At 64.4% G+C, this 57158-nt stretch carries 53 protein-coding genes, 1 tRNA gene and 1 riboswitch (1 of these 55 running past the window's edge); of the genes, 32 read left to right on the top strand and 22 right to left on the bottom strand.

The genetic code is table 11. The annotated features are described in order from the left end of the window. The 7 genes from VW23_RS01985 to ppk2 form a co-directional block, all read right to left on the bottom strand. A protein-coding gene (locus VW23_RS01985; RefSeq protein WP_069907911.1) for an aldehyde dehydrogenase family protein crosses the window boundary here: on the bottom strand, positions 1-881 show its 5' portion. The gene continues 502 nt to the left of window position 1, outside the view; the window shows 881 of its 1383 coding nt (coding positions 1-881); the start codon lies at positions 879-881; the stop codon falls past the left edge of the window. Positions 882-902: 21 nt separating this feature from the next. Beyond that, on the bottom strand, positions 903-1325 hold the full coding sequence (locus tag VW23_RS01980; protein WP_069907910.1) for a type II toxin-antitoxin system VapC family toxin: 423 nt from the start codon (positions 1323-1325) through the stop codon (positions 903-905). After that, positions 1309-1737, bottom strand: coding sequence for a DUF7662 domain-containing protein (locus tag VW23_RS01975; RefSeq protein ID WP_069907909.1), 429 nt, complete (start codon positions 1735-1737; stop codon positions 1309-1311). Before VW23_RS01975 ends, VW23_RS01980 begins: the two co-directional genes overlap by 17 nt. A 55-nt stretch (positions 1738-1792) precedes the next feature. After that, positions 1793-3160: a glutamine synthetase family protein gene (locus tag VW23_RS01970; RefSeq protein WP_069907908.1), complete on the bottom strand. Its 1368-nt coding sequence runs from the start codon at positions 3158-3160 to the stop codon at positions 1793-1795. A 75-nt stretch (positions 3161-3235) separates the two neighbouring features. Beyond that, positions 3236-4759, bottom strand: a complete 1524-nt coding sequence (locus tag VW23_RS01965) for an amino acid permease (protein ID WP_069907907.1) — start codon at positions 4757-4759, stop codon at positions 3236-3238. Then, entirely contained in the window at positions 4759-5595 is an 837-nt protein-coding gene (locus VW23_RS01960; protein WP_084645431.1) for an N-formylglutamate amidohydrolase, read from the bottom strand. The genes VW23_RS01965 and VW23_RS01960 overlap by 1 nt, the downstream gene beginning before the upstream one ends. Positions 5596-5734: 139 nt before the next feature. After that, entirely contained in the window at positions 5735-6592 is an 858-nt protein-coding gene (gene ppk2 / locus VW23_RS01955; RefSeq protein WP_069907906.1) for a polyphosphate kinase 2, read from the bottom strand. 102 nt (positions 6593-6694) lie between these two features. On the opposite strand from ppk2, the gene VW23_RS01950 reads away from it, so the two are divergent. The 7 genes from VW23_RS01950 to phoB all read left to right on the top strand — a co-directional run bounded on the left by VW23_RS01950 (position 6695) and on the right by phoB (position 14438). Further along, complete coding sequence (locus VW23_RS01950; protein ID WP_069907905.1) at positions 6695-7975, top strand: ATP-binding protein; 1281 nt, start codon at positions 6695-6697, stop codon at positions 7973-7975. A 209-nt stretch (positions 7976-8184) separates the two neighbouring features. Further along, positions 8185-9207 carry a PstS family phosphate ABC transporter substrate-binding protein gene (locus VW23_RS01945; protein ID WP_069907904.1) on the top strand — a complete coding sequence of 341 codons (1023 nt, stop codon included), beginning with the start codon at positions 8185-8187 and terminating at the stop codon, positions 9205-9207. Positions 9208-9306: 99 nt separating this feature from the next. Continuing rightward, positions 9307-10776 carry a phosphate ABC transporter permease subunit PstC gene (gene pstC / locus VW23_RS01940; protein WP_069907903.1) on the top strand — a complete coding sequence of 490 codons (1470 nt, stop codon included), beginning with the start codon at positions 9307-9309 and terminating at the stop codon, positions 10774-10776. Next, the gene (pstA, locus tag VW23_RS01935) at positions 10773-12092 is read left to right on the top strand and encodes a phosphate ABC transporter permease PstA (protein ID WP_069907902.1); all 1320 of its coding nucleotides are present in this window, start codon (positions 10773-10775) and stop codon (positions 12090-12092) included. Before pstC ends, pstA begins: the two co-directional genes overlap by 4 nt. 21 nt (positions 12093-12113) lie before the next feature. Then, positions 12114-12923 (top strand): phosphate ABC transporter ATP-binding protein PstB, encoded by an 810-nt coding sequence (pstB, locus tag VW23_RS01930; RefSeq protein WP_069907957.1) that lies wholly within the window; start codon positions 12114-12116, stop codon positions 12921-12923. A gap of 20 nt (positions 12924-12943) precedes the next feature. Continuing rightward, positions 12944-13639: a phosphate signaling complex protein PhoU gene (phoU, locus tag VW23_RS01925; RefSeq protein WP_069907901.1), complete on the top strand. Its 696-nt coding sequence runs from the start codon at positions 12944-12946 to the stop codon at positions 13637-13639. Between the two features lie 97 nt (positions 13640-13736). Next, positions 13737-14438 carry a phosphate regulon transcriptional regulator PhoB gene (phoB, locus tag VW23_RS01920; RefSeq protein ID WP_055047977.1) on the top strand — a complete coding sequence of 234 codons (702 nt, stop codon included), beginning with the start codon at positions 13737-13739 and terminating at the stop codon, positions 14436-14438. 211 nt (positions 14439-14649) lie between these two features. On the opposite strand, the gene VW23_RS01915 is transcribed toward phoB, so the two are convergent. Next, positions 14650-16131: an amidase gene (locus VW23_RS01915; RefSeq protein ID WP_069907900.1), complete on the bottom strand. Its 1482-nt coding sequence runs from the start codon at positions 16129-16131 to the stop codon at positions 14650-14652. Between the two features lie 165 nt (positions 16132-16296). Between VW23_RS01915 and VW23_RS01910 the strand changes: the two genes are divergently transcribed. The 4 genes from VW23_RS01910 to VW23_RS01895 are packed head-to-tail and all read left to right on the top strand — an operon-like array spanning position 16297 to position 19077. Then, positions 16297-16938 carry a ThuA domain-containing protein gene (locus VW23_RS01910; protein WP_069907899.1) on the top strand — a complete coding sequence of 214 codons (642 nt, stop codon included), beginning with the start codon at positions 16297-16299 and terminating at the stop codon, positions 16936-16938. After that, the gene (locus VW23_RS01905; protein ID WP_069907898.1) at positions 16923-17963 is read left to right on the top strand and encodes an aldo/keto reductase; all 1041 of its coding nucleotides are present in this window, start codon (positions 16923-16925) and stop codon (positions 17961-17963) included. Before VW23_RS01910 ends, VW23_RS01905 begins: the two co-directional genes overlap by 16 nt. A gap of 33 nt (positions 17964-17996) precedes the next feature. Then, on the top strand, positions 17997-18671 hold the full coding sequence (locus VW23_RS01900; protein WP_069907897.1) for a dienelactone hydrolase family protein: 675 nt from the start codon (positions 17997-17999) through the stop codon (positions 18669-18671). Positions 18672-18705: 34 nt separating this feature from the next. Next, positions 18706-19077 (top strand): hypothetical protein, encoded by a 372-nt coding sequence (locus VW23_RS01895; protein ID WP_141728186.1) that lies wholly within the window; start codon positions 18706-18708, stop codon positions 19075-19077. 464 nt (positions 19078-19541) lie between these two features. On the opposite strand, the gene VW23_RS01890 is transcribed toward VW23_RS01895, so the two are convergent. Next, positions 19542-20102, bottom strand: coding sequence for a DUF1697 domain-containing protein (locus tag VW23_RS01890; protein ID WP_069907895.1), 561 nt, complete (start codon positions 20100-20102; stop codon positions 19542-19544). Between the two features lie 80 nt (positions 20103-20182). Beyond that, positions 20183-20752: a GcrA family cell cycle regulator gene (locus VW23_RS01885; protein WP_069907894.1), complete on the bottom strand. Its 570-nt coding sequence runs from the start codon at positions 20750-20752 to the stop codon at positions 20183-20185. Positions 20753-21145: 393 nt separating this feature from the next. Here VW23_RS01885 and VW23_RS01880 point away from each other — a divergent pair, with 393 nt between their 5' ends. The 3 genes from VW23_RS01880 (at position 21146) to VW23_RS01870 (ending at position 24464) form a co-directional block, all read left to right on the top strand. After that, the gene (locus VW23_RS01880) at positions 21146-22342 is read left to right on the top strand and encodes an aspartate aminotransferase family protein (RefSeq protein WP_069907893.1); all 1197 of its coding nucleotides are present in this window, start codon (positions 21146-21148) and stop codon (positions 22340-22342) included. A 79-nt stretch (positions 22343-22421) separates the two neighbouring features. Then, positions 22422-23357 (top strand): ornithine carbamoyltransferase, encoded by a 936-nt coding sequence (argF, locus tag VW23_RS01875; protein ID WP_055887793.1) that lies wholly within the window; start codon positions 22422-22424, stop codon positions 23355-23357. 93 nt (positions 23358-23450) lie between these two features. Further along, positions 23451-24464, top strand: a complete 1014-nt coding sequence (locus tag VW23_RS01870) for an Hsp33 family molecular chaperone (protein WP_069907892.1) — start codon at positions 23451-23453, stop codon at positions 24462-24464. A 314-nt stretch (positions 24465-24778) separates the two neighbouring features. On the opposite strand, the gene VW23_RS01865 is transcribed toward VW23_RS01870, so the two are convergent. Beyond that, complete coding sequence (locus tag VW23_RS01865; RefSeq protein WP_069907891.1) at positions 24779-26731, bottom strand: MacB family efflux pump subunit; 1953 nt, start codon at positions 26729-26731, stop codon at positions 24779-24781. 10 nt (positions 26732-26741) lie between these two features. Further along, positions 26742-27953 carry an efflux RND transporter periplasmic adaptor subunit gene (locus tag VW23_RS01860; RefSeq protein WP_069907890.1) on the bottom strand — a complete coding sequence of 404 codons (1212 nt, stop codon included), beginning with the start codon at positions 27951-27953 and terminating at the stop codon, positions 26742-26744. A 183-nt stretch (positions 27954-28136) separates the two neighbouring features. Here VW23_RS01860 and VW23_RS01855 point away from each other — a divergent pair, with 183 nt between their 5' ends. From VW23_RS01855 to VW23_RS01820, 8 genes are all read left to right on the top strand, one after another. After that, positions 28137-28355, top strand: a complete 219-nt coding sequence (locus tag VW23_RS01855; RefSeq protein ID WP_141728185.1) for a hypothetical protein — start codon at positions 28137-28139, stop codon at positions 28353-28355. A gap of 1025 nt (positions 28356-29380) precedes the next feature. Continuing rightward, positions 29381-29650 (top strand): PqqD family protein, encoded by a 270-nt coding sequence (locus VW23_RS01850; RefSeq protein ID WP_069907888.1) that lies wholly within the window; start codon positions 29381-29383, stop codon positions 29648-29650. Beyond that, positions 29640-30113 (top strand): lasso peptide biosynthesis B2 protein, encoded by a 474-nt coding sequence (locus VW23_RS01845; RefSeq protein ID WP_069907887.1) that lies wholly within the window; start codon positions 29640-29642, stop codon positions 30111-30113. Before VW23_RS01850 ends, VW23_RS01845 begins: the two co-directional genes overlap by 11 nt. After that, positions 30110-31105 carry a hypothetical protein gene (locus tag VW23_RS01840; protein ID WP_069907886.1) on the top strand — a complete coding sequence of 332 codons (996 nt, stop codon included), beginning with the start codon at positions 30110-30112 and terminating at the stop codon, positions 31103-31105. Before VW23_RS01845 ends, VW23_RS01840 begins: the two co-directional genes overlap by 4 nt. Then, a complete protein-coding gene (locus VW23_RS01835) occupies positions 31102-32073 on the top strand; it encodes a nucleotidyltransferase family protein (RefSeq protein ID WP_069907885.1) in 972 nt (323 codons plus the stop codon). The genes VW23_RS01840 and VW23_RS01835 overlap by 4 nt, the downstream gene beginning before the upstream one ends. Beyond that, positions 32070-33461 carry a class I adenylate-forming enzyme family protein gene (locus VW23_RS01830; RefSeq protein WP_069907884.1) on the top strand — a complete coding sequence of 464 codons (1392 nt, stop codon included), beginning with the start codon at positions 32070-32072 and terminating at the stop codon, positions 33459-33461. Before VW23_RS01835 ends, VW23_RS01830 begins: the two co-directional genes overlap by 4 nt. Then, positions 33458-34039, top strand: coding sequence for a GNAT family N-acetyltransferase (locus VW23_RS01825; RefSeq protein WP_069907883.1), 582 nt, complete (start codon positions 33458-33460; stop codon positions 34037-34039). Before VW23_RS01830 ends, VW23_RS01825 begins: the two co-directional genes overlap by 4 nt. Next, entirely contained in the window at positions 34026-34247 is a 222-nt protein-coding gene (locus VW23_RS01820; protein WP_069907882.1) for an acyl carrier protein, read from the top strand. The genes VW23_RS01825 and VW23_RS01820 overlap by 14 nt, the downstream gene beginning before the upstream one ends. Here the strand turns inward: VW23_RS01820 and metZ are convergent. After that, the gene (metZ, locus tag VW23_RS01815; protein ID WP_176730304.1) at positions 34244-35455 is read right to left on the bottom strand and encodes an O-succinylhomoserine sulfhydrylase; all 1212 of its coding nucleotides are present in this window, start codon (positions 35453-35455) and stop codon (positions 34244-34246) included. The genes VW23_RS01820 and metZ overlap by 4 nt on opposite strands. A 38-nt stretch (positions 35456-35493) precedes the next feature. After that, positions 35494-35572: riboswitch (SAM riboswitch) on the bottom strand. A 101-nt stretch (positions 35573-35673) separates the two neighbouring features. On the opposite strand from metZ, the gene VW23_RS01810 reads away from it, so the two are divergent. Both VW23_RS01810 and VW23_RS01805 read left to right on the top strand, forming a co-directional pair. Beyond that, positions 35674-36783, top strand: coding sequence for a 2'-deoxycytidine 5'-triphosphate deaminase (locus VW23_RS01810; RefSeq protein WP_069907881.1), 1110 nt, complete (start codon positions 35674-35676; stop codon positions 36781-36783). 471 nt (positions 36784-37254) lie between these two features. Continuing rightward, positions 37255-38646: a hypothetical protein gene (locus VW23_RS01805; protein WP_069907880.1), complete on the top strand. Its 1392-nt coding sequence runs from the start codon at positions 37255-37257 to the stop codon at positions 38644-38646. Positions 38647-39238: 592 nt separating this feature from the next. Here VW23_RS01805 and VW23_RS01800 read toward each other — a convergent pair. Continuing rightward, complete coding sequence (locus tag VW23_RS01800; protein WP_141728184.1) at positions 39239-40240, bottom strand: hypothetical protein; 1002 nt, start codon at positions 40238-40240, stop codon at positions 39239-39241. 589 nt (positions 40241-40829) lie between these two features. After that, positions 40830-41012, bottom strand: coding sequence for a hypothetical protein (locus tag VW23_RS28465; RefSeq protein ID WP_141728183.1), 183 nt, complete (start codon positions 41010-41012; stop codon positions 40830-40832). 98 nt (positions 41013-41110) lie between these two features. On the opposite strand from VW23_RS28465, the gene VW23_RS01795 reads away from it, so the two are divergent. Further along, positions 41111-42199 carry a helix-turn-helix transcriptional regulator gene (locus VW23_RS01795; RefSeq protein WP_141728182.1) on the top strand — a complete coding sequence of 363 codons (1089 nt, stop codon included), beginning with the start codon at positions 41111-41113 and terminating at the stop codon, positions 42197-42199. Between the two features lie 65 nt (positions 42200-42264). On the opposite strand, the gene VW23_RS01790 is transcribed toward VW23_RS01795, so the two are convergent. The 4 genes from VW23_RS01790 to VW23_RS01775 are packed head-to-tail and all read right to left on the bottom strand — an operon-like array spanning position 42265 to position 48936. Beyond that, the gene (locus tag VW23_RS01790) at positions 42265-42564 is read right to left on the bottom strand and encodes a UBP-type zinc finger domain-containing protein (protein WP_069907877.1); all 300 of its coding nucleotides are present in this window, start codon (positions 42562-42564) and stop codon (positions 42265-42267) included. Beyond that, positions 42551-43996, bottom strand: coding sequence for a sensor histidine kinase (locus VW23_RS01785; protein ID WP_084645427.1), 1446 nt, complete (start codon positions 43994-43996; stop codon positions 42551-42553). Before VW23_RS01785 ends, VW23_RS01790 begins: the two co-directional genes overlap by 14 nt. A 3-nt stretch (positions 43997-43999) precedes the next feature. Beyond that, complete coding sequence (locus VW23_RS01780) at positions 44000-45688, bottom strand: FAD-dependent oxidoreductase (RefSeq protein WP_201788002.1); 1689 nt, start codon at positions 45686-45688, stop codon at positions 44000-44002. A gap of 14 nt (positions 45689-45702) precedes the next feature. Next, positions 45703-48936, bottom strand: a complete 3234-nt coding sequence (locus tag VW23_RS01775) for an adenylate/guanylate cyclase domain-containing protein (protein WP_069907875.1) — start codon at positions 48934-48936, stop codon at positions 45703-45705. A gap of 380 nt (positions 48937-49316) precedes the next feature. On the opposite strand from VW23_RS01775, the gene VW23_RS01770 reads away from it, so the two are divergent. The 5 genes from VW23_RS01770 to VW23_RS01750 all read left to right on the top strand — a co-directional run bounded on the left by VW23_RS01770 (position 49317) and on the right by VW23_RS01750 (position 53833). Next, positions 49317-50138, top strand: a complete 822-nt coding sequence (locus VW23_RS01770) for a cytochrome c oxidase subunit II (RefSeq protein WP_069907874.1) — start codon at positions 49317-49319, stop codon at positions 50136-50138. 81 nt (positions 50139-50219) lie between these two features. Then, positions 50220-52010, top strand: a complete 1791-nt coding sequence (locus VW23_RS01765; RefSeq protein WP_069907873.1) for a cytochrome c oxidase subunit I — start codon at positions 50220-50222, stop codon at positions 52008-52010. Beyond that, positions 52007-52711 (top strand): cytochrome c oxidase subunit 3, encoded by a 705-nt coding sequence (locus VW23_RS01760; protein ID WP_069907872.1) that lies wholly within the window; start codon positions 52007-52009, stop codon positions 52709-52711. The genes VW23_RS01765 and VW23_RS01760 overlap by 4 nt, the downstream gene beginning before the upstream one ends. 12 nt (positions 52712-52723) lie before the next feature. Beyond that, positions 52724-53434 (top strand): heme-copper oxidase subunit III family protein, encoded by a 711-nt coding sequence (locus tag VW23_RS01755; protein ID WP_069907871.1) that lies wholly within the window; start codon positions 52724-52726, stop codon positions 53432-53434. 9 nt (positions 53435-53443) lie between these two features. Beyond that, entirely contained in the window at positions 53444-53833 is a 390-nt protein-coding gene (locus VW23_RS01750; RefSeq protein WP_055887698.1) for a cytochrome C oxidase subunit IV family protein, read from the top strand. Positions 53834-53848: 15 nt separating this feature from the next. Here the strand turns inward: VW23_RS01750 and VW23_RS01745 are convergent, their stop codons facing one another. After that, positions 53849-54190 (bottom strand): c-type cytochrome, encoded by a 342-nt coding sequence (locus tag VW23_RS01745; protein WP_342029906.1) that lies wholly within the window; start codon positions 54188-54190, stop codon positions 53849-53851. 205 nt (positions 54191-54395) lie between these two features. Here VW23_RS01745 and VW23_RS01740 point away from each other — a divergent pair. Then, a tRNA-Gly gene (locus tag VW23_RS01740) sits at positions 54396-54469 on the top strand. A gap of 67 nt (positions 54470-54536) precedes the next feature. Next, on the top strand, positions 54537-55364 hold the full coding sequence (locus VW23_RS01735; RefSeq protein ID WP_069907869.1) for a DUF5677 domain-containing protein: 828 nt from the start codon (positions 54537-54539) through the stop codon (positions 55362-55364). A gap of 180 nt (positions 55365-55544) precedes the next feature. On the opposite strand, the gene VW23_RS01730 is transcribed toward VW23_RS01735, so the two are convergent. Together VW23_RS01730 and VW23_RS01725 are read right to left on the bottom strand one after the other, a co-directional pair. Then, positions 55545-56189, bottom strand: a complete 645-nt coding sequence (locus VW23_RS01730) for a hypothetical protein (RefSeq protein WP_069907868.1) — start codon at positions 56187-56189, stop codon at positions 55545-55547. Positions 56190-56463: 274 nt separating this feature from the next. After that, positions 56464-57158 (bottom strand): ABC transporter ATP-binding protein (locus tag VW23_RS01725; RefSeq protein WP_141728181.1); only part of this gene is annotated, 695 nt, incomplete at its 5' end.

Genomic DNA, 57158 nt, shown 5'->3' with positions numbered 1-57158 from the left:
CCCAGCGTCCAGCCCCTGGCGTTCTCGACGAAATCCTTGACGAAGCGATCATAGACCGAGGCGTGCACATAGATGCGCTCCACCCCGCAGCAGCTCTGCCCGGAGTTGAAGAACGAACCGTCGACCAGGTTCTCCACCGCGTGCGTCAGGTTGGCATCTTCGCGTACATAGGCCGGGTCCTTGCCGCCGAGCTCCAGTCCCAGCGTTGCAAATGTCCCTGCCGCGGCGCGCTCGATCCGCCGCCCGCCTTCCACCGAGCCGGTGAAGTTGACGTGGTCGATCTTGCCCGAGCCGATCAGCTTTTCGGTATCGGCGTGGTTCAGCACCAGGTTCTGGAACAGCCCGTCGGGCATCCCAGCCGCCTGGAACGCCTCGGCGAAGCGCTCCCCCACCAGCAGCGTCTGCGAGGCGTGCTTGAGGAGCACCGCGTTGCCCGCCATCAATGCCGGCACGATGGTGTTGATCGCCGTAAGGTAGGGGTAGTTCCACGGCGCGATCACCATCACCGTGCCCAGCGGCTCGCGCGATATCCAGCGCTGAAAACCCGGCTTGTCCGGCCGCATCGACGGCTTGAGGCTCTCCTCGGCGATGCCGATCATATGGCGCGAGCGTTCTTCGACGCCGCGCTTTTCGCCGCCGTAGCGCACCGGCCGGCCCATCTGCCAGGCCAGTTCCGGTACGATCTCGTCGTTCCTGGCCAGCAGCGCATCGAGGAAGTGCTCGAGGAACTTCACCCGCTCCTTGACCGTCACCTCGGCCCACACCTCGCGCGCCCGCCGGGTCTTGGCCACCGCCGTGTCGATCTCGGCGCCGGTGGCGACCTTGCGCTCGGCATATACGCGCCCGTCGATGGGCGAGACGATCTGGACCCTGTCGGTCATTGTTGCTTCATCTCCAAGCCATTAGCAGGCCAATGCCCGCACGTGCCCAAGGGCCGCATAATCGAGGATGAGTCGGTCGCGCGTCACGATCGTCAAGTCAAGCGCCCGCGCGGTGGCAATGATGATCCGATCCGCCGGATCGCCGTGAACCGGCTGAGGAAGCTGCGAAGAGTCGATCAGGATGTCCGCTGTCAGGTCCTGTTGCACGATCCCCGGCAGCTGCAGAAAGGCGCGGAAGATCGCGCCCGGCGGTTGCGCCATCGCTGCCCGCCCACGCTTCGCCAACAACCCCAGCTCCCACGCGGTGATCAGCGACAGCCGAATGGGTCGCCCTTCCTCGCCTGACTGGTCGATGGCCCCCAGGGCATCGGGCTCGAGATGCGCCCCCTGCGCCATCCAGATGGCCGCGCAGGTGTCGAGCAGCAAGTCACTCGGCTTCGCCATAGAGGCTCTTCCAGTCTTCATACGCCGGCTGAGCGAGGTCGACGTCGGCCGGAATCGTGATCAGACCCTTGAGGGCGCCATAAGCAGGATGGTGCCCGCTGGGTCCCTTCTCTTGCGTCTTGGGAGCCTCAGGTTCGAACTTCGCTTGCTTCATTTCCCCAAACCCCGATCCAAGGTGCGGCACAAACCGCACCCGGCCCGCTCCGACATTGACGTCTGCCGTGCGGTACCCTGCATCCATCCAGGCCGACGCCTGCACATGTGTCCCGCCGCTGTTGCTCCACCACGCGGGGTAGCGCCGTGCCGAAACCGGCAAATCGAATCCCAGCGTCTGCTCGATCTGCTCGAACGTTAGCTCGACTTCGCCAGTCGCTTCTTCCAGCAGGTTCAACAGCGCATCGTACTTGGCCATCCGGAAATCCTCCGGACTGTAAGATAGTACATGTACACTCGAGTCACAATAGTAACTAGCTGCGCTCGAACCCGCGCTTCAACTCCCAATCGGTGACCCGGCGGTCATACTCGAACTGCTCCCAGTTGCCGGTATGCACATAGTGCCCGATCACCGGCTCGCCGAACGCCTCACGCAGCATGCTCGAGTTCTGCATCGCGGCGATCGCGTCGCGCAGCGTCTTGTGCACTTCACGCAGCTTTTCGCCCACATAGGCGTCGCCGGTGAAGGCCGGCTCCAGCGGCAGCTTGTCCTCGACGCCCTTCAGCCCCGCCGCGATCAGCGCCGCATAGGCGAGGTAGGGGTTGAGATCGGCGCCGCCGATCCGGCATTCTACGCGCACCCCCTTGGTGTTCTCGCCGCAGAGGCGGAAGCCCGCCGTACGGTTGTCCGACGACCAGATCGCCTTGGTCGGCGCGAAGGTGCCGGCCTGGAAGCGCTTGTAGGAGTTGATGAACGGCGCGAGGAAATAGGTGATGTCGCCGGCATAGGTCAGCAGCCCCTGCATGAAATGCTTCATCAGGTCGGACATGCCGAGCTTGTCCTTGCTATCGATGAAGGCGTTCTTGCCGCCTTTGGCGAGGCTCATGTGGATATGGCTCGACGAGCCGGCGAGCCCAAAGTCCCACTTGGCCATGAAGGTGATGGCCTTGCCGTGGTTATGCGCGATTTCCTTCATCGCGTTCTTCATCACCACGTGCCGGTCCGCCATGGTCAGCGCATCGGCATAGCGCACGTTGAGCTCTTCCTGCCCCGGGCCCCATTCGCCCTTGGAATTCTCCACCGGGATGCCGGAAGCCTGCAACTGCCGCCGCATGTCGCGCAGCACGCCTTCTTCCTTGGTGGTCTGGAAGATGTGGTAATCCTGGATGTAATAGCCGGCGGTGGTGAGGTTCCTGTAACCTTTGTCCCAGGCCGAGCGGAAACTCTCGTCGAACAGGTAGAACTCCAGCTCCGAGGCGAAGTTCGCCGTCAGCCCGAGCTTTTCCAGCCGCTTCAGCTGCGCCTTGAGGATGGCGCGCGGGCTATGCGGGATCGGCTCGTGATGGTGATGGTCGACGAGGTCGGCGAGGATGATCGCCGTGCCCTCGAGCCAGGCCGCCTTCATCAGCGTTGCGAGGTCGGGTTTCATGACAAAATCGCCATAGCCCTTGGCCCAGTTGGCCGCCTCGTAGCCGGGTACCGGCTCCATATCGATATCGTTGGCGAGCAGATAGTCGCAGCCATGCGTCTCGTCGATCGCCCCGTCGAGGAAGAACTCGGCCTGAAAGCGCTTGCCGATCAGCCGGCCCTGCATGTCGGGAAACGCCACCAGCACGGTGTCGATATCGCCGGCTTTCACGTCGGCCTTCAGTTGATCGAGCGTATAGGCGGCTTGTGCCATGGCAGAACTCCCTCAGAACGCTGGTCTTGTTGTTGCTGAGGGGATCGCAGCGTCGGGCCGCGATCCCCGTGGTCGCTATTTCTTGGCGTGTTCGAGCGCGAACTCTTCCTCGGGCGAGAGGATGAGCTTGTGGCGCCCGACCAGTGCGAAGTAGACGATGCCGACGGCGCACCAGACGATCACCCAGATCACGCCCTTGAAGAAGTTCGGGTCCTGGATCTGGTAGCCCAGCGTCACCGCCGCGATGATGATGGTCACCACCGCACCGGGAACGCCCACCGGGCTGCGGAAGGGGCGCTCTATGTTGGGCAGTTTGCGCCTGAGGATGATGAAGCTCACCGCCTGCGCGATGTAGCTCAGCATCGCGCCGAACACCGCCATGTTGAGCAGCACCGAGCCGATAATGTCGTCACCCAGCTGCGTCTCGCCGCTGCCACCACCACCATTGGCGTACCAGATCACCAGCATCACGCCGAGGCCGAGCGCGGCGCCGGCGATCATCGCGAAATGCGGGGTTTTGTACTTGGCGTGCGTTTCAGACAGCGCCGACGGGAAATAGCCGGCGCGGCTCAGCGAATAGACCTGCCGGCCCTGGGCGTAGAGGATGGTGTGGAACGAGGCGACGAGGCCGATCAGCGCCACGACGCCGAAGGCCGATGTGGCCCAGCTCACATCCGGGAACATGGCGCGGATGCCGTCGAGCGCCGGCTCCAGCGACGAACCCAGTGCGAACGAACCGACCCCTGCGATCGAGGGGTTGAGCAGCACCACGAGGAACGCCGACAGTGCCAGCGTCGCAAAGCCCAGCATGATGCCGCGCGGCATATCGCGCTTCGGATCGACCGACTCTTCTGCCGCCAGCGGCACCTGCTCGATGGCAAGGAACAGCCAGACAGCGAAGGGCAGGGTGGCGAGTACGCCACCAAAGCCCTTGGGGAACCAGTCACCGCCGCCTTCCGGCAGCTCCGAGCCATCAGGTGCGATGTTCAGCGCCCAGCGCGAGAAGTCGATATGCCCGAAGGCGCTGATGTAGAAGAATGCCAGGCCCGCCAGCGAGATCAGCGTCACCGCCAGCGTCACCTTGTAGCTCAGCGCCACCCCGAAAATGTTGAGCGCCAGGAAGATCGCGTAGAACACGATCCATAAGACTGGGTAGAGCGATGTATCGAGCCCGGTGATCGAGCCGAAATACGCCGAGATGAACGTACAGATCACCGCCGGCGTCAGCACGTACTCGACGTTCTCGAACAGTCCGGTGACGAACCCGCCCCAGGGTCCCATCGAGCTACGCGCGAACGAGTAGGCGGCGCCGGTATGCGGCAGCGCCGGGCTCATCTCGGCGATCGAGAAGGTCAGGCCCAGATACATGATGGCGATGATGACGCCGGCCACCAGCATGCCGCCCCAGCCGCCGGTGGCAAAGCCGAAATTCCAGCCCGAGAAGTGGCCCGAGATCACCGCGCCGACGCCCAGCGCCCACAGTGACCAGATGCCGGCATAGCGCTGCAGGCCGCGCTTCTCGAAGTAAGTCTTGTCGCGGGTGGCGTATTTCACACCACCCGCCTGCGTGCCCGTGGCACTAGACGGAATGTCAGCCATCAAACCCTCCTGTGAACTGACGTGTTCTGGTCGGTCGGCGAGATAGCCGCTGCCCCGCCGCGCGACCCAAGCGCGGCTGTGAGGCAGCGGGCCAGCCGGGCGGCCCACAGGCGCACCCCTTCTGGTTCGAGAATTTCGTTATGCCGGATCTCGATCATCGACGATTCGAGCGCTCGCCCGTCGCCGTGATGCTCCAGCGTGTAGGTGACGCCGTTGAGCGCCGAGTAGGGCTGGTTCCAGCCGATCTCGAGGCCTGCCTCATCCGCCGCCAGCGCCTCGCGCAGCGCCGCGGTGAAGCGGTCGTCCCGCCCGTGGATCAGCCCGATCGGCCATGGCCGCGGCACATCCTTGTAGACCGGGGTGAACGAATGCACTGTCACCAGCACCGTCTCGACCCCGGCGGCCTTGCGCCGGTCGAGCACATCCTGCAGCGCCGCATGAAACGGCGCGTGATAGGCCCCGATCCGCTCCGCCCGCTCGTTGTCGCCGATCCCCTTGTTGCCGGGAATATCGGTCCGCTCCGACACCACCGGGATCAGGTCGGGCGCGTCATGGTCGCGGTTGCAGTCGATCACCAGCCGGCTGATGGTCGAGGCCACCAGCGGCGCCTCGAGCAATTCGCTGAGCTGCAGCGCCACCGCCATCGCGCCCGGGTCCCAGGCGACATGCATCAGCCGCTGGTGCGCTGTCAGGCCGAGGTCGCCATAGCGATCGGGAAAGCGGTTCGAGGCGTGGTCGCAGGCCAGCACGAAGGGGGAGCGCCCCTCGGCGTTGAACACCAGCACTGGCGGAATGACGCTTGCCTCTTGGTTCGCGCCGGCCCCGTGGCCCACCATACTGACCCCTGTGGGACGTGCCGGCCCCCAGCCTTCCAGCCCCAAGCCTTCGCCCCTGCTTTCGGTCCGCCCGAGGCCCTCTCGAGCGGATCGTTAACAGGCAGTTGACGGGTTTTTGACCGTCTGGTCAATCCATCCGCTACATCTCGCTGTGGGACTTCATGAAGGCCTGCGGGTCAACGACGATCTTGCCGTCCACCGCGCCGATCAGCTTGTCGTCCTTGCCCTCGTAACTGAGCGCCTGCAGCACTGAGCGGATGATTCCCAGCCGCCCGCGCTTCTTGTCGTTATTGAACACGATCCGCCACGGTGCATGCTCGGTGTGGCTCGCCTCCAGCATCCGGTTGCGCGCCTTGGTGTAGTCGTCGAAGCGCTTCAGCGCCTCGAGGTCGATGGGCGAGAGCTTCCACACCTTCAGCGGATCGTGCCGCCGGTCGTGGAAGCGCTTGAGCTGCATCTCGCGGCCGATGGTCAACCAGAATTTGAACAGGTGGATACCGTCCTCCACCAGCATCTTCTCGAAATCCGGCACCGCCTCGAGGAAGCGCGTGGTTTCCTCCGGCGTGCAGAACCCCATCACCGGCTCGACCCCCGCCCGGTTGTACCAGGAGCGGTCGAACAACACCTGCTCGCCTGCCGCCGGCATCCAGTCGACATAGCGCTGGAAGTACCATTGCGTGCGTTCGCGATCCGATGGCTTGGGCAGGGCCACCGACATGTTGTAGCGGGGGTTGAGGTTCTCGAGGTAGCTGGCGATCGAGCCGCCCTTGCCGGCGGCGTCGCGCCCCTCGAACACGATGACGATGCGCTTGCCGGTCTTCTGCTGATCGTGCTGCAGCAGCGCCAGCTGCCGCTGCACCTGCAGCATTTCGGTGTCGTAGATCTCGGAATCCAGCTTCTCGTCATAGGGAAAGCCTCCGGATTCGAGCGCCTTCTTCTTGATCGCGCGGGGTAGCACCGGGTCTTCGAGGTCGAAGCCCTCCAATGCGTTGGACATGAACGAACTCCGTGGCCTGTCATGACGGTGTCACAACCGTGCTATGAACACCCCCATCTGGCAAGCCGGGGTGAATCGCCTCCGGGATGCAAGGAAGGCTCGATGGCGGAAGACGCGCAGCGCTCGGCGACGGGGAGCACCTGGTTCGATACGGTCAAGGCCCGGCTCTATGGCCGGCTGCTGATGCTGCTCGCCATGGGGCTGGTGTTCATGACGCTGGCCGGGCTCAACCTCATCGATCCCTGGCTCGATATCCTCGCTTACGCCATCGTCGTCGGCATCGCCGCGCTGGTTCCCGAAACCAGCGAGTCGACCACAGGCGCCGCTCCCGGCGCCAGCACCACGGAATTGGCCTTCGCCGATGCGGTCCGGCATTTCGCCGATGCGCTGCCTGATCCTTCCATCGTCATCGATCGCCGCAGCGTTATCGTGCACCTCAACGGCCATGCGGCGCGGCACTTCCCTGGTGTCGTTGCCGGCAGCCCGATCGGCTTCACCATGCGCTTTCCGCAACTGCTTGCCGCCATCGAGGCGGCGCGGCTTGGCGCTTCACAAACCATCGAGCTGCACCAGACCGTCCCCACCGAGACCTGGTACAAGGCGACCGTGGCGCCGCTCGCCGCCGGCGATCCGCTCAACGACGGCGTGCTGGTCATCACGCTGCAGAGCCAGACCGAGGAAAAGCGCCTCGAAATGCTGCGCACCGATTTCATCGCCAATGCCAGCCATGAGCTCCGCACCCCGCTGACCTCGCTGGTCGGCTTCATCGATACGCTGCTTGGCCCCGCCGCCAACGACAAGGAGGCGCGCGAGCGCTTCCTCGGGCTGATGCGTGGTCAGGCCGCCCGGATGGCCAAGCTCATCGAGGACCTCTTGTCGCTGAGCCGCATCGAGATGCGCCAGCACATGCGCCCCACCGCTCCGGTCGAGCTGGGCGCGCTGCTTCGCGAAGTCGCCGAGGGGCTGCACAAGCTGGCCGAAGACACCGACACCAAGCTCAGGGTTCAGGCGCCGGACGAGCCGGTCACCGTCAGTGGTGATCGCGACGAGCTTTACGAGGTGTTCGAGAACCTCATCGACAACGCCATCAAGTACGGCGCCGACGGCGATACCATCGACATCACGCTGTCCCCGGAGGCCGGCCGGCGCGGCTTCGACGCCATCGTTTCGGTGGTCGATCACGGGGTCGGCGTCGCTGCCGAGCACGTGCCGCGCCTCACCGAGCGGTTCTACCGCGTCGATGCCGACAGCAGCCGCAAGAAGAAGGGCACCGGGCTCGGCCTCGCCATCGTCAAGCACATCGTCACCCGCCATCACGGCGTGCTGACGATCAAGAGCCAGCCGGGGCAGGGCACCCGCGTGGACGTGCTGCTCAGAAAATGACAGTTGCCGCGGTTTCCACAGGCCGGAGTTCCGATTCTCAGGAATAATCCTTTCGGATCAGCGGCCTAGGCTGTCACAGAAATGCAATCCCACTGTCATAAAACGTTGTGCCAACGCTCCTAGGTTCCGCTTGCAGACAGGGCGGCCGGAGGAACCGGAACCGTCGACTGGCCTGAAAGGGCCGATCCTTCCGAAAAGGGAACATCATCATGAAGATTGCAGTTTTCGCGAGCGCCGCGGTTATCGCGCTTGCCGCTGGCCTTGGTGCGGCCGCGGCGCGCGACCAGGTCCAGGTCGCCGGTTCGTCCACCGTTCTCCCCTATGCCAAGATCGTCGCCGAGTCGTTCGGCGAGGCCTTCCCCGACTTCAAGACCCCGGTCGTCGAGTCCGGTGGTTCGGGCGCTGGCATCAAGCAGTTCTGTGAAGGCGTCGGCGAAGACAAGATCGACATCGCCAACTCCTCGCGCCCGATGAAGGCCGAAGAGCTCGAGACCTGCAAGACCAACGGCGTCGCCGACGTCGAGGAAGTCAAGATCGGCTATGACGGCATCGTGTTTGCCACCGACATCGCCGGCCCGGATTTCGCCATTCAGCCCGCCGACATCTACAAGGCGCTCGCCGCTCAGGTGATCGTGGACGGCAAGCTCGTTGCCAACCCCTACACCAAGTGGTCGGAAGTGAACGCCGCGTTCCCCGAGTGGGATATCGCCGCCTACATCCCGGGCGAAAAGCACGGCACCCGTGAAGTTTTCGAGACCAAGCTCCTCGAGGCCGGCTGCGACAAGCCCGCTCTGACCGCCGCCGGCATTGCCGACGCCGATCTGTTCAAGACCTGCGTTGCGATCCGCAAGGACGGCAAGGCCGTCGACATCGATGGCGATTACACCGAGACCCTGGCCCGTATCGACAGCAACAAGACCGGCGTCGGCGTCTTCGGCCTCGCCTTCTACGAGAACAATGCTGACAAGCTGAAGGTCGCGACCGTCGGCGGCATCGTTCCCTCGACCGCGACCATCTCGTCGGGTGAGTACCCGGTTTCCCGTCCGCTGTTCTTCTACGTCAAGAAGGCCCACATCGGCGTCATCCCGGGCCTCAAGGAATATGTCGACTTCTTCATCTCGGACGACATGATCGGGCCGGACTCGCCGCTCGCTCAGTACGGCCTCGTGGCGGCTCCCGATGCCGAGCGCGAAGAGATCCGCGCCAAGTTCGAAGCCGGTACGGCTCTCTGATACCACTATCGGCGCGGGCCTCGAGGCCCGCGCCACCTCCCCCGCGCATAACGGGGTCGATCCGCCTTCTGGCGGCATAACCGGGGCAAGTGAGGCGTCATGTCAGCAGGCTGGGTAGTTGCAATCGTTCTGGCCATTGGTGCCGTAGCCTATTTCTTCGCCGCTCAGCGCGCCCGCGTGCAGCGCGACAGCACCGACCGGGCCAAGGAAGTCCCGCATTCGCTCCCGACCTACCACGGCTGGCTTGCCTTCATTTTCGCCACCGTTCCCGCGCTCCTGGTCTTTCTCGTGGTCAGCTCGGTTTCCTCGGGTCTGCTCGAGGGCCGCATCCGCACCGAGGTCGCGACCCATATCGCCGACCCGGCGGCCGCCAGCCTTTCCATCGGCATGGTCCACAACACCTCGAACGCGCTGGGCCAGCTCGGCCTGTCGGGCGCCAATGTGCCGGCCTCCTATGCCGCGCTGCGCGACATGGCGACATCCGCCGGTATCAGCCTGGCCGAGAGCGGCGAGGATTACATGGTGCCGCTTGCTGCCAGCGTGAATGCCGATGCCGGCGTCCACAAGCTCATCGGTCAGGGCCTGACGCTGCTGCTGGCGCTCGCCGGCGCTGCCTTCTCCTATTCCCGCATCCGCCTGCGCCTCCGGGCCCGCAACCAGGTCGAGCGCGTCGTGCTGTGGTCGTTGCTGGCGGCGTCCACCGTCGCCGTCCTCACCACTGTCGGCATCATCCTCTCGATGCTGGGCGAAACCATCCACTTCTTCTCCGACGTCAACCCGCTGACCTTCTTCTTCGGCACCGTCTGGGACCCGCGTTTCGCCGCGGCCGGCTCCGGCGGCAGCGAGGGCCAGTTCGGCCTTATCCCGCTGCTGATGGGCACGCTCTACATCGCGTTGGTCTCGATGCTCTTCGCCGTGCCGGTCGGCCTGATGGCCGCCGTCTACATGGGCGAGTACGCCTCGAACCGGGTGCGCTCGACCGTCAAGCCGCTGCTCGAGCTGCTCGCCGGCATCCCCACCATCGTCTACGGCATCTTCGCCGTGGTGACGCTCGGGCCGTTCTTCCGCGATCTCTCGGCGGCGCTCGCCGGCGGCTTCTCCTTCATCCAGGCGCAGTCGGTGCTCACCGCCGGTATCGTCATGGGCGTGATGCTGATCCCGGTGGTCTCTTCGCTCTCCGATGACGTGATCACCGCGGTGCCCCGCGCCATGCGTGACGGCTCGCTGGCGCTCGGGGCCACCCGGTCCGAGACCATCCGCAAGGTGATCCTCCCCGCTGCGCTCCCCGGCATCGTCGGCGCGCTGCTGCTCACCGCCTCGCGCGCCATCGGCGAAACCATGATCGTGGTGCTCGCCGCCGGTGTCGCCGCCCGCATCAACTTCAACCCGTTCGAGGCGATGACCACCATCACGGTCAAGATCGTCAACCAGCTCACCGGCGACCTCGAGTTCAACTCGCCGCAGACCCTGGTCGCCTTCGCCCTCGGCCTCACCCTCTTCACGCTGACGCTCGGCATGAACGTCTACGCGCTCTACATCGTGCGCAAGTATCGGGAGCAGTATGAATGACCGACGCAGCCTTGCCCCACGCCACCGTGACCACTGGCGCTTCGACCCGTCGTGATTTCGGCCTGAAGCGCCGCCACGCCGCCGAGTTCCGCTTCCGCCTCTATGGCATCGTGGCCATCATCATCGGCCTCGGCTTCCTCGCCATCCTGCTCGTTTCGATCGTCGGCAAGGGCTACACGGCGTTCGTGCAGACCGCGATCACCGTGCCGGTCGAGTTCTCGGCCTCGATCATCGACAAGGATAACGAGCGCGCCACCAACCCGCGCGTCCTCGTCTCTGCCAACTACCCGATCATCGCTCGCAATGCCGTGGCCAAGGCGCTCGGCGTCTCGACCGACGACAAGGCGGCAATGCGCGAGATCGCCAAGTTCGTCTCCGACGGCTCGCGTTCGATGCTGCGCGACATCGTCGTCGCCGACCCCTCGGTGATCGGCACCACCCGCAACGTGACGCTCCTCGCCGCCGCCGATATCGACAGCGCCAACAAGGGCCAGATCGATCTCACGGTGCCCCAGGATAAGCGCAAGGTCTCCGACCTGCAGGTTGGCTGGCTCGAGCAGCTGAAGCAGGAAGGCGCTATCTCGACGCCGTTCAATTGGGGCCTCATTACTTTCGGCGCCTCCAGCCGTCCCGAGACCGCCGGCCTCGGTGTGGCGCTGGTCGGCTCGCTCTACATGATGGCGATCGTGCTGCTCTGCGCGCTCCCCATCGGCGTCGCCGCCTCGATCTATCTCGAGGAATTCGCCAAGAAGAACCGCTTCACCGACTTCATCGAGGTGAACATCAACAACCTCGCCGCCGTGCCGTCGATCGTCTTCGGCCTGCTCGGGCTCGCAGTGTTCATCAACTTCTTCGGCATGCCGCGTTCGGCGCCGATCGTCGGTGGCCTGGTCCTGACGTTGATGACACTTCCCACCATCATCATCGCTACCCGCGCCGCGCTCCGTTCAGTGCCGCCCTCGATCCGCTCTGCGGCGCTCGGCATCGGCGCCTCGAAGATGCAGATGGTGTTCGACCACGTGCTGCCGCTCGCCACCCCGGGCATCCTGACCGGCACCATTATCGGTCTCGCCCGAGCGCTCGGTGAAACCGCGCCGCTGCTGCTCATCGGCATGGTGGCCTTCGTCGCCGACCGCCCGACCACGCCGCTCGATCCGGCCACCGCTCTGCCCGTGCAGATCTATATGTGGGCCAACGAGGCCGAGCGCGCCTTCGTCGAGCGCACCTCGGGCGCCATCATCGTGCTGCTGCTGTTCCTCGCCCTGATGAACCTCGCCGCCATTCTCCTCCGCCGCCGCTTCGAGCGCCGCTGGTAACCCCTGACCTGGATGACCGACATGTCCCTCGAATCCGCTGCGACCCTTGCCGCTCCCGTCTCGCGTCCCAACGCTCCGCCGAAGATGACCGGCGAGAATGTCGGGGTGTTCTATGGGGCCAAGCAGGCGCTGTTCGACGTCAACCTGAAGATCGAACAGTTCAACGTCACCTCGCTGATCGGCCCATCGGGCTGCGGCAAGTCGACGTTCCTGCGCTCGCTCAACCGCATGAACGACACGATCGATGGCTGCCGCGTCACCGGCAAGATCAACCTCGACGAGGATGATATCTACGATCCGTCGATCGACGTGGTGGAACTGCGCGCCCGCGTCGGCATGGTGTTCCAGAAGCCCAATCCGTTCCCCAAGTCGATCTACGAGAACGTCGCTTACGGTCCCAAGATCCACGGCATCGCTCGCAACAAGGCCGATCTCGATGAGATCGTGCATTCCTCGCTGCGCCGTGCGGGCCTCTGGAACGAAGTGAAGGATCGCCTGCAGGAGCCGGGCACCGGCCTTTCCGGTGGTCAGCAGCAGCGCCTCTGCATTGCTCGCGCCATCGCCACCAAGCCCGAAGTGCTGCTGATGGACGAGCCCTGCTCGGCGCTCGATCCGATCGCCACCGCCGTCATCGAGGAACTGATCGACGAGCTGCGTGAGAACTTCACCATCGTCATCGTCACCCACTCCATGCAGCAGGCCGCCCGCGTCAGCCAGAAGACCGCCTTCTTCCACCTCGGTAAGCTCATCGAGGAAGGCAAGACCGAGGACATCTTCACCAATCCCAAGAACAAGCAGACGCAGGACTACATCACCGGCCGTATCGGCTGACGTCCAAGAGGATCGATAATATGGCATCGCTCAACGAGCACATCGTTTCCTCCTACGAGGACGAACTGACCAACCTCAATAAGGCCATTTCCGAGATGGGTGGCATGGTCGAACAGGCCATCACCGAGTCGGCCGTCGCCTTGCTCAAGCTCGATCACAAACAGGCTCAGGACGTGCGCCTGTTTGACAAGAAGATCGACGAGATGCAGCAGCGCATCAACGATGCGGCCGTGTCGATCATCGCGCGCCGCCAGCCGATGGCGGCCGACCTGCGCATGGTGGTGACCTCGATCCAGGTCGCCAACGATCTCGAGCGCACCGGCGATATGGCCAAGCAATTGGCCAAGCGCGCCATGCAGATCGAGTCCCTCGGTCTCGCGCCAAAGTTCTACAATGGCGTCAAGCACATGAAGGAACTGGTGGCGCGGCAGCTGAAGAGCGCCATCGATGCCTACCTCAATCGCGACGCTGCCGCGGCCGTTGAGGTCTGCAGCCGCGATGACGAGGTCGACGCGATGTACAACTCGCTGTTCCGCGAACTCCTCACCTACATGATGGAAGATCCGCGCAACATCACGCAGTGCACGCACCTGTTGTTCTGCACCAAGAGCCTCGAGCGCGTCGGCGACCACGCGACCAATATCGCGGAAGCTGCCTACTACCTCGAAACCGGCCGTCATCTCGGCGCCGAGGAACAGCAGCGCCAGCCGCGCTAAATCGTTTCGCCGCTTGTTGAGGCGGCGAAGCGCTCTTTGATTTCCAGAGCTTTCGAAAAGTCCGCGACTTTCCCGAAAGCGCTCTAGGGGTGATCCGATGTCTGCCACCATCCTGATCGTCGAAGACGAAGCCGATCTGGCCGTCCTGCTGCGCTACAACCTCGAAGCCGAAGGTTTCCGGGTCGCCACCGCCGCCTCGGGCGACGAGGCGGTGGAGCGCATCCGCGATGGCGTCCCGGACCTGATCCTGCTCGACTGGATGCTGCCGGGCCTTTCTGGCATCGAGCTCTGCCGCCGCTGGCGCTCACGCGAGGAAACCGCCCGCACCCCGATCATCATGATTACCGCGCGCGGCGAGGAAGAAGAGCGGGTCCGCGGCCTTGCCACCGGCGCCGACGACTATGTGGTGAAGCCCTTCTCGATCCCCGAGTTGCTCGCCCGCATCAACGCGCTGCTTCGCCGTTCGAGCCCGCAGCTCGTCACCGCGGTGCTGAAGGCCGGCGACCTCGAGCTCGACCGTACCAGCCACCGCGTCCGGCGCGGCGGCCGCGAAGTGCATCTCGGCCCCACTGAGTACCGCCTGCTCGAATACCTGATGCGCCACCCCGGCCGCGTCTATTCTCGCGAGCAGCTGCTCGACGGCGTCTGGGGCAATGACGTCTATGTCGACGAGCGCACCGTCGACGTACATGTCGGGCGGCTGCGCAAGGCCATCAACCGCCACCGCGACGCGGACCCGATCCGCACCGTCCGCGGCGCCGGTTATGCGTTTGACGAGCGCTTTGCCGCGGTCAGCTGAACGGCCGGATTCACCGGTGTCCTTTTGACCGCACCTCCCCACCGGCCGTCATCCCGGCGAACGCCGGGACCCACTGCTCGGAGGGTTGGGTAGACTCGAACTGCGCCGGTCCATCACGGCAAGGTCGGACAGTTCGGCACGGGTGGATCGGCCGGTGCGCTGGGTCCCGACTTTCGTCGGGATGACGGCCGGTTGGTGGGGCAAGCGAGTGCTAAATCGCCCGATCCGCGCAGATCCGATAACTCTCCGCCCACGGCCGCAACCGCTCGAACGTCGCGCTCGCCGCCAGCACATCGGCATCGGCATAGCGCCGCCCGATGATCTGCATGCCGACCGGTAAGCCATCCACCAATCCGGCGGGGATCGACGCGGCCGGATGCCCGGTGAAGTTGAGCGGGTAGGTGAGGCACCAGCCGATCCCCTGGTCGACCGCCTCGCCATTCACCTCGCGCGGCCCCTGCGTGTTGCCGCCGGTCTCGTTCTTCACCGGTAGCGCGGCAACCGTCGGGGTGATCACCAGGTCATAGGTCGCGAAGGCGGCCTGGAAGGCGTCATAGATCTCCGACCGCATCGCCTGGTCACAACGGAGGTCGGCCGCGGTCATCGTCTGCCCATAGCTTTCGATCCAGTGCAGGTACTCCGGCGGGAAGTCGCCGCGATGGTCTGCCAGGAGGTCGAGTCCGCCGGCCTTCACTGCCTCGAGCGTCCCCATATTGAGCGGCATCATCAGCCGCAGCCACAAGTCGCTCAGCTCGCGTTGCGAGTAGCGGATGCCAAGCTTGATCTCTTCGACCTCCGCACCGGCCTCGCTGAACGCTGCGACGGCCCGCTTCACCGTCTCCGCCACGCGCGGGTCGACCGGGAACACGTCGAGGTTGGGGCTGTAGCCGATCCGGAAGCCTTTGATCGATTGCTTCAGGGCGCCGAGATAATCGACCGTCTCGTCGAGGCTCAGCGGGTCGCGCGGGTCATAGCCGCCGAGCACGCTCATCGCCAGCGCCGCGTCTTCCACCGTGCGGGTAATCGGTCCCTCGAACACATAGGGCAGGTCGCCGGCAAAGGCGTTGGGCCGCATCACCACGGGCACGCGCCCGAAGGCTGGCTTGTAGCCATAGACCCCACACCAGGCCGCCGGGATGCGGATCGAACCGCCGGCATCGGTGCCCTCGGCGATGGACACCAAGCCATCGGCAACGATCGCCGCGCTGCCGCCGGAGGAGCCGCCCGGATTGCGCGTCGTATCGAACGGGTTATTGGTCGGCCCGAACAGGTAGTTATCGGTGACACCGCGCAACCCCATCACCGGCGCATTGGTCTTGCCCACGAGGATCGCGCCGCCTTTCTCGATCCGCTCGGCGAACGGGCAGTGGAACTGCGCGATATTGTCCCTGAGTGCCCGCACCCCGCCGAAGGTCGTCGGCCAGCCCGGCTTGAAGTCGAACAGGTCCTTGATCGCCGCGGGCACTCCGTGCAGCGGCGGCAGCGTCGCGCCGCTCATCACCGCCGCCTCGGCTGTTTTCGCCTCGCGCCGCGCATCTTCGAAGTCCAGATAAATCAACGCATTGAGGCTTGGGTTGCGCGTCTCGATCCGGCTGATGGTGGCCTCCATCACCTCGACCGGCGACACTTCGCGCTGGCGGATCTGCCGCGCCAGTTCGGTGGCGCTCAGATAGGAAAAGTCGCTTGTCGGCATGTTTGCCCCCTCCTTGTTATTGAGGGGGATACTCGACACGAAGCGTCCCCCGCACAATGCACCGTTAGGTGGGGCAAGGGGGCGCCTGCCATACCAATTCCCGCTTGCCTTAACCCGCTGCTTTTGTTCAGGTCTGCCGCCGGCAAGCGGCGAGGGACGAGGACTATGAAGACAGCATTGGTCGTATGGGGTGGGCTCGAGCTGCACGAGCCCGAAAAAGGCGCGCATATCGTGCGCGAAATCCTCGAGGGCGAGGGTTTTGAGGTCGATGTCACCGGCGACTATACGGCGCTGGGTGGCGAGAATGTCGGCTCCTACGACCTGATCGTGCCGCAGATCACCGGTGGCGAGCTCGACCGCGAGAATTCGATCCGTTTCTGCGCCGCCGTCGAAGCCGGGACCGGCCTTGCCGCTTTCCACCATGGTCTTGCCACCAGCTTCCAGGGCAACGCGCGGATCCGCTTCCTCGGCGGCTGCACCTTCGCCACCCACCCGGGCGACATCATCAGCTACCAGGTCGACCCCAAGCGGACCGACGACCCGATCATGGCCGGCATCAAGAGCTTCGAGCACACGTCGGAGCAGTACTATATGCATGTCGACCCCACCGTTGAGGTGCTCGCCACAACGACCTTTTCGGGGGAGCACGCCTTCTGGAAGAAGGGCGCTCAGATGCCGGTGGTCTATAAGTCGGCCTATGGCCACGGCCGGGTCTTTTACACCGCGCTCGGCCATAAGCCGGCCGAGCTCGACAAGCCCGAGATCAAGACCATCCTGCACCGGGGGCTGCTGTGGGCAGCCCGCTGATCCCGCCCCGCCCGGTCGGCTCGACCGGTCTCGAGATCAGCCGCATCGGCTTTGGCGGCGCGCCGCTCGGCGACCTCCGGCGCGCCCCCACCGATGCCGGAGCCCGCGAACTGCTCGAGGCTGCCTGGGACGCCGGCATCCGCTATTTCGATACCGCCCCCTTCTACGGCGCCGGCCTGTCGGAGCGACGGATCGGCGATTTCCTGCGCGACAAGCCTCGGGATAGCTATGTGCTGTCGACCAAGGTCGGCCGGTTGTTGATCCCCGACCGCGCCTTTGCGATGGAACGCCATGGCGACCCGCGCTCCCTGCCGTTCCGGCCGAAGTTCGATTTCAGCTATGACGGAGTGATGCGGAGCTACGAGAACTCGCTGCAGCGGCTCGGGCTCGAAAGCATCGACATCCTGTTCCTGCACGACATCGGCGCTTTCAGCCAGCGCGAGCGGCACGCCGAGACCATGGCGCAGGCGCTTGAAGGCGGCGGCATCCTCGCGCTCGAAGAGTTGCGCGCCGCCGGTGCGGTGAAGGCCATCGGGGCAGGGGTCAACGAGTGGCAGATCATCGACGAGCTGATGAACCATGCCCGCTTCGATATCTTCCTCCTTGCCAACCGCTACACCCTGCTCGACCAGCAGGTGATCGATACCCTCTTGCCGCGGGTAGAGCGCGAAGGCGTGGCGATCGTCGACGGCGCCCCGCTCAACAGCGGCATCCTCGCCACCGGGCCGGTTCCCAACGCCATCTACGATTACGCCCAGGCCAGCCCCGAAATGATCGAAAAGACCCGCCGCATCGAGGCGCTGTGCAGCAAGCACGGCACCACGTTGATCCGCGCCGCGCTCAACTTCCCGCTCGGCCACTCGGCGATCACCGCCATCATCCCCGGCTTCTCCAACGTCGCCGAGTTCAACGACAACCTTGCCGGCTACCGCAAACCCATCCCTGATGCGTTGTGGGCCGAGCTCCGCGAGGCGGGCCTGCTGCATCCGAATGCGCCTGGCCCCGTTACCCCGATCCTGGCGTAAGCTACGCTTCAACGTCCAACTTCTGGAGGCCCCATGGGCGAACGCATCAAACTCACTGCTGCCGATGGCTTCGTCCTCAACGCCTACCGCGCCGCGCCGGAGGGCAAGCCGCGCGGCGGCGTCGTGCTGATCCAGGAGGTCTGGGGCCTCAGCAACTGGATCCGCAGCGTCGCCGACCGCTGGGCCCGCCACGGCTACCTGACCATCGCTCCGGCAATGTTCGACCGCGCCGAGTACGGTTTCGAGAGCGAGAACTACGGCGCCGACCACTTCCCGCTGGTCGGCGAGCTGATGAAGAAGTTCTCGATGGAGACCGCCATGACCGATGTCGAAGCCGCCATCGCGGCTGCTTCCGCAGCCGGTAAGGTCGGCATCACCGGCTATTGCTTTGGCGGTCGGGTCAGCTGGATCGCCGCCAGCAGGCTGGAAGGCCTCAGCGCCGCTTCCGGCTACTATGGCGGCGGCGTACAGAACTATATCGAGCTGACGCCCAAGGTGCCGATCGAGATGCACTATGGCGACAAGGACCAGGGCATCCCGCTCGAGCAGGTCGAGCAGCTGAAGGCCCGCCACCCCGAAGCCGACATCTATGTCTACAGCGGCGATCATGGCTTCTGTAACAGCGACCGCCCGGAGAAGTTCGACGAGGCCTCCTGCACCAAGGCCTCGGTGCGCTCGCTGGAGTTCTTCCATAAGCATCTCGGCTGACCTCGTCCGTCACCTCGCCTATCTCGAGGAGGCGGTGGCCGACGCCAGGACGGCCATGCTGTCGCGCAAGAAGGCGATGCTGGCGGCGCACCTGGTCGATGCCTATGCCGACCGGCTGTTCAGCGCCCGCGCCGAACCGGCCGCCGATGTGCTGGAGTTTCGTGCCGGACTGGCCAGTGTGCACCCGGCGCTCGCCACCATCTTCGACCTGGTCGCCGGCCGGGTCGAGCTGATCACCGAAGCCGTCGAAGTGCCGCTCGCCGAGTATAGCAAGCTCGGCGTCGAGGACTTTATGGTCAGCCTCTACAACGGCCACACCGTGCAGCGATTGAGGATTGTCGGGCCGGATGGCAGCCGGCAGGATGTGCATGAGGTGCTGGCTGGGGCGGTGGAAGCGCTCATGTAGACGCTAACGGCGCGGATCGTTTCATGAAGCTGATTGCGCTCTGACTCGCCCCACTCACCGGGGTCATCCCAGCGAAAGCTGGGACCCATCTATCCACTGGTGCGGGCTGCGAGTTGGGTCCCAGCTTTCGCTCATAGGCGCTAAGTTAGCGATTTCGGTTGGCCTGATGGACGCCACCTTAGCTCCCAAATGGGGTGACGCCGGGTATGCGAACCGAGGCTCTGCAGGTCCCCCAAACTCGGTGTCATCCCCGCGGAAGCGGGGAACTCCGTTTGCGATCGTGCCGCAGGCCAAGAAAACAGAGGTTCCCGCTTTCGCGGGAATGACCCCGTGGGTGGGGCACGACCCTAACTTAGCGCACATGAGCTTTCGCTGGGATGACATCGAGTATGGGGTGATCGCTGTGGGTAAGCTCGACGGTGGCGCAGCGGCTGCGATTGGGTGGCTCAGTTCGCGATCCCGGCCTACCGCTTCATCGCCTCCAGCAGTTCCAGCAGTTTCTGCGTCGTCTGCCAGCTGCGGATGGTCATCGATTTGTAGAGCGGCGACTCCATGATTTTGCTGAGCCGGCTCTTGGTCCGCTCGGCACTGAGCCGCTGCGAGTAGATCATGGCCTCGCCGGGCCACACCTTGTCGACGCCGTCGCGCGGCTTGAACAGGGCGAACGCCTCGTCGCGGTCGATGTCCATCAGGAACACCGCATCGCTGTGGTATTTGTCGGGCGCGTCGCCAAACCCCTTGGGCCGTTTGTCGACAATCGCCTTCAACTGGTCGTGGCTGAGCACCAGTACCTTGACCAGCTCGTCATCGAGCTTGAACGTCGCGGTCAGTCCATCCTCGATCTTTCGAGCAATGCTCGAGGCCGTCAGTTTCGAGCGGAACATGGCATTGCCTGAGGCGATATAGGTCGAGACATCCTCGAGCCCGATCTCCTCGAGCAGCGTCTTCAACCCCGCCATCGGCACCTTGTTCTTGCCGCCGACATTGATGCCGCGCAACAGCGCCAGGTAGGTGGTGTCCGCCATGCTGTCCTCCCGCTTCGCTCAGACGCAAGAAATGACAAAGGCCGGGATCACTCCCGGCCTTTGGAAAACTCAAGCGCGGCTCAGCGCTTCTTCTTGTCGATCTGGTGGTACGCCCGGCGCGAGTGGAACTCGCAATAGGGCTTGCCCTCATTCGAGTGCTGGCCGCAGAAATAGAAGTCGGGCGTCAGCGGGTCGCCGATCGGCCACTTGCAGGTGTGTTCGCTGAGCTGCAGCAGCGTCAGCCGCTGCTCCACCGGGATGAAGAGCTCGGCCGCCTGCGGCGCCATCTCCATCTCGACCGCGAACTCTTCTTCCATCTTCAGCGCCGTTGCGCCGTGAATGGCGCCACCGCCACCACCGCCGCCGCCGACATTCATCGAGTTGCGGGTCTTCATCACCGTGCCCAACCCGCTCGACCGCGAGGTGCTGGCCGGCGAGGAAACACGGCGGGCAGCCGGACGTGGTGCGCTGCGCACCCGTGGGGTCGACGTCGCCGGTTTGGCGCGGCCCGAGAGCTTCAGCCGATGCACCTTGCCGATCACCGCATTTCGGGTAACGCCTTCGCCCAATACGCCCGCGATCTGACTGGCGCTCAGCCCCTCAAGCCAAAGTTTCTTGAGCAGCTCGACGCGTTCTTCAGTCCAGCCCATCAACTATCCGCTCCTAAACCGCCATTCAGGACTCTGACAGACTCCTCAGCCGTGCCGTTGCCTCAGCAACAGCCCGATACGCTACGCATCGTAGGTCTGATGGGTCCGCCACACGAGATATCGTGTCCCAATGCCTTGATACTACACGGGTCGCGGAATCCGGTGCAAGAGTCGCTGCCGTTTTACACGGGGAAAAAGCGTCTGCAATTTGGCGGTCGCCGGAAGCCGCTTCAAATCAGGCACTTGAGAGCGGCAAGCCCCGTTTCCGTTGACTTAAGTACTCCACAAAGGCATATGGAGAGCCTGCAACGCGCCGCATTTTCGCAGCGCGTTTTTGGTTTTTGTGGGGCTTTTGCAACAGTCCCGAAACTGGCCCATGAAAGGGGTGCGAAGATGTCTGCGCTGTACGGTACGTATGCCCGGTCCGACCTCGCTTTTGAGCGGGGCGAGGGTGTGCGATTGTTCGCGCAGGACGGCACGCCCTACCTCGATTTCCACGCCGGTGTGGCGGTCAACGCGCTCGGCCACGGCGATCCGCATATGGTGGCGGCGCTGAAGGCGGCGGCCGAGAAGGTCTGGCACACCGCCAATACCTTCACCATTCCCGAGCAGGAGCGGCTCGGCCAGCGGCTGGTCGAAAACACCTTCGCCGACGCGTGCTTTTTCACCAACTCGGGCACCGAGGCCGTGGAGTGCGCGGTCAAGACCGCCCGGCACTATTTCTGGGCCAAGGGCGAGAAGGATCGCTACGAGATCATCGCCTTTACCGGCTCCTTCCATGGCCGCACCATGGGCATGATCGCCGCCTCCGGCAACGACCACTACCTCGAAGGGTTTGGCCCGCCGCTTGAAGGCTTCAAGCATCTGGCGCCCGGCGACCTGAAGGCCGTTGAAGCTGCCATCACCCCAAAAACCTGCGCCATCCTGATCGAGCCGGTGCAGGGCGAGGGCGGTGTTACCGCCATGACCGCCGAGTATATGCGGGGTCTCCGTGCGCTCTGCGATAAGCACGGCATGCTGCTGATCCTCGATGAAGTGCAGTGCGGCTACGGCCGCACCGGCAAGTTCTTCGCCTATGAGTGGAGCGGCATCGAGCCCGACATCATGGCCGTCGCCAAGGGTATTGGCGCCGGCTTCCCGCTCGGCGCCTGTCTCGCCAAGGGCGAGGTGGCGAAGTCGATGATCCCCGGCACGCACGGCTCTACCTATGGCGGCAACCCCCTGGCTTCGGCCATGGGCAACGCCGTGCTCGATCGCATGCTGGCGCCCGGCTTTTTCGAACACGTCGAGAAAATGGGCCAGCGGCTCAACTGGCACCTGCAGCAGCTGGCGCAGCGCTTCCCGAGCCAGGTGCTCGAGCTGCGCGGCAAGGGCCTGCTTGCCGGCATCCGCATCGCTTCGCCGGTGCGCGACGTCGCGGCGCGGCTGCGCGACGAGCACCACATGCTGGCCATGACCGCCAACGAGAACGTGCTCCGCCTGTTGCCGCCGTTGGTGGTCACCGAAGCCGAGATCGAGGAGGCGGTGGGTAAGCTCGCGGCAGTCTTCGAGGCCATCGAGGCCGAAGCCCCCAGCAAGGCAACCGCCTGACCCCATTCACGGCACGCGATCTGAAGGGCGGGAGACAGCAGCTCCCGCTCGGCGCGTTCCGAACAGGAGAGGTCCCAAAATGACCGCTACCCCACCTAGGCACTTCCTCAACCTCGACGATTTCGATGCCACGACGCTGCGCGGCATGCTCAACCAGGCTGTCGAACTCAAAGACCGATTGAAAAAGGGCGATCGACCGCTGCTCCTCAAGGACAAGGTGCTGGCGATGATCTTCGAGCGCCAATCCACCCGGACCCGCGTCAGCTTCGATGTCGGCATGCGCCAGCTCGGCGGCGAGACCATCTTTCTCACCGGCCAGGAAATGCAGCTTTCCCGTGAGGAGACGCTAGCCGACACCGCCAAGGTGATGTCGCGCTACGTCGATGCGATCATGATCCGCATCCTCACCCACCAGGATCTGCTTGATCTGGCCGAAGCCGCCACCGTGCCGGTGATCAACGGCCTCACCCGTCGCGCTCACCCGTGCCAGGTGATGGCCGACGTCATGACCTTCGAAGAGCACCGCGGCAACATCAAAGGCGCCAAAGTCGCCTGGGTCGGCGACAGCAACAACGTGCTCGCCAGCTGGGTGAACGCCGCCGAGCTGTTCGGCGCCGAGCTCACCATTGCCGTGCCGGAGGAATATGCCCCGGAAAAGGACCTGCTCGCCGATATCAAGAAGGCCGGTCCGGCCGTCCGGCTGATCGAGGACCCCGAGGAAGCCGTACGCGGCGCCGACCTCGTCATCACCGACACCTGGGTCTCGATGGGCGATACCGACGCCGCCGAGCGCCGCCGGGCCTTGAAACCCTACCAGGTGAATACCCAATTGATGGGCTTGGCCGAAAAGGACGCGCTGTTCATGCACTGCCTTCCGGCCCATCGCGGCGACGAGGTGACCGACGAGGTCATAGACGGGCCGCAATCGGTGGTCTTTGATGAAGCCGAAAATCGGCTTCACGCTCAGAAGGCAATCCTTTGCTGGGCCCTGGGCCAAGACCGGCAGAACATCTAGCCGTTCTGCGATACTATTATGCGCGACACGAACCAGCGCGGGCCCCCGATCCGGTAGCGGAGCGGGGCTGTTCCCCGCGAGATTGGATTATGGATGACTCAGACTGAGCTCAGCACCTATGGCCTCGATCGCCCGGAGTCGGGCGATGATGTCGTGGTGCCCTTCACCCTCGATGGGCTCGACAGCCGTGGCCGCGTGGTTCGCCTCGGGCCGGCGCTCGATGCAATCCTCACCCGGCACAATTACCCCGCTCCGGTGGCGCGCCTGCTCGGCGAAGCAGTGGTGTTGGCCTCGCTCATCGGCTCCTCGCTGAAGTTCGAGGGCCGCTTTATCATGCAGACCCAGACCGATGGTCCGGTGAACCTGATCGTCGTCGACCTCGACGCGCCGGACGGCCTGCGTGGCTATGCCCGCTTCGACGCCGACGCGGTGATGATGGCGATCGAGCGCGGCGAGACCAAGCCGGGGCAACTGCTCGGCAAGGGCCACCTCGCGATGACCGTCGACCAGGGCGTCCATATGGAACGCTACCAGGGGATCGTGGCGCTCGAGGGCGGCACGCTCGAGGATGTGGCGCATGCCTACTTCCAGCAGTCCGAGCAGATCCCGACTTTGGTGCGCCTCGCCGTCGCCGAGCATTCGGTGCGCGGCGCCGGCGGCCCGCAGTGGCGGGCCGGTGGGGCACTGGTGCAGTTCCTGCCGCCGCATGGCCAGTCGGTGATGCCGGACCTGCCCGGTGATGGCAACTTCGACAACCCCGAGATGGCCGATCCGGATTTCGTCGAGGACGACAAGTGGACGACCACCCGGGCCTATCTCTCGACCGTCGGCGACGACGAACTCGCCGATCCCGAGCTTTCAGCCGAGCGCCTGCTGTTTCGGCTGTTCAACGAGCCGGGCGTCCGCATCTTCGAGCCGATCGCGCTCGAGGAGCGCTGCACCTGCTCGGCCGAACGGATCGAGGCGATGCTGCGCGATAACTTCTCCGCCGAAGAGCGCCAGGAGATGGTGGTCGATGGCGAGATCGAGGTGGTGTGCGAGTTCTGCTCGGCCGACTACCACTTCAAGCCGCACGAGTTCGACGAGCAGCACCCGCACCAGCATTAGGGCGGTTCGCTCCCTCTCGGGGGCAGGGTAATCGCAGATGGTGCACGGACCGTAGTTAGGTGGCCTTCTCCCCTTGTGGGAGAAGGTGGCCGAAGGCCGGATGAGGGGTTCTCTCCGCGTACTCGTCGTCCGTCGCTTCGCTCCGGCCGCGCTACACTTCGTTGCGCGGACCCCTCATCCGCCCTTCGGGCACCTTCTCCCACAAGGGGAGAAGGCAAGAGGTGCCCAACGCCGTCATATGCGATAGCCCTGATCTCCCGGGGGAGTGAGGCGGATTGAGCGTCGTTGCGGCCCCAAGCTCCGGAGGCCGCACCTCACTCGCTGGCCAGCGCCACCACCGGATCGAGCCGCGCCGCCGAGCGCGCCGGCATGAAGCCGAACAGCACGCCGATCAGGCTCGACGAGACGAAGGCCGCGATGATCGTCGTCGGCGAGTAGATGAAGCTCAGCCCGCTCACCAGCTTCTCGACCCCAAAACCGATCCCCAGCGACAGCAGCACACCCACCGTGCCGCCGATCAGGCAGACCAGCACCGCCTCGATCAGGAACTGCTGCAGGATATCGCCCTGCCGCGCTCCGACCGCCATGCGCACGCCGATCTCCCGCGTCCGCTCGCGCACCGACACCAGCATGATGTTCATCACCCCGATGCCGCCGACGATCAGCGAGATCACTGCGATGGCCGAGATCAGCAGCGTCAGCGTCTGCGAGGTTGATTGGATGGTCTCGCGGATCGTGTCGGTGTTCTGCAGGCTGAAGTCCACCGTCCCGTGTCGCTGCTCGAGCAGTGCCTGGATTTGTGCCTGCGCCTCGGTGACATCGGCGCTGTCGGCGATACGGACGGTGATGGTCGAGAGCCAGCTCTGCCCCAGAATCCGCGACATCGCGGTGGTGTAGGGCATCCAGATGCTGATCGAACTCGACTGCGGGCCGAAATTGTTGGTGCTCGCTGCAACGACGCCGATGATCCGCAGCGGCACGTTGCCGACCAGCACCACTTGCCCGACTGCGTCTTCGCCATTGGTGAACAGCGTATCGCGCGCCGTGGTGTCGATCACCGCCACCTGTGCCAGCGCGCCGGTGCTCGTCTCGTCGAATGCCGCGCCTTCGACGAAACTGCGGTTGTTCACCCGAAAATAATCGGCGCCGACGCCCTGGATCTGCGCCGCGGCGCTGACGTTACGATAGCGCGCCTGGCCGTTGCTCGACACCTGCGGCGTGACGCTGTCGGCATATGCCTTGGCCGCAATGGCGGCGGCATCGGCCGGCACCAGCGTGCGGATCGCGTCGCGTCGCCGGTCGGCGGCGCTGGTGCCGGGCATGACGTTGATGGTGTTGGTGCCGATCGAGCTGATCCGGTCGAGCACCGTCTGCTGGCTGCCTTGCCCGAGCGCCACCACCGACACCACCGAGGCGATGCCGATAATGATGCCGAGCATGGTGAGGAAGGTGCGCAGCCGATGGCTCGACAGCGCCCGGAGCGCCATCTGGAACGCCTCGCCGACCCGGTCCAGCGCCTCGCGCCAGCGCGGAATCCGCTTGATCGTCTCCGCGGCCTTCCGCACCGGCGCGGCGGCATCGTCCTTGCGCCGGTCGGCAATGATCACCCCGTCGCTCAGTTCCACCACCCGGTCGGCCTGTGACGCGACGGTTGGATCGTGGGTAACGATGATGATGGTATGGCCCTCCGCGTTGAGCTCCTTGAGCAGCGCCATCAGCTCCTTGCCGCTCTTCGAATCAAGCGCTCCGGTCGGCTCGTCCGCGAGGATAATCTCGCCGCCATTGATCAGCGCCCGCGCCACGCTGACGCGCTGCTGCTGGCCGCCGGACAGCGCGTTCGGCCGGTGCGTCAGGCGTTCGCCGAGCCCCAGCCGTTCCAGCAGCTGGTGGGCCCGCTCACGCCGCGCTTCCTTTCGGGCGCCGGCATAGATCGCCGGCACCTCGACATTCTCGAGCGCATCGAGATCGGCCAGTAGCTGGTAGCGCTGGAAGATGAAGCCGAAATGCTCGCGGCGCAGTTCTGCCAGCTCGTCCGGCGCCAGCCGGGCGATGTCGCGCCCGGCCAGCCGGTATTCGCCGGTCCAGCCATTGTCGAGGCAGCCCAGCACGTTCATCAGCGTCGACTTGCCCGAGCCTGATTGGCCGATAATGGCGATCATCTCGCCGGCCTCGATGTCGAGGTCGATATCCTTGAGCACCGTGATGCTCTCGGCGCCGATCGGATACTCCCGGCGCAACTGCCGGATGGAAATCAGTGGTTCGGTCATCGCCTCGGCCTCAGCGCCCGAACCCGCCGCCCGGCGGGCCGCCGGCGAGGATGTTCCGGTTGGCGCCCTGGCCGTTACCGCTGCGGGTCGCCGGAACGGCTGCCGTGGCATTGACCACCAGATCGCCTTCGTCGAGCCCGGAGAGCACCTCCGCCGTCACGTTGTTGTTGAGCCCGATGGTAACCTGCCTGGGCTCGGCCGCCGCCTTCTGCTGGTCCCACACCTGAAGCGTGTAGCTGCCGTCGCGGCCCTTGCGGCCGAGCACCGAGGCCGGCACCGTCAGCACGTCATCCGCCGATTTCAGCACGATCGTCACCTGCGCCGTCATCGAGATGCGTAGCTTGTGACCCGGATTATCCACGTCGAACAGGCCATTATAGTAGACGGCGGTGCTCGACGAGCTCGCTGTGGTGTCGTCCGAGGCAATCGAGTCCGGCGCCGGCTCGACCGCGCGGAGCGTCGCGTTGATGCGGGTATCCGGGTCGCCGAGGATGGTGAAATACACCTGCTGTCCAGGCTCTACCCGCGGCACGTCGGCCTCCGAGATCTCGGCCTTCACCACCATCTTGTCGAGGTTGGCGAGCTTGACGATGGTCGGCGAGGAATTGTTGGCGTTGACCGACTGGCCGACCTCGACCGACACGGCGACCACCGTGCCGTCCGACGGCGCCACGATCTTGGTGCGGTCGAGGTTGAGCTGTGCTGCCTCGACGTTGATCTGGGCCTGCTGGATCTGCGCCCCGATCGCCTGCAACTGCCCCTCGGCCGTCTCAACCGCCAGTTGCGCCGTCTGCAGGTCGGCATCCGAAATCAGCTTCTGCGGGCTCAGCTTTTCGGCCCGCTCAAGCGCGGTTTTCGCCTGGCCCAGGTTGGCGGTCTGGATGGTCTTCTGTGCCTCGGTATTGGCGAGCGAGGCCTGCGCGGCTTTGACCGCGTTCTGCTGGTTCAGCGAGTCGATCTCGGCGATCACATCACCCGCCTTCACATCGTCGCCCAACTGCACGTTGAGCGTCTTGATCCGGCCCGAAACCTCGGCGCCGACGCTGACCAGCGAGCTGGCCTGGATAACGCCGGACGCCAGCACCGTCTCCTCGACATTGCCGCGCGCTACCGGCGTGGTCCGCGGCACCTCATCCTTGGCGGGGGCGCTGAATACCAGCCAACCGGCGCCGCCCGCGCCGAGCAACACCACGAGGACAATCCATTTCAACCACCGCTGCATCGCCGCACCTTCGGAACCCAATACCCGTTGCAGCTAAAGTAGAGCGCACCGGTCAAGACGTCGCATTAGGGCTTGGTAAGGTGGGTGAATTCTTCGCAAGGTCGGGCGTGAGTTCAGCGAACTGTCAGCTAGGCTTCGCTAACGTCGGCTATCGCGATCCGAGTTCAGGCGATGGAAATGTCGATGCCCAAATACACGGTCACGCTCTACGACTTCCGGGCCAAGCCACCCAGCGTCACCCTGCCGCAAACGGTGGAGGCGCCCGAACCGATGTCGGCGGCGCGCCAGTTGACCGACCAGCCGTTGGTGCTGAACGGTCATTTCGCCAACCTGGTCGCCGAGGTGACGCGCTACGAGGGCAGCGAACTCGCGCAACGGGTGATGTTCTACCGCAAACTCTAGCACGCTTGCGAACTGGGCGGGTTGCGGGATCCGCCGACTCAGCTAGTTTGCCCCTATCCTGCTGTTCGAGCAGGGAGTTTTTTGGGGCATACTATGAAGAAGACCTATTCCAAGCCGGTGCTCGTCAAGGAGCAGAAGCTGACCACGATCACCGCCGAACCGGTTTCGAGCAAGAACTGATTGCCGGCATCAGGGGGCAGCCTAGCCTGGCCCTGCCGCTAGATATTTGGACGTGAAGATGAAGAAAACCTACACCAAGCCCTCGCTGGTCAAAGAACAGAAGCTGGCCGCGATCACCGCCGTGCCGGTTACCAGCAAGAACCCTGCCTGATCCTCGATTTTCTGATGCATGAACCGCGTGCCGAACTTCGGCGCGCGGGTTTTCTGTTGTCACCGGGTTCGAGCGCGGTTCACGGCAGGCCATACTTCTGCTAGGATGACTCGATTGACTGCACTAGGGCAGGCACCACGAGGGCATAGTTATGAAGAAGACCTACACCAAGCCGACGTTCGTCAAGGATCAGAAGCTGGCGGCGATTACTGCCGTTTCGAGCAAGCCGGTCTGATTTTCGGTCGGTTTCTGAGAATTTCAACCGCGTGCCGAGCCATCGGCACGCGCGTTTTGTAATTTACCAGATGCGTGCGCCACGCCAGAGCCAAGCGTGAGTTCACTCGGCACGGTAGCTCTGCTATACTGCCGGTCTGCATCGGGGCAGACTCATGAGGGATCGATATGAAGAAAGTGTATGCCAAGCCAACGCTTGCCAAGCAGCAGAAGCTGGCTGCGATCACCGCAGTGGTCAGCAAGAAGACCTGATAGGTCTGTGGAGGCTGCAATGAAGAAGATCTATACCAAGCCGACGTTCGCAAAGGAACAGAAGCTTGCGTCGGTCGTCGCCGTTACCAGCAAGCCGAAGTGACGGTTGCTCGGGGCACCTTCTGCCGGCCCTGAGATTTCTCCTGCAGTCCGGCAGCTAGGCTGCCGGATCTGCAATGTTGTTTTTCGCAGGTTCTCTGGTGCGTAGATGGATGCAGTGTATCGCCTCGGTGACGATGTTTCGTTCGAACCCGTAGGTGAGGGCGCTGTCATTCTGCTGCTCGGCAGCGGCCAGCTTTACTCCTGTAACGACACTTCGCTCTCGTTTCTGCAGCACCTCGACGGGGTTCGCTCCGTCGAAGCGGTGGCGCAGCGCATGGCCGACGAATTCGAGATCGAGGCTGCAACACTTGCCGACGACCTGCCCGAGCTGATCGCCGGCCTCGTGGCCGAAGGCATCATCGTGCATGCCGCATGAGCTGTCCGAGCGGGCTGGGGCCGGGCTGCTAGCGCGGCTGGCGTTTCGGCTGCAGGTCTGGATCAGCGCGCGAACGCTGCCGGCCCGCATCGCCGGGCGCGATTTCTCCCAGATTCTGTCCGATGCCTCGTCGGTGCCGCCCAGCAGCTGGCCGCGTTTCCCGGTGTCATATATCGCGCGCGCCGTTCGGCGAGTCGCGCGCTGGCCGATCCTGATGCGCAACAATCGGTGCCTCCGCACCGGCCTCGTGGGCTTTGCCGCGTTGCGGCGCTGTGGCTACGACCCGCGACTGCATTTCTCCGTCGACCCCAAATCCATGGGGAAACCCAGTCTCAGTGCCCATTGCTGGGTGACGCTCGACGGTGTCGAAGTCATCAACGCCCGCATTCCGGGTCAGGTGCAGATTCACGTGCACGCGGCCCCGGGTCACACCCCGGCGGACCCCAGGGGAGCCGGTATTTGATCCAGAAGTTCTTCGATCTGCAGGGCGCCACGCTGCGCGTCACCGCCGTGCAGCCGGTGCTCGTGGATTTCTACGGCCGCATCTTTGCCGGCCGCTCCCGCCCCCTGCCGACCTCTGCGCTTGCCTACGGCCTCACGATCACCTCGGGCCAGCCGCTGTCGATGCCCGAAGACACCGAGCCGCTCTACGAGGGGCCGATCCTCGATGAGGGTGATGCCCAGTTTTGGCAGGGCCCCGACGCCCGGGTGCTGGTGTTTCCCGGCATCATCTCGCTCTCGCTCTCCGACACGGCGCGCGAGGCCAGTATCATCGTCGCCCCGGGTGCCGAAGAGCGTATCGTCATGACCTGCGGGCAACTGGCTCTGCAGGCGGCCCTGCTCGCCGCGAACCAGTTTCTCGTTCATGCCGCCGGCCTGACCTTGCCGGATGGCCGCGTGGCGCTGATCTTCGGCCGCAGTGGCGCCGGCAAGACCACTTCGACCTTGGCTATGGCCGCCGGCGGCCTCGGCCTCTGTTCCGACGATGCCATGGCATGCAACGTCTCCGGCGAACGTCCGACTGCCTGGGGTATGCCGCGCAGTCTCAAGGTGCATCGGCGAACCGCCGAAATGCTACCTTGGGTGCAGCCGCTGTTGAGCGGCGACTGGAGCGCCGAAGACGAGCGGCCGGTGGCGCTGTCGGCACTCCGCACGACGGTGAGCGTCGAGAGTATCGCCGCCCGCGAGATCGCCGCGGTCTTCGTGCTCGAACGCAGCGGCGAGTTGGCAAGCCGCTGTGAGCCAACCAGCAAGGCCGAGGTGCTTGCCCTGGCCGTCGCCGACAACGTGCGCTCGACACGTGCCGGGGTCCCGCAGGTCGAGCGCGAGCTGTTCAAGCGGCTCGGCGAGTTGGTTCGAGCCGTACCCGCTTATCGGCTATCTGCGGGGTCGGATCCGACCGACCTGGCGCCGGTCATGCTGGCGGCGCTCAACATCCCGAAGCTTCTCGCATGACGCCGGCCGAGCGCGACACGCTGCTCTGCCGCCTGGCCGACCCCGAGGCGCCGGCTGTGACCGTACCAGCGGAGGCTGTCGACCCGCTGCTCAAGCTGGCGCGCGATCACAACGTCCTGCCGGTGGTGACCCGCAAGCTTGCAGCCCAGCACCGCACTGCCGACCTCGAGGCGGCGCGAAGCGAGCTGACCCTGCTTATCGGCCTGTCGTTGCATCTGCGCGGCATCGCCGCCAAGGTCGACCGCTATATTGCCGACCGGCAGCTCGAGGCGGTGATCGTCAAAGGCCCGGTGTTCGCCCGCCAGATCTACCCAACGCCATCGGATCGCCCGTTCACCGACATCGACATCATGGTCGCGCCCTCGGCCCGCGCGCCGATCGGCGAACTGCTGACCAGTCTCGGCTACCAGCTGTTCCTGAAGCCGCTGCTCGATCACACCGAGCAGAACCAGGAAGAAAAGTGGATCCAGCCCAGCATGGATGCGCTGCTCATCGAAGTACACGGCAACCTCGTTCACTATCAGGGCCTGCGCCGGCGCATCAGCTTCGGCTATGCCGAGTTCATGCAGAGCGGCCAGGGCAATGCAAACGCCGGCATGCCGCAGTTCTTCGTCGCGGTGGTCCACGCGGCGCTCGGGCACAAGTTCCACCAGTTGCGCCTGCTGGTCGACCTGCTGCAGGCGTTTCGCCACCTCTCGCCCGACGAGGTGACTGCGCTGCCCGAGATTGCCCGCCAACTGGGTCTCGCCCTCGAGGCGCGCCTCTGTCTTGAGCTTGTCGCCGAGCTGTTCGACGCCCCCGGGGCCGGCGTCGCTGCCGGCCGGATCGCCGGCGGCAGCGCCAGCCGCCTTGCAACGCGCCTCGTCGACGGCGCCGCGGTGCTGGCTGCGCCGACGGCTTTCCTCTCCAAGGTCCGCCGCCACAGCTTCCGCGGCCTGCAGCGCATCGTGCCGCGAGGCGCCGGATGATCGGCAACCTCTCCTTCACCGCCATGCTTCCGGCCAGCGCGGCCCTCGTCGACGTCCGGACGGGCACAACGCTCGATGCGGCGGGCATCCGCCTGCGGGTGAAGGAGAAGGCCGCCGAGCTGTCGCGCCACGGCGTGACATCGGGCGCCCGCGCCGTGGTGGCCGAGGCCAATCCAGTCGACTACCTGATCGCCATCTTCGCCTGCTGGGAGGTCGGACTTATTGCGGTCGCGGTCAACCCGGGCCTGCGGCCGGAAGAGTGCGAGAACGTGGTCGAGACCACCGGCGCGTCGCTGTGGCTCGGACCACAGCGACCGCGCGAAGAGGCCGCGGGAACGTCCGAGCCGAGGCCGCTGCGCCTCGATGAGCCGGCGCTCATCTTGATGACCTCGGGCACCACCGGCCGGCCCAAGGGCATCGTTCACTCGGTGCGCAGCCTGTTCGCCCGCGCCGCGCTGAATATCGCTGAGATCGGCCCCGAGGTGCTGCGCGAAACGCTCTGCGTGCTGCCGGTGTTCTTCGGCCACGGCCTGATCGGCAATGTGCTGACACCGCTGCTGGCCGGCGGACGGGTGCATCTCTGGCCCGGCCCGGCGCTCAGCGAGCTCGGTGGCCTCGCCGGCTACCTGTCCACCAACCGCATCAGCTTCATGAGTTCGGTCCCCTCTTTCTGGAAGCTGGCGCTGCGCGTTTCGGCCCGGCCCGAGCCGGTGCTCGAGCGGGTGCATGTCGGCTCGGCGCCGCTCTCGATCGAGCACTGGCGGGCCATCGCCGAGTGGTGCGGCACGCGCCGGGTGTTCAACATGTTCGGCATGACCGAGACGGCCAACTGGATCGGCGGCGGCAGCCTCGATGAGGCCGAGGCGCGCGACGGCTATGTCGGCCGGCTCTGGGGCGGCAGCGTCGCCATCGATGGCGGCGGGCGCGGCGAGGTGCTGGTGCAGAGCCCCTCGATGATGCTGGGGTACTGGCAGCGCCCCGATCTCGATGCAGCCGCGTTCACCAATGGCTGGTTCCGCACCGGCGATATCGGCGAACTGGACGCAGCGGGCAACCTCATCCTCGTCGGGCGCAGCAAATCGGAGATCAACCGCGGTGGCATCAAGATCCAGGCCGAGGAGATCGACATGCTGCTGGAGCGGCATGAGGCGATCGTCGAGGCCTGTGCCTTCGGTATCCCCGACGCCATTGCCGGCGAGGCGGTAGCGGCGGCCATCGTCCTCGCTGACGGGGCAACGTTCGATCCCGAAGCGCTGAAGGCCTGGTGCCGGGCCCGCGTTCGCGACGAGGCGGTGCCCTCAAAGCTGTTCGCTGTTGCCGCGATCCCGCGCAACGATCGCGGCAAGATCGTCCGCGCCGACGTCCGCGCCATGGTCGAACGCCAATGAGCAAGCTGGTTATCGGCCCGCTGGAAACCGAGCGCTTCATGTTGAAGCCGATGGGGATGCTCGAAACCCTGCGCGTCACCAACCGCTGGCGGCATGACCCGGATATCCTCAACGGCCTGATGCAGACCACCAAGCCGCGGTCGATGCCGCACTGGCTGCTGCGTGGACCGCTGCCCCGCACCAGGAACCGCTTTGCCTTCGCCATTATCCCCAAGGGTGAGGCGGTGCCGATCGGCGCCCACATGGTGCGGCTGCAGGGCTACCGCTCGGCCTTCGGCACTGTCGCGCTGCATGATCGCGACTGGTGGGGCAAGAACGTCGTGGTCGAGGTTCGCGCCCGGCTGCTCAACCACTTCTTCGCCAATTGCGGCATCGAACGCTTCTACGGTGTGGTCGATTCCCGCAACGTTTCGTCGATCTTCAGCTACCGCCGGCTGGGGTTCGACCATGTCGGCACCTGGCACCGGCAGAAGCAGAACCCGGTCACCGGCGACATCATCGACTTCGTCAACTTCGAGATGTTCCGCGATCAGTGGATGCGCGGGCCGTTCTGGAAGGCGCCCGATGAGCCCCGATGAGCAGGCCTGCGCCATTGTCGGCGACGCCCTCAACTGCCCTGGCGCCATCGCCATCGGCGCCGACATGAGCTCGGTCGCCGCCTGGGACAGTCTCGGCCATATGGCGATTGTCGCTGGCATCGAGAGCGCGCTCGGCCGTAGCCTCACGGCCGAGCAGATCGCTTCGATTACCTCAGTCCGGCGCGTCGCCGAACTGTTGGGCCGCTAGACCTGGCTGAGCCCGTACTCGAGATCGCGGATCAAATCGTCCGCGTCCTCGAGCCCCACCGAAAGCCGCAGCAGGCCCGGCGTGATCCCCGATTCCAGCCGTACTTCCTCGGTGAACCGGGCATGCGTCGTGGTGCCCGGATGGGTGATCAGCGACTTGGCATCGCCAAGATTGTTCGAGATCAGGATCACCGCCAGCGAGTCTGACAGCGCGAACGCCGCCTCGCGTCCGCCTTTCACCTCAAGCGCCACCAGCGTCGAGCCGCTGGCCATCTGGCGCTTCGCCAGCTCGTATTGCGGGTGCGAGGGGTGAAACGGATAAGAGATCCGCTCGATCTTGGGATGGCCGGCGAGGAACTCAGCCACCTTGGCAGCGCTCTCGGTCATCTGCTTGACCCGGATCGGCAGCGTCTCGAGCCCCTTCAGCAGCACCCAGGCATTGAACGGCGAGAGCGACGGCCCGGTCTGCCGGAGCAGGGTGTGCACGTCGCCCTCGATCAGCGCTTTCGAACCGAGCACAATGCCGCCCAGCGCCCGGCCCTGGCCGTCGATATGCTTGGTCGCCGAATAGGTGACGAGGTCAGCGCCCAGTTGCAGCGGCTTCTGGAACAGGGCGGTGGCGAACACATTGTCGACGATCAGCTTGGCGCCGTGCGCCTTGGCGATCTTGGCCACCGCGGCGATGTCGACCAGCTCGAGCGTCGGGTTGGTCGGCGTCTCGATGAAGATCACCTTGGTATTGGGCTGCATCGCCCGCTCGAAGTTCGCGGGGTCGCGCCCATCCACCAGCGTCGAGCTGACGCCAAACCGCGGCATCAGGTCTTCGACCACGTAGCGACAGCCCCCGAACAGCGCCCGCGCCGCAACGATATGGTCGCCGGCCCGCACCTGGCTCATCACCGCGTTGGTGACCGCCGACATGCCGGTGGCGAAGGCCCGCGCCGCTTCTGCCCCTTCAAGCAGCGCCATCCGATCCTGGAACATGTCCATCGTCGGGTTGGCGAAGCGCGAATAGTTATGCGCCGGCTTGTTGATCTTGTTGAGGAACAGGTCTTCGGCATATTGCGAGCTCGGGTAGGAATAGCCCGAGTTCATGAAGATCGCTTCGGAGGTCTCTTTGAACTGGCTGCGCTGCGTGCCGCCATGGACGAGCATGGTGGCCGGCGCGCGGTTCTTTTCGTCGCTCAGCGGGTTCTTCGACTTAGACATGTCCTTGCCTCGAAAACAAAAAAGCCGGCACGCGATTGGCGGCCGGCTCGAAGGTCCCTTTAGCGACTTGTTTTAGGTGGCTGCAATCAGACCGGCCAAATCACCACCAAGGCCCGAGCGTCACCGCAAAGGCGCATAGCGTGGATATACGACCCATGGCGTCTTGGCGTCAACGCCTCAGGTTGCTAGGGGATGTATCCAGGTTGCGGGGAAAACCATTGGATAGTGAGCTTTGGGCCAAGGGCGTGTTTCCCGCCCGTTTCATCGAGCGGTTGGCGGCGCGCGGCAATATCGTCAGCGATCGTCCGTTCGACGCCGACCAGGTGCAGCCGGCGAGCCTCGACCTGCGGCTGGGCAAAATCGCCTATCGCATCCGCTCGAGCTTTCTGCCCGGCCCCGAACACACCGTCGCCGAGCGCATCGAGACGCTGAAGCTGCATGAGCTCGATCTCACCAACAGCGCCGTGCTCGAGCGCGGCTGCGTCTATCTGGTGCCGCTGCAGGAAAGCTTGAACCTGCCGGACACGGTATCCGCCGGCGCCAACCCCAAGAGCTCAACTGGCCGGCTCGATGTCTTCACCCGCGTCATCGGCGACCACGCCCGCGGCTTCGACACGCTGCCGCATGGCTATAAGGGCCCGCTCTATCTCGAGATCAGCCCGCGCACCTTCCCGGTTCGCGTGCGCACCGGCTCGCGCCTCAGCCAGATGCGCTTCCGCGTCGGCGATAGCCGGCTCACCCTGTTCGAGCACAAATCGCTGCACAATGTCGAAACGCTGGTGTTCGACGCCAATGCCGAGGTCGGCGAGGGCGTGCTGCTGTCGATCGACCTGAAGGGCACTGACCGCAACGGGCTCATCGGCTTCCGCTCGAAGCGCCACACCCCGGTTATCGACATGGACATCAAGGACAATCTCGATGTCCTCGATTATTGGGAGCCGCTGATCAAGCGCGGCACCGATGAGTTCATCCTCGATCCCGACGAGTTCTACATTCTTGTGTCGCGCGAGAGCGTGCACGTGCCGCCGGCCTATGCCGCCGAGATGGTGCCGTTCGATCCGCTGGTCGGCGAGTTCCGCGTCCACTATGCCGGCTTCTTCGATCCCGGCTTCGGCCATTCCGCCGCCGGCGGCACCGGCAGCCGTGCCGTGCTGGAAGTCCGCAGCCGCGAGGTGCCGTTCCTGCTCGGCCATGGCCAGACCATCGGCCGCCTGATCTACGAGCGCCTCGCCGAAGCCCCCGACCGGCTCTACGGCACCGGGCTCGGTTCGAACTACCAGGCGCAGACGCTGAAACTGAGCAAGCACTTCAAGCCGTTCGCCATTTAGCACCGGCGAAGCTCTGGTGGCGTGATCTACTTCATCGCGCCTGTAGAGCGATCCGGGCGCGCGGCAAATACGGTGCTTGGCCAATTGCCCGCCGCGAAACGTCTTTTGCGCGCTGTTCGTGTCGCTACGATCAACAGCAGAGTTCGACGTGGGGGCGCCGCAATACATCGCGCCGATTCGACCCGCCTCCTGTGTCGATAGCAGCAAGCGCCCGACTGTGTTGCTGATCAGCAACGCCCTGGCTTTCGTGGATCGGAGCGAACGCCGTCAGCATTGACACGTACATCGAAGGAAAAGCGCTTAGATTGCAAGGGAGTAGCACTGATGGGAAAACGCCTGCGTCCCCGCGACTAACGGGTTATTAAGCATAATCGTCTAGAACGGTTGAACAGCAAAAGGCCTCGACTTTGCGGCTGAAAAGCGGCAGTTTGAGAGCAACTTGACAAAGTTAGGTCCGGGGAGCGGGACGTTATGACGGTTACGAAGTTTGCGCTGGCGGCATTGCCGCTTCTGCTCACGACAACATCGGTACTGGCGCAGGAGGCGGCGTCCGATTATTTCGTTCTGTCGCTGAACGGTGGCGCGGTTTACTACAACCTGCCTGACGTCGCGACGGGTGCAATCGTCGATGGCGAGGCGGAAACCGTCGAGAGCACAGTGATTGGCGGCACGGTCGGCCTGGGCGCGGCTGCCGGTATCGGACAGTGGGGCGATTTTGACGCTTCTATCGGCTTCAACGGCTTCATCACCTACGGCAATATCTCTGGCTCCTCTGTTGTAAGGACCTACGACGAACCCGGCGTGGTAGTGATCCCTGGGTTTACGACGCCAGCGGGATACATCGGTATTGATACGAACCCGTCTGGTGGAGATGACGTTTCCTCGGATGTTCTGGTGTCGTTCGAGGGCAGCAACGCAGGCGGTTACTCTGGTTCTGTCATAGGCGACGATGCGGCTACGGACGCAGGACAGTACGAGCCCACACCGAGCGGCTTCATCTTTGCGGCGCGGACCACGAGCGCAGACGCGGATGGTCCAGATCCGGGCGGCGGCCCCGCGGACATTGGCTCGGCAGGCTACGGCTTCATCGCCAGTTCGACAGGTGGAATCTTCGTCGCGTCGGGCGACATTTCGGGTCTCGAGATTTCGACTGAGACCAGCGGCACCTTCGCTTACGCTGGTGCGGACATTACGCTCGGCCTCGGCAAGGCTACCGATGAGACCACGCAGGTGCAGGGCTTCTTTGGTCCGAGCTACCGCTATATGTCGCAGGGCTCCGAGACCTCGATCTCGATCGATATTCCAGAAGCGGCTGCGCCGTATGGTGGTCTCACCGTCTATCCGACGCTGTCAATCGATCGCGAACAGGATATCACGACGCACTATCTGGGCGGCGTCGCGGGGTTTACCCTGTCGCATCTGCTCTCGGACACCTTGACCCTCACCCTGGGGGCGGAGGGCAACATCTACTACGCCAACAGCACCCTGTCGGGGAGCGACACCTACAGCATTGAGGGTGGCAGCGGCGTCGCGGGCATCCCGGTCGATGGCGACAGCGTGACGGCTCAAAGCGGTTCGATCGAGGACTCCGGCATGGCGTTCGGCGCCAAGGGACAGGCCGGTCTGTCGTTTGCGGTTTCCGACACGATGCAGATCGGTTTTGGTGGCTCTGTGGAGTATCTCTCGCGTGTCGCCGTGGCTTCGCCTGGCAGCGCTGATGATATCCTGTCGACGAATACATACGCGCCCGGATCGGACGAAGGCGAGGCTGTTTATGACTCGCCAGCCAGCACTGCTGCCTCGCTGACTTTTGGCGATATGTGGGGCTTCGGTTTGACCGCGTCGTTGACCGGTCAGTTCTGACCTCGGGATCCGTTTTCGAGTAAGAGGGCGGCACTTGTGCCGCCCTCTTACTTTTTAGTCCCGCTGGACACCCCCGCGATGGATCTATCGGTTGCAACTGGTCCCGCCGTTGGAAGATGGCCGGCGGCGTGAATCGCGCGATCAGGCCTGTTGCGGGGCCGAGCTTCGGCTAACGAAACGGGCAGGGGAGACGGGCCCATACTGTGGACGCCGGGGGCCGATTCCCTGAAGCACGAAGCTTGACCGGCGGGCTCCAGGCTGACGTCTGCTGCGGTGCAGGGACGACGAAATCGCTTGGGGTTCGACGCCGCACCTGGCGTCTCCGTTGCTCCCCGACAAGAGCAGCACCGGCGAGGCCGTCTGCCGCCTACGCTCTGTGGAGCTTCCGTCCTCATGGATGATGGTCGCCGACGGAGGCCGGCTCGGCCTCGAGTGGCCAGCAGGCCGCATACGATGTGGCACGCGTAACCTGAAAGCGATGCAAACCCACCCAGTCGAGCGGCTATTACGCCGCCGCTCCCGAGAAGGCATCCTAGAACGCAGAGCGGCACCGCATTGCTGCGGCGCCGCCCCTATCAATCAATGGCAGCTATCAGTTGTTCTGGTAGCTGATCACGGTGTTGCCGTTGCCGGTCTGGCTGACCGACGACCAGCCACCGTTGGTGACATTCTGGTCGACATGCGAAGCATTGCCGACGCCGGTCTGCACCACGGTCGACTCGTTGTCGTTGCCGTGCTGGTCGGTCTGCGAGGTGTTGAGCGCACCGAGCTGGACGGTCGCCGCGCTGTTGCCGTCGCCTTCCTGCTTTGTCTTGGAGAACTGTACCGCACCGCCCTGCAGCGTAACGGCGGTGTTTTCATCGCCCTTCTGGTCGGTAACCGAGCCATTGAGAACGCCAAGCTGGCCGGTCAGCGAGACATTTAGGTCGCCGTCCTGCTTGGTCTTCGCGCCATTGAGAATACCAAGCTGGACAGTCGCCTCGCCGTTGGTCCCCTTCTGGTCGGTGTCAGAGTAGTTGAGGGCGCCGGCCTGCAGCGTGAACGAGGTGTTGGCCCCGACGGTGCTACGCTGCTTCTTCTTGGCGTAGTTGCCCAGGCCGACCTGATAAACGGTCGAGTCCTGCGCGCCGAGAGTTGCTTCTTGGTCGATATCGGCCTTGTTCCACGAGCCCTGCTGCTGAATGTTCGAGTTCAGCAGGCCAGCGGTGGCCTTCTGCTTCACCTTGGCCGAGTTGCGATTGCCGTCCTGCAGAATGTTGGAGTTGTTCTTGCCGAGCCCGATTTCCTGATTGACGTCGGTCTTGTTGCGGTTGCCGTACTGTGTGACGACGTCGTTGTTCTCGCCGTACGCGCAGATAATGAAGATGCAGCCACCGCCGGCCTTCTGAGTGTTAACGCCGACATTGTTGTCGCCATCCGAATAGATGTCGAACTTGCTCTTGCCGTTCCCCGACTGGCTGTTCACGACGTAATTGCCGTTGCCATTCTGGTTGACGATCAGTTTCGGCCAACCAGCCGGCGGTGCTGAGAGCGCAGGAGCCGCGGTAACGGCGACCATCGCCAGAGCGGATGCAGCGAGTAGAACAGAACGCATGTATTCCTCCATGTGAAAAATAGCCCAGCGCCGTAATCCAAGCCGGCTTGCTGTTGAAAACTATCAAAGCGCATGTGGAGTTTTTGGCCAAACAATCTAGCGTATAGAAACTATGCAATAGAACGCCCTTGGCGGGATGCATTTACCAGATTGAGCCGTCATATTGGTGGTATTCGCACATAAGCATGCGTCGATCTTGGTATATCTGTGATAATTGCAGTACGATTGAGCGATCCGAGCGACCGACGCTCAACGCGGTAGCGCGAAAGTGCAGTGTATTGGTATGAACGTACCGTACCGAAGGTGAGGGCATCCGGCTGGGGGCGGCTCCTGTCGTAAGCCTTGCGATTGGCGAGATCGCCCATTGGCGCTCTCGTTTTGAGGTGCTCGTCGAATTAGTTTTGCCAGTGCAATGATTTAGCTGCAGAGCGCTGTCGTCTCGGCACGGCTGCAGCCTGTCTTCGGCCACCTTTGGTGGCAGGAGACATTGCCTGTTGGTCGCGCCGATGTGACCGCTACCATCGCGGATTACCGGCGTCGCGGTAACCATTTATATGGTATATAGATTGCTAACGGAGGGTTATCCGGCCTATTTGTTGTCATCGAAGCCGGGCGGGCAGTTGTTCGCCGTCGAGGTGGAGAAATCAACGCAATCGTTCTGACGAATGACTGCGGAGGTGACCGGATCGGAGATGATCCGGAAAGGGATGCCGGTGCATGATGAGGCCGCACCGGTGAAGGTCAACAGGGGCAGGGCCACGCGTACGGCCACTGCGGGCGCCAAGGAGCGGCGGGGGCGCCTATGAGTACAGGTGTAAGTCTATGGGGTATTCTCAGAACAGTCTGACCAGTGCCATCTATGAGATGGCCTTGGGCCGCTCAAACTGGGACAGTATTCTCGACATCCTGGCCGCAAGCTTCCCCGGATGTCTCGTCACCGCGTCAGGCGACGATATCGCGAGTGGGGCCAATCTGGCCTTTGCTCAGCGGGGTCTCACGCCACCGGCGGTGGCGAGCTATATTGCCACCTATGCCGCTCTCAACCCGGTGACGCGGCGCGCTGCCGAAGTCGCCACCCATCAGTTATTCCACGATGATCAGCTCGTCGATCGTGCTGAGGCGGCGCAAGGCCGCTTTCATCGCGAGTGGCTGTCGCAGCAGGGCGATTTCGCCGCCTCGAGCGGCGTTGTGGTGCTGCGCGAAGGGGCTCGCCAACTGGCGGTCACCATACACTACTCGCCGCAACGTCAGGCAGAGTTGCGTCCCCGCATCGCCGGCATCCTGGGCGAGGCCGCCCAGCATTTCGGTCGAGCCTTCGAAATCGTCGGGCGCAGCCGCTTCGCCGATGGCCGCGGTTATCTGGAGGGGGTCGTCGCCGATCTGCCGTTCACCGTGTTCTTCGTCGATGCGAACATGCGTATCCACTATTCGAACTTCCATGCCGAGAGCCTGAGACGGCAGCACGAAGGGCCGTTCAGCAGCGCTGATGGCGTGCTGCGCGCCACCGACGAGCGTTCCGACGCCAGCTTGCGTAACCTGGTTCTCAAGGTGATTTCGTCGCGGCGCACCCCGACCTCGGTGCTGCAATTGAGCGAGCCGAGTAACGATGAGCGCTACTTCGCCATCGCGCGTCTCGCCGTGCGCGGTGGACAGCACTATCAGCTGCACGACGCCATTCTCGATCCAGGCCCGCTGGTCATGCTCGTAGTGCATGGCAGCCTCGAGATGTCGTCGCTGCCCACTGACCTGCTGTGGCGCGCCTTCTCGCTCACTGAATCGGAGGCCCGTCTGGCCGAAGCGCTGCTCAACGGCGACACCCTGGCCGACTTTGCCAGGGAGCGCGAGGTCTCCAAGCAGACGCTGCGCAATCAGCTGGTCGGCGTCATGCGGAAAACTGGCACGCGCCGTCAATCCGAGCTGGTGTCACTGCTGACGCGTCTCGCCCTGACCTGCCTGTAAGAGTTGCGCCACTATTATGACCCAGGTCGGGGCGTTGGGCGCCGAGCCGGACCAGCCGTCCTCCCTCAGCGTCGGCGCAACGGCTCCCCCTCCGGCAGCTCGACATCGTCGATGAAGCAGTAGCGCCAGTTCTCACCGATCTCGTACGACTGGATCACCGGGTGGCCCGTGGCGTGAAAATGCCGGCGGGCGTGGCGGTTGGGCGATTCATCGCAGCAGCCGACATGGCCGCAGACGAGGCAGACCCTCAGATGCACCCACTCCTCGCCGCGCGCCACGCACTCGGGGCAGGTGTCGGCCGAACTCGGCTCGACATCGCGGATCAGTGCGTCATGCGCGCAGCGCCCGACCTCATCGAACGACATAGGTTTTCTCCGGTGTCGCCGGGTGGCCGAGCCGCAACGGCAGCACGATGCGGAATTCCGTCCGCCCGGGGCGCGAGGTGAAACTGATGCGGCCGCGGTGCCGGTTGACCACGATATTGTGCGCGATGTGGAGTCCGAGGCCCGTGCCGACGCCTTGCGCCTTGGTGGTGAAGAACGGCTCGAAAATGCGGCGCCCGACCTCCTCGGGGATACCCGGCCCGCTATCGGCGATCAGCACTTCGACTTCATCGCCCAGCCGCTTTGCTCCCACTTCGAGCCGGCCCTCGCCACCCATCGCCTGCACGGCGTTGTCGATCAGGTTGGTCCACACCTGGTTCAGCTCGCCGGCATAGGCCTCGATCCGGGGCAGTGCCGGCTCGTACATCCTCGTGACCGCAACGCCTTGCTTCAGCTTGTGGTTGAGGATCATCAGCGTATCGTCGAGGCTCATGGCGATATCGACATCCTGCACCGGCGCCTGGTCGAGATAGGCATAGGACTTCACCGACCGAACGATGCTCGAGATGGCCTTGGAGGCGACCTCGATTTCTTCCATCAGCTGTTGCGCCGCCAGTCCGCGCCCCAGCCACTGCAGCACCGGGTCGACATGCGCCGCGGCGAAGATGGCCAGCACCGGCTCGAGGCGCTCGACCGACCAGCCATAGGCCGCCATGGCCGGAGCGATTTCCCAGGGCTCGGCGATCCCGAGTGCTTCGAGCCGCTGGCTCAGCCGGGATTCGATCCGCCGCGCCTCGGCGTCCGAGCAGCGGGTCGCCCGGCAATCGGCAATGCTGCGCTCCAGCTCCGCCAAGCCCTGCCGCTCCTCTTGTGTCATCGCCAGCATGCTGAGTTCGACCGTGCGGCGCCGCCACCCCTCGAACGCTTCGCTGAGATAGCCAGTGGAGCGCTGGATCGCCGCCGCGGGGTTATTGAGTTCATGCGCCAGCCCGGCCGCCAGCGTGCCCAGCGCCGCCAGCTTGTCCGACTGCACCAGCGAGGCCTCGGTGCTTCTGAGCCGCGAGGTCACCGTGCGCAGCAGCGTTGCCGCCGCCTCCGGCCGTCGCGCCAGCAACTGCCGGAATGCCTCCGAGCCGATGGCCAGCAACTCGCTCGGCTCGGTAGCCCGCACCGACGCGGTACGGGCTGCCTGCTCGAGCAGCGACATTTCGCCAAGGAACTCCCCCGGCCCGCGCGTCGCCAGCGTCACCTCATGCTCGCCATCCTGCTTGGTCACCTCCACGGCGCCCACGAGGATGATGTAAAGCGAGCCGCCTTGCTCGCCCTCACGGATGAACACCTCGCCAGGCGCGACATTGACTCGCTCGCCGGCATGCCACAGCTCGCTCGCCTCGGCCTCGTTCAGTTCGGCAAAGATCGGCACCTGGCGGATCAGGTCGGTGCCGTGTCCCAAATCGGTGGCGGCAGCGGGCATGGCTCAGCCACCGGCCGCCGGCGGCGGTCGCTGCGCCGGGGCAGGGCCACGCAGATGCTGGTGCACAAAGGTCACCGCCATCGCCCCTTCGCCGACCGCCGAAGCGATGCGCTTGGTCGATTGCCGCCGCACATCGCCCGCGACGAAAATCCCCGGCACGCTGGTTTCCAGCCAGAACGGCTCGCGTTCCGCTAACCAGCCCTCCGGTTTGCGACCAGCCTCGCGCACCAGGTCCGCTCCCGAAAGGATAAAGCCCTGCGCATCGAGCTGCAGCTTATCCTTCAGCCAGTCGGTGCGGGGCGAGGCGCCGATGAACACGAACACCGCCCGCGCCGGCACCTCGGTGACCGCGCCGCTGGCGCTGTCGAGCACCGCCACCGCCTCGAGGCTTGCCTCGCCGACCAGCGCATGGATCGAGGCGCCGGTCTGTACCGCGACGTTCTCGGCCTCCTCGATCCGCTCGATCAGGTATTGCGACATGCTGTCGGCCAGCGATTTTCCACGCACCAGCAGCGTCACCGAGCGGGCGTAACGCGCCAGGTGCAGCGCCGCCTGGCCGGCGGAGTTGCCGGCGCCGACGACGAAGACATCCTGTCCGGCCGTCCCCATCGCCTCGGTCATCGCCGCGCCATAATAGAGCCCGGCGCCCGACAGCCGCTCCGCTCCCGGCACATCGAGCAGCCGATACGATACCCCGGTCGCGACGATCAGCGCCTGCGCCGCGACCTTGCTGCCATTGCTCAGCGTCAGGATGTGGTAGCCGTCCCGCGTCTCGAGGCTCAGCGCCTCGACCGGCGTCAGGATCTCCGCCCCGAAGCGCCGCGCCTGTTGCACGCCGCGGCGCGTCAGGTCGGCGCCGCTGAGTCCCACAGGAAAGCCGAGATAGTTCTCAATCCGCGAGCTGGTGCCCGCCTGCCCGCCGGGCGCCTCGCGCTCGATCAGCAGCGTCCGCAAGCCTTCCGACGCACCATAGACGGCCGCTGCCAATCCGGCCGGCCCGGTCCCGACCACCACCAGGTCATAGGTTTCGGCCACCGCATGGGTGTGCAGCCCGACCTTTTCGGCCAGCGCGGCGATGGTCGGGCGCGACAGTGCGGTGCCGTCGGCGAGGATCACCAGCGGCAGTGGTTCCGCCGCGGCCCCCGCCAGCTCGCGCAGCGTCGTCGCCTCGGCGTCGGTTTCGATGTCGAGCCAACGATACGGCACGAGGTTGCGGGCGAGGAAGTCGCGCACCCGGTGGCCGTCGGCCAGCCAGCGATGGCCGACCACCCGCACCCCCTCGAACACCGGCTGATAGTTGGCCCGCCAGTCGTCCAAGAGGTCGTCGAGCACCGGGTAGAGCTGCTCTTCCGGCGGGTGCCACGGCTTCATCAGGTAGTGGTCGAGCTTCACCTCGTTGATCGCCCGGATCGCCGCGTCGGTATCGGCGTAGGCGGTGAGCAGCACGCGCCGCGCGTCCGGGTAGAGCTCCATTGCCCGCGCCAGGAACTCGACGCCGCTCATCTGCGGCATCCGCTGGTCGGCGATGAACAGCGCGATCACCCGGTTGGCCAGCTTGAGCTCTCCGAGCACCTCGAGGGCTTCTGCCCCGGAGGCCGCACGCTCGATATCATAGCTCGCCGCGTAGTGCCGCCTCAGGTCGCGAGTCACCGCGGCGAGAACCGAAGGTTCGTCGTCGACGGCAAGGATCACCGGTTTTTCCATCGCTAGGCCTGGATGATGTGGGGCAGGGGAGCGGCCGGTAGTGGCAGCTTGATCTCGTCCCTGAGGCTCGCCGCCTCTTCACGCGCCTCGGCCGCCGCCTCCGGCTCGCCCAGCGCATCGGCAACATCGCCAAGCACGCTCAGGGCGTTGGCGAGATATGGCTTCAGGTCCATGCGGCGGAAATAGCCGATCGCCGAGCTGATGGTCTCGCGCGCCTCGCTTGCCCGCTTGAGCCGCAGCAGCGCCCGTGAAAACGGCATGGCCAGCGCCGCGACCACGAAGTCGTCATCGGTCGAGCGCGCGCTGTCGATGGCGCCGCGCAGCTTCTCGATCGAATCCATCGAGCCCTGCTCGAACTCGGCCTCTGCCACGCCGGCGCGGATCAGGTTGATATAATAGTCCATGCCCACTGCATCGGCGAGCTTCAGCGAGCGCCGGAACTGCGCCAGCGCATCGTCGATATTGCGTTTGTCGAGTTCGCCCCGCCCCACGCCGAAATATCCGGCGCAGGCACATTCGAGACCATTGGCGGACATGGCGAGGTCGGCGCCGATATGCGCGTGTTCCAGCCCCCGCTCGATCTCGCCCATGTCGTAGTAAGCCATGCTCGCGCCGATGTGGACGTCGGCCCGCTTCACCGGCGAACCGATGGTGGGGATCAGCGCCAACGCCTCCTCGACCAATGTATTGGCTTCCTCGAACTGGCCCAGTCGCGCCAGCGCAATCGCCCGATAGGTCAGGGCGTGGCCAAGGATATCCGGCGCGTCCTGCTTGCGCGCCATCTCGATCACTTCGGCCAGCTTTTCTTCGCCCGAGCGGGCGTCCCGCTCGACCAGCGACCAGGTGGCGATGAACAGCGGCAGCAGCAGCACCTGGTCATCGCCGGTCTCCGTTGCCAGCAACTGCGCCTGTTCGAGATAGGGGAAGCCGCGTGACGGGAAGCCGGTGACCATGTGGACGTTGCCCATCCACGACAGCGCCAGACCGAGCCGCCGCTTGTCGCCGAGCTCGCGGGCGATCTGCACCGCCTGCTCGATCTTTTCCAGCATCCCCTCGTACTGGCCGCGGCGATTGCGCACCCAGGCCCATTCGAGAATTGCATCGATCAGGTCGGCCGGCATGGCGCTCGGCATCTTCTCGAGCGTCGACAGAATCCGGTCGCGATGCTCGAGTTCTTCGCGCACCGCGTAGACCCGCCGCGCATTGTCGGCGGCGACCCTTGCATATTGCAATGTCCGTTCGAGATCGCCGGCCTCCTCGAAATGATGCGCCAGCATGGCCGCGAACTCCTCGCGCCGTTCGGCGAACAACAGTTCCAGCGCCGAGCCGCAGCGCGCATGGAGGTCCCTGCGCCGCGACCGCAGCAGCAGGTCGTAGGCCGCCTCGCAGGTAAGTGCGTGCTTGAAGATGTATTCCCGCTCGGGGTCGCGGGCTTTCTCGCGCACCAGTTGCTCGTAGCTGAGGGTCGCGAGGTGCGGCTCAATATGCTCGATCCGCTCCAGCGCCGGCCCACTTTGCAGCACCGATTCCAGCACCCGGTGCTGGAACACCCGGCCGATCACCGCCGCCGTCTGCGCCACCCGCTTGGTGGTGTCGGGCAGCCGATCAATGCGTGCACTGAGCACGCCCGCCAGCGTATCGGGGATGGTTGCCTCGAGGATGGCGCGGGTGGCCCGCCAGTGCTCGTCCTCGCGCACCACCTGGCCACCGTCGATCAACGAACGCAGCACTTCCTCGAGATAAAACGGGTTGCCCTCGGAGCGCTCGAGGATCTGCGCCCGGATGCTCTCGGGCAGGTCCTCGATGTGGAGGAGGTTCCCCAGCAACTCGCTCGAACCTGCCGCATCGAGCGGTTCGAGATCGATGCGCGAAAAACTACTGCCCAGGCTCCCCTGCAGCCGATCCAGCAGCTGCCAGCTGGCCGCTTTCCTGTCGGGCCTGAGGATCGTCACCAGCATGATCGGCTCGAACGCCGCCAGCGTCGCCACCTGGGCGATCAGCTCCAGTGTCGCCGAGTCGGACCAGTGGAGGTCATCCATCACCATCACGTAGGGGGTCATGCCGCTGTCGGCGTGCATCACAGTCTTGATGGCGTTGACGATCGCTGCCGCGACGCCGTTGACCACCGTCTCGCCGGACATGGCGCGGAGCGCCATGCGGCTCTGATCCCCTTCCACCGCGATCATCGTTTCGTAGAACGGGATATCGCTCGACTTCAGCCCCAGCCGCTCGACCCACGCGGCAATCTTGTCGCGCACGGCGGGCGCCGCATCCATGTCGTCGGCGCCGACGATGACCCGACCCAGCTGTCGCCACGGATAGTAGGGCACCGACTGGCCGTAGGAGATAGCCCGCGATTCCCGCCAGATCGGCCGCGGTTCGGGCAGGGCGTCGCGCAGGTGCTTCAACTCGGCGATCAGCCGCGATTTGCCGAGGCCGGCTTCGCCGATCACCGCCACCACCGAGCCGATGCCCATGGTGAGGTCACTCAACCGGTCGCGCAGCAGCCCGATCTCACGGTCTCGGCCCACCAGCGGCGACGACAGCCCTTCGAGCCCCCGCGTCGCCTCGGGCACCGCCTTGATGCCGGCGACCTCGTAGCACTCGACCGCCTCACTCTTGCCCTTCATTTCGATCCGGCCGCGCGGCCGGAAATCGAACAGCGCGTGCACCAGCTTGTAGGTATCGGCGCTGATCAGCACCGTGCCCGGTTCGGCCGCCGACTGCAGCCGCGCCGCAATATTGGCGGCGTCGCCGAGCGCCGTGTACTCGGTTCTGATCGCATCGCCGACAAAGGCCAGCACCGCCATGCCGGTATTGATCCCGACCCTCAAATCGAAATCGACCCCGTGCTGCTGCTTGATGCCACCGGCATAGCGCATTGCCGCGTCCTGCATTTCGAGTGCGGCGCGCACCGCCCGTTCGGCATCGTCTTCATGCGCGATGGGCGCGCCGAACAATGCCAGCACCGCGTCGCCCATCAGCCGCGAGACCGTGCCGCCATAGTGCGAGACCGCCGCATTCATGAAAGCGAAGGCGCCATTCATGATGCCGGCCCAATCCTCGGGGTCCATCTGCTCGGCAATGGTGGTGGAGCGCGCCACGTCAGCAAACAGCACCGTCGCAAAACGGCGTTCGCCTTCGACGGGTCGGGCGACCTCGAGCGCATTACCGCAATTGGCGCAAAACTTAGCCGCGTCCGGGTTGCTGAAACCGCACTTGAGACACGTCTGCATCGCCATCTCTCGATGGACCCGCCGGTCGGACGTCAAGCCCCACCGGCTACAAGTCCTGTTGGTACCTTAGCGTTCAGAACTGGTCCAAACAAGCCACGGTTGCGGTAGCGTCGTGGTCCGGTCATCGGCTGGGCTGCGAGAATAGGTCGCAATTGACAAGCCCGTGTACCGATGTGATCATCAAGTCCTAAGTGCCGGTGCCTAAAGCAAATATGGCTCCGATTCTATATGGCCTGAGACCATACGGGCCATGTTTGCTCTGTAGCGATGCGCCAATGCATGGCCGAAGACGAGCAGAAACCCTGCTGCGCCCGATGTCTGTTTTGCGCCCGCATTAGGCGCCGACTGCCTCATCGTCTGCCCTCTGGAGGGGGAGTGGGATGGTCGTAGCAGTCGTTCTCGTCCTGATCGTCGTCGGCTCGGTGGCATTCCACTTCCTGAGCCCCTGGTGGTGGACGCCGATCGCCTCCAACTGGGGCTATATCGACAACACCATCATCATCACCTTCTGGATCACCGGCGCAGTGTTCGCGGCCGTGGTGCTGTTCGTCGCCTATTGCGTCTGGCGCTTCCGCCACAAGGACGGGCAGAAGGCCGATTACGAACCCGAGAACAAGCGGCTCGAGAACTGGCTGATGGGGCTGACTGCGGTCGGCGTTGCCGCCATGCTGATCCCCGGCCTGTTCGTCTGGGGCCAGTTCATCACGGTGCCGGCCGAAGCCACCGAAGCCGAAGTGGTCGGCGCACAATGGCAATGGTCGTACCGGTTGCCCGGCGCTGACGGCAAACTGGGGCTGTCCGACACCCGGCTCGTTGCCGCCGACAATCCCTACGGCATCAAGCCCGACGATCCCAACGGCCATGACGATGTGCTGATCGAGGCCGATTACCTGCACCTGCCGATCGACAAGCCGGTGAAGATGCTGCTGCGCTCGGTCGATACGCTGCACGATTTCTACGTCGCCGAGTTCCGTTCCAAGATGGACATGATCCCCGGCGCCGTCACCTATTTCTGGTTCACCCCCACCCGCACCGGCCAGTTCGAAGTGCTCTGCGCCGAGCTCTGCGGCACCGGCCACCCCTATATGCGCGGTGGCGTCGTGGTCGACACCCAGGAAGACTATGACGCCTGGCTCGCCGGCCAGTCGACCTACGCCCAGCTTTATGCCCCGGAGGTGCTCAAGACGGCCACGATCGACTAGAGCGTTTCGAACAAAACGCTCGAGGCCGCCGGGACTTCCGGGCGCGATTTTGCATCAGACGAAGTGCGAGGAGGCACTCTGATGGTCGACGCCACTCATGGGCCCGATGCCCACGCCGCCGAGTTTCCGGATGTCGAACTCTATCATCCGCGCAGCTGGTGGACGCGCTACGTCTTCTCGCAGGACGCCAAGGTGATCGCCATCCAGTATGCCAGTACGGCGCTCGCCATCGGCATGCTGGCGCTGGTGCTCAGCTGGCTGATGCGCATGCAGCTGGCCTTCCCCGGCTTCCTTACCTTCATCGACGCCGCGGCTTACTACCAGTTCATCACCATGCACGGCATGATCATGGTGATCTACCTGATCACCGCGCTGTTCCTCGGTGGCTTCGGCAACTACCTGATCCCGCTGATGCTGGGGGCGCGGGACATGGTGTTCCCCTACGTCAACATGCTCAGCTACTGGACCTATTTGCTGGCCGTGCTGGTGCTGGTGGCCAGTTGGTTCACCCCCGGCGGCCCGACCGGCGCCGGCTGGACCCTCTATCCACCGCAGGCCATCCTCTCCAACACCCCCGGCCAGGAATCCGGCATCGTCCTGATGCTGGTGTCGCTGATCCTGTTCGTCATCGGCTTCACCATGGGCGGGCTCAACTACATCGTCACCGTGCTGCAGGGCCGCACCCGCGGCATGACGCTGATGCGCATGCCGTTGACCGTCTGGGGCATCTTCATCGCCACCGTCATGGCCATGCTGGCCTTCCCGGCGCTGTTCGTCGCCTGCGTCATGATGCTGTTCGACAAGCTGCTCGGCACCAGCTTCTTCATGCCGGCTTTGGTCGAGATGGGTGAGCTGCTGCCGCATGACGGCGGCAGCCCGATCCTGTTCCAGCACCTGTTCTGGTTCTTCGGCCACCCCGAGGTCTACATCGTGGCGCTGCCGGCTTTCGGTATCGTCTCCGACCTGATCAGCACCCATGCCCGAAAGAACATCTTCGGCTACCGCATGATGGTCTGGGCCATCGTCATCATCGGCGCGCTGAGCTTCGTGGTCTGGGCCCACCACATGTATGTGAGCGGCATGAACCCATATTTCGGGTTCTTCTTCGCCGTCACCACGCTGATCATCGCCGTGCCGACGGCGATCAAGGTCTACAACTGGGTGCTCACGCTGTGGCGCGGCGACATCCACCTCAATCCGCCCATGCTGTTCGCCCTGGCCTTCATCGTCACCTTCGTCAATGGCGGGCTCACCGGGCTGTTCCTCGGCAATGTGGTGGTCGACGTACCGCTGTCGGACACCATGTTCGTCGTGGCGCATTTCCACATGGTGATGGGGGTCGCGCCGATCCTGGTGATCTTCGGCGCCATCTACCACTGGTACCCAAAGATCACCGGGCGCATGCTCGACAACACCATGGCGCACCTCCACTTCTGGGTCACCTTCCTCGGCGCCTACCTGATCTTCTTCCCCATGCACTATCTCGGCATCATGGGGGTGCCGCGGCGCTACTTCGAATCCGGCGACATCTCGTTCCAGCCGCCGTCGGCGCATGATCTCAACATCTTCATCACCGTGATGGCGCTGATCGTCGGCGCGGCGCAGCTGGTGTTCGTCTTCAACCTGATCTGGTCGATCCGGCACGGCAAACCCTCCGGCGGCAACCCGTGGCGAGCCACCACGCTCGAGTGGCAGACCCCCGAGACGCCGCCCGTGCACGGCAATTTCGGCCGCGAACTGCCGGTGGTCTATCGCTGGGCCTATGACTACAGCGTGCCGGGCGCCGCCGAGGACTTCATCCCGCAGAACCAGCCCGGCACCAACCCGCCGCACTCCGAGGCGCCCAGGAAGCGTAAGGGCACCAAGCCATGAGCGTCGTGGTGATGTTCTTTGCCATCATCGCCGGCCTCGCCGGCTGGTGGCTGGCGCGCCAGCGGCTGACGGTGAAGCCGTGGCTGGAGCAGGGGGTGATCGAAGGCGTTCCGGATTTTGCGGCCTCGCGCGATCCGGCCAAGCGGGTCGGGCTCGGCTTCCTGCTGGCCGTTATCGGTTCGCTCTTCGCCTTGCTCACCGGCGCCTATTTCATGCGCCGCGAACTCGGCGACTGGCAGCCGTTGCCGGTACCGCCGATCCTCTGGTTCAATACTGCGATGCTGCTGGCCTCGAGCATCGCGCTCGAATGGACGCAGCGGGCGGTGCGCCAGCGCAACCAGACCCAGCTCCGCTTCGGGCTCGTCGCGGCGGGCCTGTTCGCCATCACCTTCCTCGCCGGCCAGTTGTTCGCCTGGAGCGAACTTGCGGCGTCCGGCTACCTCGTCGACGGCAATCCGGCCAACAGCTTCTTCTATCTCGTCACCGGGCTGCATGGGCTCCACATCCTTGGCGGCCTCGTGGCGCTGGGCTGGGCCGGCATCAAGGCCTGGGGTAGGGGCGGTGTCGACAGTGTCCGGCTCAATGTCGAGCTCTGCGCCACCTACTGGCTGTTCATGCTGTTCGTCTGGATGGTGCTGCTCAGCCTGCTGGCCGGCTGGGCCAGTGATTTCGTCGCATTCTGCCAGCAGTTGCTGAGCTGAGGGGAGCCTCACATGTCCGATCCGGCCGTGACCCATACCGACCCGCAACCAGGCCTCACCGGTTTCGTCTCCGATTGGTCGTCCGACAAGACCGCCTTCAAGACCGCCTCCTGGGGCAAGGCGATGATCTGGATCTTCCTGCTCTCGGACACCTTCATCTTCAGTTGCTTCCTCATCGCCTACATGACGGTGCGGATGTCGACCACCGAGCCGTGGCCGAACCCGTCCGAGGTGTTCGCGCTCGAGATCGGCGGCGTGCATATGCCGCTGATCCTCATCGCCATCATGACCTTCGTCCTGATCTCCTCGAGCGGCACCATGGCGATGGCGGTGAATTTCGGCTACCGCCGCGACCGGGTAAAAACCACGGTGCTGATGCTGCTGACGGCGGCGCTCGGCGCCACCTTTGTCGGCATGCAGGCGTTCGAGTGGACCAAGCTGATCTCCGAAGGCGTCCGCCCGTGGGAGAACCCATGGGGCGCGCCGCAATTCGGCTCGGTGTTCTTCATGGTCACCGGCTTCCATGGCACCCACGTCACCATCGGGGTGATCTTCCTCCTGCTGATGGCCCGCAAGGTGTGGCGCGGCGATTTCGACACCGGCAAGAAGGGCTTTTTCACCTCACGCAAGGGCCGCTGGGAGATCGTCGAGATCACCGGCCTCTACTGGCACTTCGTTGACCTGGTGTGGGTCTTTATCTTCGCGCTGTTCTACTTGTGGTGAGAGGCAATCATGGCTGAAGCACACATGAGCTCACAAACCCTCGCGGCCCCGACCGACCATGCCGAGGGCCAGCAGCACCCCATCCGCCTCTACCTGATCGTCTGGTTCTGGCTGTTCGTTCTCAGCGCCTGCTCCTACGCGGTCGATCTGCTGCAGTTCCAGGGGTACCTGCGCTGGGGCCTGATCCTCATGCTGATGGTGGGCAAGGCCGGGCTGATCATCGCCGTGTTCATGCACATGGTGTGGGAGCGGCTGGCGCTCAGCTACGCCATCCTGGTGCCGCCGGTGCTGGTGCTGGTCTTCGTGATCCTGATGGCGTTCGAGGCGGACTACACCTTCTTCACGCGCATGGAGTTCTTCGGCGCGAGCCCCGCAGTGCCCGCGCCGGTCGTGCATTGAAGCTGGCCTCAAGGCCTACTGGGCTGGTGGGGGCGATAGCGACGCGAGATAAGCGATAACGTTCATCGCGTCTTCGGGCTTCGCCAGTCCCGCGAAGCTCATCTTGGTGCCTTTGACGAAATCCCTGGGCTTGGCGAGGAATTGCGCCAGGTTCTCGGGCGTCCACACCAACCCACCGGCGCCGGCATCCTTCATCGCCTGGGAGTAGTTGAAGCCCTCGTAGGTTCCGGCGGCCCGTCCGACCACCCCGGTCAGCACAGGACCAACCTTGTTCGTCGCCCCTTCGCCCGCCGCGTGGCAGGACATGCACTTCTTGAACACTGTCTCGCCCAGCGCAGCGTCGCCGCCCTGAGCCAAAGCTCCTCCGCCGCTCAGTAAGAGAACGGCAATTGCAATCGCAGTCCGAACCATCTCACGACCTCCCTGACTGACCACGCATCGAAATCAGCTCCCGGTAATGTCGGGTCAGCTGGGTGAGTATAGCGCGGGCGAACGGAACGCCAAAGCGAGTCTACAGCCCACCTTGACGCCGCGCCCCGCATTCGGCACATACGTCCCTGTCGCGGGTGTAGCTCAATGGTAGAGCAGAAGCTTCCCAAGCTTACGACGAGGGTTCGATTCCCTTCACCCGCTCCAAGCTCCTAAGCGCAGGTTCCCGGATTTTAGCTCCTTTTTGGCTCGGGCTTCTAGGAAGGAGCATCGGATGTCAAACCTCGATCAGCTCAAGCGTCTCGTCGAAGCGCTGGCAGTCAAGCTAGAGCCTCTCAAGAAGCACGAGTGGACCGGACCGACTGAAGATGAGTTCTTCGGTCTGATCCAACGTGCGGCTATCGTCCGCCAGCTTGAGGCACTGCAGGCTCAGCTGGCGCTTTCAGCAGCGGGGCAGGGCGCGTTCGGCGTTTCGCTGCTGCGGCCGAGCTACGAAGAGATGATCTGGATCGAATATCTGCTCACCGTGAAGTCGGACGCCTCTCGCGTTCTGCGACTTCTGGCGGCCGGTGGCGCCGCAAAGAGCGTAACGGCTCAGGCGGACTATCTCGGACCTAACACGTCGTTGCGGATCGGATGGCTGCCAGAGCAGGTGGCGTTCCATGCCGCAAATGGCGAAGCGGTCGCGAAGGAACTCATGGCTTTCAAAACCAAGCTCGGATGGGACAAGAGCCCGCCCACGTTCAAATGGGTGTCGAAAGCGGCGGGCAGGGAGAAGGAATACAATTTCCTCTACCACGGCACGTCGTCATTCGTTCACTTCTCGACCCACGAGCTCATGCGGCGCATCTGGGGCAGCAAGGGCAAGGTGACGATTGGGTCCGGTACATTCGCCGGCTACTGGGAAGAGTTCGCCTGCTATTGGGCAGCGCGGACCTTCATCAACCTGCTGGTTGCAACGGAAGTGTGGGTCCAGGACGGTTCGCAGGACGAAGAGCCGACGGAGTTGCTCGACATCGCCGAAAAGCTCTACCCGGTGCCGATCGTGACCCGTGAAGAGCTCTTTTCTTGGCCGGACGACGACGGTCCAAAGAGGCACTGAAGTTGCGCTCTTGGCTGGCGCCAGCGGAGCGATCGCGTACATGGCCTTCTTCCGGAAGCTCGTGTTCTCAGCGTGGTCGCGAAGGATCGCCTGGATGATCTCCTTGAGCTCCCTCACGTCCTCGTGGGTCTCGGAGACCATCTCCTTCATGCCGAATGAGCCCCTTCAGCATAACAGTGGTCACACCGCTGCTGCGTGCCGATGGACGATGGTCGCCTTAACGCCCTCGTAGAGCCCTTCGTGCTGGACCATGTGGACCAGCGTGAAGGCGTTCTTCAGTCCCTCGATCATATCTTCGCGCGAAGGCTTCGCCGTATCTACATCGTCCGCTTCGTTCCGGGCGTAGTCGAAGAGACTGTTGATGTAGGTTTGCAGTAGCGCCGTATCGTACATTCGATCAGGAAACGCTGCTGTTCCAGGCGTGGGAATGCCGTGGTTCGTGCGGGCGCGGAGGACCTGATACCAGGACACGAGCTCGAACGTCCGCTCGGCAGCCTTATCGTCGATGAACTCAATGACTTCCTTCAGTGCTGCAATGGAAGATGTGGGCTCCGGAGGCAGCGTCTCCGTCCTTCCAGTGAGGCGTGATGCAGAGCCTCTGACATACGCTCCAAGCTCGCTGAGAGCATCGGGCATTTGGGCACGAGCCGCCAACCGCTTGCGGCGCATGGCGTCGTTGTGCCTGTCGCTTTCGTCCTTCATCTGTCGGCGCATGACGCCGATCGTCCACAATGCCGCGATCAACGCGATGATGGCAGCGACCATCGTCTGCCAGTCATACAGCCACTTCCCAGTGGCGTTCATGGCGCACCAAAACCAGTCCATTCAGAGCCCCTTCTGGAAAGCTAACCCCCGCCGATTCCTTGACGAAGCGGCATTCGGGCGTAGCTTACGCGACATATGGAATTAGTCCTCATCATCGTTAGCGTCCTCGTACCGATGGGGTATTGTGAGAAGACGGATGAGACACCTTCCCAAGCTACGACGAGGGTTCGCTTCCCTTCATCCGCTCTAACCCTTCATTGCAATCCAAGAGTGCAAAGGTCCCGTATCCAGACCTGATGCGGGGAGGGGCGGACCGACATCCACACCCCCGCGCTCAGTTGAAGTAAGTCGCCCGCCAGTCCGGCAGCGCGCCGATGGTTTGTCCCCCTTGATCGAACAGATGCACGAAATGTTCGGGGAACCGGATGGAAAGCCTGTCGCCTGCCTTGACGTGGCTGATGCCGCGCAGCGCGAGGGCGAAGTCGTTGCCGGCGCTGTCTTTGGTATGGACGATGGTGCCCGAGCCGAGCACCTCGGTGGTCGTCGCGGTCACTTCGAACGGCCCTTGTCCGAGTTCGGCGTGCTCGGGGCGAATGCCCAGCGTCACTTTGGCGCCGTCGGCGAATGCGAACTGGCGGCCGGGCAGGGGGATCACTGCGCCGGAAGCAAGTTCCACGGCGGCACCGTCCGCCACGCGCCGCAGCGTGCCTTTGAGCGTGTTCATCGGCGGGGCGCCGATGAAGTGGGCGACGAACAGGTTCTTCGGCTGCGCGTAGAGCTCGACCGGGCTGCCGACCTGCTCGACGCGGCCCTCGTTCAGTACGACGATCTGGTCGGCCATGGTCATCGCTTCGACCTGGTCGTGGGTGACATAGATCATGGTCGAGCCGAGCCGCTGGTGCAGCGCGATCAACTCGCTGCGCATCTTGATGCGGAGCTCCGCATCGAGGTTGCTGAGCGGCTCGTCGAACAGGAACGCCTTGGGCTCCTTGACGATGGCGCGACCGATGGCGACGCGCTGGCGCTGGC

The organism is Devosia insulae DS-56 (genome assembly GCF_000970465.2).
In the GTDB taxonomy this organism is placed as follows: domain Bacteria; phylum Pseudomonadota; class Alphaproteobacteria; order Rhizobiales; family Devosiaceae; genus Devosia_A; species Devosia_A insulae.
This window is presented reverse-complemented; position numbering and strand designations above follow the sequence as displayed.

Coding starts and splice junctions, on each gene's coding strand:
- VW23_RS01980 (WP_069907910.1), bottom strand. CDS start 1,325: ATGGCGAAGCCGAGTGACTTGCTGCTCGACACCTGCGCGGCCATCTGG.
- argF (WP_055887793.1), top strand. CDS start 22,422: ATGACCGCTACCCCACCTAGGCACTTCCTCAACCTCGACGATTTCGAT.
- VW23_RS01755 (WP_069907871.1), top strand. CDS start 52,724: ATGTCCGATCCGGCCGTGACCCATACCGACCCGCAACCAGGCCTCACC.
- VW23_RS01855 (WP_141728185.1), top strand. CDS start 28,137: ATGCCCAAATACACGGTCACGCTCTACGACTTCCGGGCCAAGCCACCC.
- pstC (WP_069907903.1), top strand. CDS start 9,307: ATGTCAGCAGGCTGGGTAGTTGCAATCGTTCTGGCCATTGGTGCCGTA.
- metZ (WP_176730304.1), bottom strand. CDS start 35,455: ATGTCTAAGTCGAAGAACCCGCTGAGCGACGAAAAGAACCGCGCGCCG.
- VW23_RS01730 (WP_069907868.1), bottom strand. CDS start 56,189: ATGGACTGGTTTTGGTGCGCCATGAACGCCACTGGGAAGTGGCTGTAT.
- phoB (WP_055047977.1), top strand. CDS start 13,737: ATGTCTGCCACCATCCTGATCGTCGAAGACGAAGCCGATCTGGCCGTC.
- VW23_RS01775 (WP_069907875.1), bottom strand. CDS start 48,936: ATGCAGACGTGTCTCAAGTGCGGTTTCAGCAACCCGGACGCGGCTAAG.
- VW23_RS01760 (WP_069907872.1), top strand. CDS start 52,007: ATGAGCGTCGTGGTGATGTTCTTTGCCATCATCGCCGGCCTCGCCGGC.
- VW23_RS01860 (WP_069907890.1), bottom strand. CDS start 27,953: ATGCAGCGGTGGTTGAAATGGATTGTCCTCGTGGTGTTGCTCGGCGCG.
- phoU (WP_069907901.1), top strand. CDS start 12,944: ATGGCATCGCTCAACGAGCACATCGTTTCCTCCTACGAGGACGAACTG.
- VW23_RS01800 (WP_141728184.1), bottom strand. CDS start 40,240: ATGCGTTCTGTTCTACTCGCTGCATCCGCTCTGGCGATGGTCGCCGTT.
- VW23_RS01960 (WP_084645431.1), bottom strand. CDS start 5,595: ATGGTGGGCCACGGGGCCGGCGCGAACCAAGAGGCAAGCGTCATTCCG.
- VW23_RS01835 (WP_069907885.1), top strand. CDS start 31,102: ATGACGCCGGCCGAGCGCGACACGCTGCTCTGCCGCCTGGCCGACCCC.
- VW23_RS01805 (WP_069907880.1), top strand. CDS start 37,255: ATGACGGTTACGAAGTTTGCGCTGGCGGCATTGCCGCTTCTGCTCACG.
- VW23_RS01970 (WP_069907908.1), bottom strand. CDS start 3,160: ATGGCACAAGCCGCCTATACGCTCGATCAACTGAAGGCCGACGTGAAA.
- VW23_RS01820 (WP_069907882.1), top strand. CDS start 34,026: ATGAGCCCCGATGAGCAGGCCTGCGCCATTGTCGGCGACGCCCTCAAC.
- pstB (WP_069907957.1), top strand. CDS start 12,114: ATGTCCCTCGAATCCGCTGCGACCCTTGCCGCTCCCGTCTCGCGTCCC.
- VW23_RS01950 (WP_069907905.1), top strand. CDS start 6,695: ATGGCGGAAGACGCGCAGCGCTCGGCGACGGGGAGCACCTGGTTCGAT.
- VW23_RS01790 (WP_069907877.1), bottom strand. CDS start 42,564: ATGTCGTTCGATGAGGTCGGGCGCTGCGCGCATGACGCACTGATCCGC.
- VW23_RS01915 (WP_069907900.1), bottom strand. CDS start 16,131: ATGCCGACAAGCGACTTTTCCTATCTGAGCGCCACCGAACTGGCGCGG.
- VW23_RS01825 (WP_069907883.1), top strand. CDS start 33,458: ATGAGCAAGCTGGTTATCGGCCCGCTGGAAACCGAGCGCTTCATGTTG.
- VW23_RS01945 (WP_069907904.1), top strand. CDS start 8,185: ATGAAGATTGCAGTTTTCGCGAGCGCCGCGGTTATCGCGCTTGCCGCT.
- VW23_RS01845 (WP_069907887.1), top strand. CDS start 29,640: ATGCCGCATGAGCTGTCCGAGCGGGCTGGGGCCGGGCTGCTAGCGCGG.
- VW23_RS01765 (WP_069907873.1), top strand. CDS start 50,220: ATGGTCGACGCCACTCATGGGCCCGATGCCCACGCCGCCGAGTTTCCG.
- VW23_RS01900 (WP_069907897.1), top strand. CDS start 17,997: ATGGGCGAACGCATCAAACTCACTGCTGCCGATGGCTTCGTCCTCAAC.
- VW23_RS01880 (WP_069907893.1), top strand. CDS start 21,146: ATGTCTGCGCTGTACGGTACGTATGCCCGGTCCGACCTCGCTTTTGAG.
- VW23_RS01870 (WP_069907892.1), top strand. CDS start 23,451: ATGACTCAGACTGAGCTCAGCACCTATGGCCTCGATCGCCCGGAGTCG.
- VW23_RS01770 (WP_069907874.1), top strand. CDS start 49,317: ATGGTCGTAGCAGTCGTTCTCGTCCTGATCGTCGTCGGCTCGGTGGCA.
- VW23_RS01865 (WP_069907891.1), bottom strand. CDS start 26,731: ATGACCGAACCACTGATTTCCATCCGGCAGTTGCGCCGGGAGTATCCG.
- ppk2 (WP_069907906.1), bottom strand. CDS start 6,592: ATGTCCAACGCATTGGAGGGCTTCGACCTCGAAGACCCGGTGCTACCC.
- VW23_RS01975 (WP_069907909.1), bottom strand. CDS start 1,737: ATGGCCAAGTACGATGCGCTGTTGAACCTGCTGGAAGAAGCGACTGGC.
- VW23_RS01885 (WP_069907894.1), bottom strand. CDS start 20,752: ATGGGCTGGACTGAAGAACGCGTCGAGCTGCTCAAGAAACTTTGGCTT.
- VW23_RS01850 (WP_069907888.1), top strand. CDS start 29,381: ATGGATGCAGTGTATCGCCTCGGTGACGATGTTTCGTTCGAACCCGTA.
- VW23_RS01910 (WP_069907899.1), top strand. CDS start 16,297: ATGAAGACAGCATTGGTCGTATGGGGTGGGCTCGAGCTGCACGAGCCC.
- VW23_RS01735 (WP_069907869.1), top strand. CDS start 54,537: ATGTCAAACCTCGATCAGCTCAAGCGTCTCGTCGAAGCGCTGGCAGTC.
- VW23_RS01965 (WP_069907907.1), bottom strand. CDS start 4,759: ATGGCTGACATTCCGTCTAGTGCCACGGGCACGCAGGCGGGTGGTGTG.
- VW23_RS01830 (WP_069907884.1), top strand. CDS start 32,070: ATGATCGGCAACCTCTCCTTCACCGCCATGCTTCCGGCCAGCGCGGCC.
- pstA (WP_069907902.1), top strand. CDS start 10,773: ATGACCGACGCAGCCTTGCCCCACGCCACCGTGACCACTGGCGCTTCG.
- VW23_RS01750 (WP_055887698.1), top strand. CDS start 53,444: ATGGCTGAAGCACACATGAGCTCACAAACCCTCGCGGCCCCGACCGAC.
- VW23_RS01890 (WP_069907895.1), bottom strand. CDS start 20,102: ATGGCGGACACCACCTACCTGGCGCTGTTGCGCGGCATCAATGTCGGC.
- VW23_RS01785 (WP_084645427.1), bottom strand. CDS start 43,996: ATGCCCGCTGCCGCCACCGATTTGGGACACGGCACCGACCTGATCCGC.